57 protein-coding genes, 1 other RNA gene and 2 pseudogenes (1 of these 60 running past the window's edge) are annotated in these 57671 nt (G+C 75.2%); 41 read left to right on the forward strand and 19 right to left on the reverse strand.

The window, feature by feature from the left end; translation table 11 throughout:
• Positions 1–1104: 1104 nt before the first annotated feature.
• Both V9U69_RS13945 and V9U69_RS13950 read left to right on the forward strand, forming a co-directional pair.
• Positions 1105–2013, forward strand: coding sequence for a hypothetical protein (locus V9U69_RS13945; protein WP_337062433.1), 909 nt, complete (start codon positions 1105–1107; stop codon positions 2011–2013).
• A 2-nt stretch (positions 2014–2015) separates the two neighbouring features.
• Positions 2016–2546 carry a DUF6912 family protein gene (locus tag V9U69_RS13950; protein WP_337062434.1) on the forward strand — a complete coding sequence of 177 codons (531 nt, stop codon included), beginning with the start codon at positions 2016–2018 and terminating at the stop codon, positions 2544–2546.
• Between the two features lie 41 nt (positions 2547–2587).
• Here V9U69_RS13950 and V9U69_RS13955 read toward each other — a convergent pair whose 3' ends face one another.
• The gene (locus V9U69_RS13955) at positions 2588–3088 is read right to left on the reverse strand and encodes a DUF2505 domain-containing protein (protein WP_337062435.1); all 501 of its coding nucleotides are present in this window, start codon (positions 3086–3088) and stop codon (positions 2588–2590) included.
• A gap of 112 nt (positions 3089–3200) precedes the next feature.
• On the opposite strand from V9U69_RS13955, the gene V9U69_RS13960 reads away from it, so the two are divergent.
• Both V9U69_RS13960 and V9U69_RS13965 read left to right on the forward strand, forming a co-directional pair.
• A complete protein-coding gene (locus V9U69_RS13960; protein WP_337062436.1) occupies positions 3201–8123 on the forward strand; it encodes an NAD-glutamate dehydrogenase in 4923 nt (1640 codons plus the stop codon).
• A 68-nt stretch (positions 8124–8191) separates the two neighbouring features.
• Positions 8192–9700 (forward strand): sensor histidine kinase, encoded by a 1509-nt coding sequence (locus V9U69_RS13965; RefSeq protein WP_337062519.1) that lies wholly within the window; start codon positions 8192–8194, stop codon positions 9698–9700.
• Between the two features lie 97 nt (positions 9701–9797).
• On the opposite strand, the gene V9U69_RS13970 is transcribed toward V9U69_RS13965, so the two are convergent.
• On the reverse strand, positions 9798–10046 hold the full coding sequence (locus V9U69_RS13970) for a WhiB family transcriptional regulator (RefSeq protein ID WP_166610479.1): 249 nt from the start codon (positions 10044–10046) through the stop codon (positions 9798–9800).
• Between the two features lie 387 nt (positions 10047–10433).
• On the opposite strand from V9U69_RS13970, the gene V9U69_RS13975 reads away from it, so the two are divergent.
• Positions 10434–10853 carry a hypothetical protein gene (locus V9U69_RS13975; protein WP_337062437.1) on the forward strand — a complete coding sequence of 140 codons (420 nt, stop codon included), beginning with the start codon at positions 10434–10436 and terminating at the stop codon, positions 10851–10853.
• Between the two features lie 33 nt (positions 10854–10886).
• Here V9U69_RS13975 and V9U69_RS13980 read toward each other — a convergent pair whose 3' ends face one another.
• From V9U69_RS13980 to V9U69_RS13995, 4 genes are all read right to left on the reverse strand, one after another.
• On the reverse strand, positions 10887–11765 hold the full coding sequence (locus V9U69_RS13980; RefSeq protein WP_337062438.1) for a SigB/SigF/SigG family RNA polymerase sigma factor: 879 nt from the start codon (positions 11763–11765) through the stop codon (positions 10887–10889).
• A complete protein-coding gene (locus V9U69_RS13985) occupies positions 11762–12184 on the reverse strand; it encodes an ATP-binding protein (protein WP_337062439.1) in 423 nt (140 codons plus the stop codon). Before V9U69_RS13985 ends, V9U69_RS13980 begins: the two co-directional genes overlap by 4 nt.
• Positions 12185–12350: 166 nt before the next feature.
• Complete coding sequence (locus V9U69_RS13990) at positions 12351–12890, reverse strand: GNAT family N-acetyltransferase (protein WP_337062441.1); 540 nt, start codon at positions 12888–12890, stop codon at positions 12351–12353.
• Positions 12887–17191, reverse strand: a complete 4305-nt coding sequence (locus V9U69_RS13995; RefSeq protein ID WP_337062442.1) for an FtsK/SpoIIIE domain-containing protein — start codon at positions 17189–17191, stop codon at positions 12887–12889. The genes V9U69_RS13990 and V9U69_RS13995 overlap by 4 nt, the downstream gene beginning before the upstream one ends.
• 158 nt (positions 17192–17349) lie before the next feature.
• Between V9U69_RS13995 and V9U69_RS14000 the strand changes: the two are divergent.
• Positions 17350–17973 (forward strand): annotated as a pseudogene (locus tag V9U69_RS14000) (ATPase, T2SS/T4P/T4SS family); the annotation flags it as partial.
• Positions 17974–18062: 89 nt separating this feature from the next.
• Here V9U69_RS14000 and V9U69_RS14005 read toward each other — a convergent pair.
• On the reverse strand, positions 18063–18776 hold the full coding sequence (locus V9U69_RS14005; RefSeq protein ID WP_337062444.1) for a DUF3800 domain-containing protein: 714 nt from the start codon (positions 18774–18776) through the stop codon (positions 18063–18065).
• Between the two features lie 629 nt (positions 18777–19405).
• Between V9U69_RS14005 and V9U69_RS14010 the strand changes: the two genes are divergently transcribed.
• Positions 19406–20824, forward strand: a complete 1419-nt coding sequence (locus V9U69_RS14010; protein WP_337062445.1) for a GmrSD restriction endonuclease domain-containing protein — start codon at positions 19406–19408, stop codon at positions 20822–20824.
• Positions 20825–21143: 319 nt separating this feature from the next.
• Here the strand turns inward: V9U69_RS14010 and V9U69_RS14015 are convergent, their stop codons facing one another.
• The 8 genes from V9U69_RS14015 to V9U69_RS14050 form a co-directional block, all read right to left on the reverse strand.
• Positions 21144–22007, reverse strand: coding sequence for a phage major capsid protein (locus V9U69_RS14015; RefSeq protein WP_337062446.1), 864 nt, complete (start codon positions 22005–22007; stop codon positions 21144–21146).
• Between the two features lie 140 nt (positions 22008–22147).
• Positions 22148–22714 (reverse strand): hypothetical protein, encoded by a 567-nt coding sequence (locus V9U69_RS14020; protein ID WP_337062447.1) that lies wholly within the window; start codon positions 22712–22714, stop codon positions 22148–22150.
• A complete protein-coding gene (locus V9U69_RS14025; RefSeq protein WP_337062448.1) occupies positions 22711–22950 on the reverse strand; it encodes a hypothetical protein in 240 nt (79 codons plus the stop codon). Before V9U69_RS14025 ends, V9U69_RS14020 begins: the two co-directional genes overlap by 4 nt.
• Positions 22947–23462, reverse strand: a complete 516-nt coding sequence (locus V9U69_RS14030; protein ID WP_337062449.1) for a hypothetical protein — start codon at positions 23460–23462, stop codon at positions 22947–22949. The genes V9U69_RS14025 and V9U69_RS14030 overlap by 4 nt, the downstream gene beginning before the upstream one ends.
• Positions 23459–24187 carry a hypothetical protein gene (locus V9U69_RS14035; RefSeq protein ID WP_337062450.1) on the reverse strand — a complete coding sequence of 243 codons (729 nt, stop codon included), beginning with the start codon at positions 24185–24187 and terminating at the stop codon, positions 23459–23461. The genes V9U69_RS14030 and V9U69_RS14035 overlap by 4 nt, the downstream gene beginning before the upstream one ends.
• A gap of 319 nt (positions 24188–24506) precedes the next feature.
• A complete protein-coding gene (locus V9U69_RS14040) occupies positions 24507–24866 on the reverse strand; it encodes a hypothetical protein (RefSeq protein ID WP_337062451.1) in 360 nt (119 codons plus the stop codon).
• Positions 24863–25378: a hypothetical protein gene (locus V9U69_RS14045; protein ID WP_337062452.1), complete on the reverse strand. Its 516-nt coding sequence runs from the start codon at positions 25376–25378 to the stop codon at positions 24863–24865. Before V9U69_RS14045 ends, V9U69_RS14040 begins: the two co-directional genes overlap by 4 nt.
• Positions 25379–25618: 240 nt before the next feature.
• On the reverse strand, positions 25619–27097 hold the full coding sequence (locus V9U69_RS14050) for a recombinase family protein (RefSeq protein ID WP_337062454.1): 1479 nt from the start codon (positions 27095–27097) through the stop codon (positions 25619–25621).
• Positions 27098–27120: 23 nt separating this feature from the next.
• Here V9U69_RS14050 and V9U69_RS14055 point away from each other — a divergent pair.
• The 11 genes and pseudogenes from V9U69_RS14055 to V9U69_RS14105 form a co-directional block, all read left to right on the forward strand.
• Positions 27121–27762, forward strand: a pseudogene (locus tag V9U69_RS14055) (CpaF family protein); the annotation flags it as partial.
• Position 27763: 1 nt separating this feature from the next.
• Complete coding sequence (locus tag V9U69_RS14060; protein WP_337062456.1) at positions 27764–28627, forward strand: type II secretion system F family protein; 864 nt, start codon at positions 27764–27766, stop codon at positions 28625–28627.
• The gene (locus V9U69_RS14065) at positions 28624–29514 is read left to right on the forward strand and encodes a type II secretion system F family protein (protein WP_337062457.1); all 891 of its coding nucleotides are present in this window, start codon (positions 28624–28626) and stop codon (positions 29512–29514) included. The genes V9U69_RS14060 and V9U69_RS14065 overlap by 4 nt, the downstream gene beginning before the upstream one ends.
• Positions 29515–29682: 168 nt before the next feature.
• Complete coding sequence (locus tag V9U69_RS14070; RefSeq protein WP_442907775.1) at positions 29683–29874, forward strand: hypothetical protein; 192 nt, start codon at positions 29683–29685, stop codon at positions 29872–29874.
• Complete coding sequence (locus V9U69_RS14075; RefSeq protein WP_337062460.1) at positions 29871–30302, forward strand: pilus assembly protein; 432 nt, start codon at positions 29871–29873, stop codon at positions 30300–30302. The genes V9U69_RS14070 and V9U69_RS14075 overlap by 4 nt, the downstream gene beginning before the upstream one ends.
• Before the next feature lie 23 nt (positions 30303–30325).
• On the forward strand, positions 30326–30751 hold the full coding sequence (locus tag V9U69_RS14080) for a pilus assembly protein (RefSeq protein ID WP_337062461.1): 426 nt from the start codon (positions 30326–30328) through the stop codon (positions 30749–30751).
• 32 nt (positions 30752–30783) lie between these two features.
• Positions 30784–31245 carry a hypothetical protein gene (locus V9U69_RS14085; protein ID WP_337062463.1) on the forward strand — a complete coding sequence of 154 codons (462 nt, stop codon included), beginning with the start codon at positions 30784–30786 and terminating at the stop codon, positions 31243–31245.
• Positions 31246–31318: 73 nt separating this feature from the next.
• Entirely contained in the window at positions 31319–31954 is a 636-nt protein-coding gene (locus V9U69_RS14090; RefSeq protein WP_337062464.1) for a hypothetical protein, read from the forward strand.
• A complete protein-coding gene (locus V9U69_RS14095) occupies positions 31951–32283 on the forward strand; it encodes a winged helix-turn-helix domain-containing protein (protein ID WP_337062466.1) in 333 nt (110 codons plus the stop codon). The genes V9U69_RS14090 and V9U69_RS14095 overlap by 4 nt, the downstream gene beginning before the upstream one ends.
• Positions 32284–32321: 38 nt before the next feature.
• Complete coding sequence (locus V9U69_RS14100; protein WP_337062467.1) at positions 32322–33239, forward strand: ABC transporter ATP-binding protein; 918 nt, start codon at positions 32322–32324, stop codon at positions 33237–33239.
• Positions 33236–34048, forward strand: a complete 813-nt coding sequence (locus V9U69_RS14105; protein WP_337062469.1) for an ABC transporter permease — start codon at positions 33236–33238, stop codon at positions 34046–34048. The genes V9U69_RS14100 and V9U69_RS14105 overlap by 4 nt, the downstream gene beginning before the upstream one ends.
• Before the next feature lie 34 nt (positions 34049–34082).
• On the opposite strand, the gene V9U69_RS14110 is transcribed toward V9U69_RS14105, so the two are convergent.
• On the reverse strand, positions 34083–35072 hold the full coding sequence (locus tag V9U69_RS14110) for a GGDEF domain-containing protein (protein WP_337062471.1): 990 nt from the start codon (positions 35070–35072) through the stop codon (positions 34083–34085).
• Between the two features lie 180 nt (positions 35073–35252).
• Between V9U69_RS14110 and V9U69_RS14115 the strand changes: the two genes are divergently transcribed.
• The 15 genes from V9U69_RS14115 (at position 35253) to V9U69_RS14185 (ending at position 48651) form a co-directional block, all read left to right on the forward strand.
• A complete protein-coding gene (locus tag V9U69_RS14115) occupies positions 35253–36062 on the forward strand; it encodes an alpha/beta hydrolase (RefSeq protein WP_337062473.1) in 810 nt (269 codons plus the stop codon).
• A 70-nt stretch (positions 36063–36132) separates the two neighbouring features.
• Positions 36133–37254 (forward strand): peptide chain release factor 2, encoded by a 1122-nt coding sequence (gene prfB / locus V9U69_RS14120; protein WP_337062475.1) that lies wholly within the window; start codon positions 36133–36135, stop codon positions 37252–37254.
• Between the two features lie 118 nt (positions 37255–37372).
• Entirely contained in the window at positions 37373–38062 is a 690-nt protein-coding gene (gene ftsE, locus V9U69_RS14125; protein ID WP_337062476.1) for a cell division ATP-binding protein FtsE, read from the forward strand.
• Positions 38062–38967, forward strand: coding sequence for a permease-like cell division protein FtsX (gene ftsX / locus V9U69_RS14130; RefSeq protein WP_337062478.1), 906 nt, complete (start codon positions 38062–38064; stop codon positions 38965–38967). Before ftsE ends, ftsX begins: the two co-directional genes overlap by 1 nt.
• A 116-nt stretch (positions 38968–39083) precedes the next feature.
• Positions 39084–39557, forward strand: a complete 474-nt coding sequence (gene smpB / locus V9U69_RS14135; protein ID WP_337062480.1) for an SsrA-binding protein SmpB — start codon at positions 39084–39086, stop codon at positions 39555–39557.
• A gap of 121 nt (positions 39558–39678) precedes the next feature.
• Positions 39679–40044, forward strand: a transfer-messenger RNA (tmRNA) gene (gene ssrA, locus V9U69_RS14140).
• A 336-nt stretch (positions 40045–40380) separates the two neighbouring features.
• The gene (locus tag V9U69_RS14145) at positions 40381–41247 is read left to right on the forward strand and encodes a GGDEF domain-containing protein (protein WP_337062482.1); all 867 of its coding nucleotides are present in this window, start codon (positions 40381–40383) and stop codon (positions 41245–41247) included.
• Between the two features lie 52 nt (positions 41248–41299).
• Entirely contained in the window at positions 41300–42409 is a 1110-nt protein-coding gene (locus tag V9U69_RS14150; protein WP_337062484.1) for an NADH:flavin oxidoreductase/NADH oxidase, read from the forward strand.
• 115 nt (positions 42410–42524) lie between these two features.
• Complete coding sequence (locus tag V9U69_RS14155; RefSeq protein ID WP_337062486.1) at positions 42525–43100, forward strand: YqgE/AlgH family protein; 576 nt, start codon at positions 42525–42527, stop codon at positions 43098–43100.
• A 46-nt stretch (positions 43101–43146) separates the two neighbouring features.
• A complete protein-coding gene (locus V9U69_RS14160) occupies positions 43147–43473 on the forward strand; it encodes a DUF3039 domain-containing protein (protein WP_337062488.1) in 327 nt (108 codons plus the stop codon).
• A complete protein-coding gene (locus V9U69_RS14165; protein ID WP_337062490.1) occupies positions 43473–44927 on the forward strand; it encodes an MFS transporter in 1455 nt (484 codons plus the stop codon). The genes V9U69_RS14160 and V9U69_RS14165 overlap by 1 nt, the downstream gene beginning before the upstream one ends.
• 29 nt (positions 44928–44956) lie before the next feature.
• Entirely contained in the window at positions 44957–46768 is a 1812-nt protein-coding gene (locus tag V9U69_RS14170) for a DEAD/DEAH box helicase (protein ID WP_442907776.1), read from the forward strand.
• A 17-nt stretch (positions 46769–46785) separates the two neighbouring features.
• Entirely contained in the window at positions 46786–47244 is a 459-nt protein-coding gene (locus V9U69_RS14175; protein ID WP_337062493.1) for an SRPBCC family protein, read from the forward strand.
• 122 nt (positions 47245–47366) lie between these two features.
• The gene (locus tag V9U69_RS14180) at positions 47367–47819 is read left to right on the forward strand and encodes a tellurite resistance TerB family protein (protein WP_337062495.1); all 453 of its coding nucleotides are present in this window, start codon (positions 47367–47369) and stop codon (positions 47817–47819) included.
• A gap of 70 nt (positions 47820–47889) precedes the next feature.
• On the forward strand, positions 47890–48651 hold the full coding sequence (locus V9U69_RS14185; RefSeq protein WP_337062497.1) for an RDD family protein: 762 nt from the start codon (positions 47890–47892) through the stop codon (positions 48649–48651).
• A gap of 72 nt (positions 48652–48723) precedes the next feature.
• Here the strand turns inward: V9U69_RS14185 and V9U69_RS14190 are convergent, their stop codons facing one another.
• The 3 genes from V9U69_RS14190 to V9U69_RS14200 are packed head-to-tail and all read right to left on the reverse strand — an operon-like array spanning position 48724 to position 51355.
• Complete coding sequence (locus V9U69_RS14190) at positions 48724–49476, reverse strand: NADPH-dependent F420 reductase (RefSeq protein WP_337062520.1); 753 nt, start codon at positions 49474–49476, stop codon at positions 48724–48726.
• Complete coding sequence (locus V9U69_RS14195; protein WP_337062498.1) at positions 49473–50072, reverse strand: nicotinamidase; 600 nt, start codon at positions 50070–50072, stop codon at positions 49473–49475. Before V9U69_RS14195 ends, V9U69_RS14190 begins: the two co-directional genes overlap by 4 nt.
• Positions 50069–51355: a nicotinate phosphoribosyltransferase gene (locus V9U69_RS14200; RefSeq protein ID WP_442907777.1), complete on the reverse strand. Its 1287-nt coding sequence runs from the start codon at positions 51353–51355 to the stop codon at positions 50069–50071. Before V9U69_RS14200 ends, V9U69_RS14195 begins: the two co-directional genes overlap by 4 nt.
• 148 nt (positions 51356–51503) lie before the next feature.
• Between V9U69_RS14200 and clpS the strand changes: the two genes are divergently transcribed.
• From clpS to sigK, 8 genes are all read left to right on the forward strand, one after another.
• Complete coding sequence (gene clpS / locus V9U69_RS14205; RefSeq protein ID WP_242128710.1) at positions 51504–51806, forward strand: ATP-dependent Clp protease adapter ClpS; 303 nt, start codon at positions 51504–51506, stop codon at positions 51804–51806.
• Between the two features lie 23 nt (positions 51807–51829).
• Positions 51830–52420, forward strand: coding sequence for a DUF2017 domain-containing protein (locus V9U69_RS14210; RefSeq protein WP_337062503.1), 591 nt, complete (start codon positions 51830–51832; stop codon positions 52418–52420).
• 60 nt (positions 52421–52480) lie between these two features.
• Positions 52481–53350, forward strand: coding sequence for a glutamate racemase (gene murI / locus V9U69_RS14215; RefSeq protein WP_337062505.1), 870 nt, complete (start codon positions 52481–52483; stop codon positions 53348–53350).
• The gene (gene rph / locus V9U69_RS14220; RefSeq protein ID WP_337062506.1) at positions 53347–54129 is read left to right on the forward strand and encodes a ribonuclease PH; all 783 of its coding nucleotides are present in this window, start codon (positions 53347–53349) and stop codon (positions 54127–54129) included. The genes murI and rph overlap by 4 nt, the downstream gene beginning before the upstream one ends.
• On the forward strand, positions 54126–54788 hold the full coding sequence (rdgB, locus tag V9U69_RS14225; RefSeq protein WP_337062507.1) for an RdgB/HAM1 family non-canonical purine NTP pyrophosphatase: 663 nt from the start codon (positions 54126–54128) through the stop codon (positions 54786–54788). Before rph ends, rdgB begins: the two co-directional genes overlap by 4 nt.
• Positions 54785–56371 carry a molybdopterin-dependent oxidoreductase gene (locus V9U69_RS14230; RefSeq protein WP_337062508.1) on the forward strand — a complete coding sequence of 529 codons (1587 nt, stop codon included), beginning with the start codon at positions 54785–54787 and terminating at the stop codon, positions 56369–56371. The genes rdgB and V9U69_RS14230 overlap by 4 nt, the downstream gene beginning before the upstream one ends.
• 424 nt (positions 56372–56795) lie before the next feature.
• Positions 56796–57470, forward strand: coding sequence for a fasciclin domain-containing protein (locus V9U69_RS14235; protein ID WP_337062509.1), 675 nt, complete (start codon positions 56796–56798; stop codon positions 57468–57470).
• Positions 57471–57533: 63 nt separating this feature from the next.
• Positions 57534–57671, forward strand: partial view of an ECF RNA polymerase sigma factor SigK gene (gene sigK / locus V9U69_RS14240; protein ID WP_337062510.1) — the 5' end (the start) only. Its footprint extends 444 nt past the window's final position; only the first 138 of its 582 coding nucleotides appear in the window; it begins with the start codon at positions 57534–57536; its stop codon lies off the right edge, out of view.

The raw sequence follows: 57671 nt of genomic DNA on the forward strand, positions 1-57671 counted from the left end.
TGGGAGAGTAGGTCACCGCCGGCCACTCACTCTTGTGAGAAGTGGTGCGAGAGCACTTGCGGGGAGCTCACCTTCGGGTGAGCTCCCCGCGTTCGTTTCAGCGCCTTCCAGGTTGCGTGAGAGCCTGGTGGTACGCACGACATCTGAACAGCGACGAGGAGCCCGCACGCTGCGGGCAGGTGGGAGAACGGCATGTCTGAATCCCGGCCCAGGGGCCGTGACGAGGGGCGTCCCGCCTCCGGTGGTGGCCGCCCGCGCCAGGGCGGTGCGCCCACCGGTCGAGGCCCCCGCTCCTCGTCGCCCGACCGTCGTGACGGTGCTCCTCGTCGTGGTCCCGCCTCCGGTGGTTCTCCCCGTGACGGCGCGAGCGGCCGTGACCGCACCGAACGCCCTCGCCGTGACGGCTCCACCACCTCTCGGTCGGACGGCTCGCAGGGCGTACGCCGCCCCGCGGGCGGTGGTGCCGAACGGCCTGGCCGGGGGGTGCGTGACGCAGCGGGTCGCAGCAGCGGTGGCGCTGCGGAGAAGCGTCCCCGGTGGGGTGCTCCTGCGGCTGATCGTCCGCAGGGCGGACGCTGGCAGCGGGACGATCGCACCTCCTCCGGCCGCGACCAGCGCGAGCGTGGACGGGACGAACGCCGTCAGAGCGGTGCAGCGTCGCGTCCGGAGCGCAGCGACCGGCCGTGGTCCCGCGACGGCCGCCCCCAGGAGCGCACCGGTGAGCGACCCGGCGGCGCCGGCCGCACGGGCGACCGCGGGCCCCGGCGCGACGAGCGGGCTGCGCGCGGTGAGGACCGCGGGTTCCGCCGGGACGATCGCACCTCCTCCGGCGACCGCGAGCGCACGGGTACCAGGGACCCGCGTGGCACGGCCTCGCGTGAGCAGCGTGGGCCGCGTCCGTACGCCGGCCAGCGCGACGACCGACGGGAGCAGCGCGGTGGTCCGCGTCGTGACGACCGCGGTCCTGTCCGGGGTGGTGCACGTCCCCCTCGTCCCCAGCGCGACGGTGACCGTCGTGACGAGCAGTCGCGTTCGGCGCGCCCCGCTCGTCCCGCCGGTCCACGCATCCCCGACGACATCACCGGCCGGGAGCTGGCTCCCGACGTGCGGCGCTCGCTGCAGGGGCTGCCCGCCGAGAACGTGGACGCGGTCGCCCGTCACCTCGTGGCGAGCGGGCGGCTCGTCGACACCGACCCCGAGCGCGCCTGGCAGCACGCTCTGGCGGCGCAGCGGCGCGGTGGACGCATCGCCGCGGTGCGCGAGGCCGCTGCGATCGCGGCGTACAAGGCCGGGCACTTCCGCGAAGCCCTCGCGGAGTTCCGCACCGCGCGACGCATGACCGGGGACGACAGCTACCTGCCGCTCATGGCTGACTGCGAGCGCGGTCTCGGGCGACCGGAGCGCGCGCTGGACCTGGCCTCCACCCCGGAGGTCGCGCGACTCGACCCGGCGGCGAAGGTGGAGATGCTCATCGTCGCCGCCGGTGCCCGGGCGGACCTCGGGCAGCGCGAAGCCGCCGTCGTCGCGCTGCAGGTGCCGCAGCTGCGCGCCGCCGGCCGCGCTCCGTGGCGAGCCCGCCTCTGGTACGCGTACGCCGACGCCCTCCTCGCCGTCGGGCGCGAGGCCGAGGCGCGGGAGTGGCTGGAGAAGGCCGCCGGCGCGGACGCCGAGGGCGAGACGGACGCTGCGGAGCGCCTCGCCGAGCTGGACGGGGTCGTCTTCGACGAGGAGTACTTCGAGGACCTCGACGACTCGGAGGAGACGGCCGACGAGAGCTCCGACGACTCGGAGGAGACGGCCGCCGAGAGCTCCGACGACTCGGAGGAGACGGCCGCCGAGAGCTCCGACGACTCGGAGGAGACGGCCGCCGAGAGCTCCGACGACTCGGAGGAGACGGCCGCCGAGAGCTCCGACGACTCGGAGGAGACGGCCGACGAGGACGCCGTGCTCGACGCCGCAGGGGTGCAGGAGGACGTTCCCGGAGCGGGGGACGTCCCCGGCGAGGAGGACTGAGGGTGCGCGTCTACTGGCCCACCACCCTGACCGCGCTGGCCGCGGCCGCACCCTCCGGGGTGCTGGCCGCGGCTCCCGCCGCCGTCCACGCCGTCACCCCGGCCCTGCGGGAGTTCTACGCCGACGCGGACCCGCGGGAGCTCGAGGAGGAGCTGGAGTACGCGGCGATGAGCGACGCCGCCGAGCAGTCCCTGCGTCTGCTGGCCACCGCGCCCGCCGGCACCGCCCCCCGGCGGGTCGTGCTGGCCCTCGAGGTGCCGGAGCGCGCGCTGCCCCGCCCGGACGCCGCCGGCTGGTCGGCTCCGGAGCGCTCCCGGGTCGTGCTGGACTCGGACCTGACGCTCGGTGCGCTGGTGAGCGTGCACGTCGACGACGGCGACGCGGAGGAGGACGTGCGGGCCGCGGTGGCGGCGCTGCCCGCGGCCGACGCGGGCGACGACGACGCCCGCTTCACCGTGGAGTCGGCCGAGGGGCACGAGCTGCTCTGGTACGACGCGACCGAGCTCCCCCTCCTGCTGGCCGCGGGGGCCTGAGCCGCGGGCCCCGACGCCGTCCGGACCGGCGACCGGAGCGCTCAGCCGGCGAGGCGCTCCCGAGCCAGCTGGACCTCGGCGCGCACGAGGTCCAGCAGGCCCGGCAGTGCGGCCTGCTCCACGCTGGCGCCGAACAGGGGCACGTCCACGGACAGCGCGCCGGTGAGCTCGTGCTCGCAGCCGTCCTCCGCGGCGGGCCGCAGGCGCGCACGGGCCTCCAAGCGCACGGGCGCGCCGCGCACCGTCAGCTCCAGGGAGCCGTCGCGGGACCCGTCGGGGTCCGCCGCCCCCCACCGCTCCACCTGCTCCACGACGGCGGTGGCGCCCAGGTAACCGGCGGCCACGCGGGGCAGGCCGGCGGTGCCGACGGTGCGGGTGCTGCGCACCACCGTCGCGCCGCCCTCGGTGCCCACCTCCTCGGTGTGCTCCACGGCGCCCGAGCGCACGGCCCGCTCGGCGAGGAAGCCGGGATCGGTGAGCAGCGCGAAGACGGCCTCGGGCGGGCCCGGCAGGGGGGAGCGCTCGGTGAACGGCGTGGGCACGCGGCGACTGTACGGGGCTCGCGCACCCCTCGCCTCGCGGCGCCCGACCGGTGCGTCCGGGCGCAGGGCACTAGGGTCGGGAGGGCGAAGCCACCGGCCACCCGGAGCAGTGATGCCCGTCTCGACCCAGTTCTCGACCACCACCGAGCTGCGGCCGCTCGTGCGCTCGGCCGCCGCGGCGCGCGGGCCCGCCTGGAACACCGCGCCCGAGGCGCTGCGCCCCGCCACGGCCGCCGAGCGCGTGCTGCTGGACTACTTCGCGCACACCGCGGTGGAGGACCTGCGCGAGCGCGCGCCGCAGGACCTGGCCGCCGCCGTCTCCTCCCACCTGGCGCTGGGGCGCAGGCGCGGGGCGGGCGCGACGCTCGTGCGGGTCGTGGCCGGTGAGGAGGCGGGCGCCGGCCCGTCGCGGTCGGTCGTGGAGGTCGTCACCGACGACACGCCGTTCCTCGTCGACAGCCTCACCTCCGCGCTCACGCGCACCGGCCGCGGCATCCACCTGCTCGTGCACCCGCGCCTGGCGGCGCGGCGCGACCCCGACGGGGCCCTGCAGGACCTGCACGACGTGGCGACCGCGCCCCCGTCGGAGCCGGCCGAGAGCTGGATCCGCATCGAGGTCGACCGGGACAGCGGCGCCGACGACCGGGAACGGCTGCAGCGGGAGCTCGTGGACGTCCTCGACGACGTGCGCGCCGCCGTGCGGGGGTGGCAGGCCATGCGTGCGCGCGCCACCCAGCTCGCCGACGAGCTGCAGCTCGACCCGCCGGTGGGCGTGGGTGACGAGGAGCTGCGGGTGGCCGAGCGGTTCCTGCGGTGGATGGCCGACGACCGCTTCACGTTCCTCGGCTACCGCGAGTACGACCTGCGCGAGGACGCCGGTGAGGTGGTCCTCGCGGCCCGCCCGGAGACCGGGCTGGGGGTGCTGGCCGAACGCCTGGGCCGCAGCACGGGGCGCGTGCGCCGGCTGTCGGGTCCGGTGCGGGAGAAGGCCGCCGAGCCGCAGGTGCTGGTGGTGACGAAGGCGAACGCGCGGGCCACGGTGCACCGGCCCGCCTACCTGGACTACGTGGGCGTGAAGAAGTTCGACGCCTCCGGCCGCGTCACCGGCGAGCGGCGCTTCCTGGGCCTGTTCACCTCCAGCGCGTACACGGACCCCGTCCGGCAGGTGCCGGTGGTGGCGGAGAAGGTCTCCGAGGTGCTGGCGCGCGCCGGCTTCGGCGCCGACGGGCACTCGGCGAAGGACCTGCTGAGCATCCTGGAGACGTTCCCGCGCGATGAGCTGCTGCAGGCGGACGTGGAGCACGTCCTGGCCACCTCGCTGGCGGTGCTGCGCCTGCAGGAACGCCGCCGCACCCGCCTGTTCGTGCGCCGCGACCCCTACCGGCGGTTCATGTCCTGCCTGGTGTTCCTGCCGCGCGACCGGTACACCACGCGGGTCGGTGCGCGCATCGAGGAGCTGCTGCGCGAGGCGTTCGACGGCGGGTCCGTGGAGCACACGCTGCGGGTGTCGGAGTCCGTGCTGGCGCGCCTGCACGTGGTGGTGCGCGCGCGCCCCGGCGAGGAGCTGCCGGACGTCGACGTGGCCGAGCTGGAGGCCCGGGTGGCGCGCGCCACCCGCAGCTGGGACGACGACCTGCTGGACGCGGCCCGCGCGGAGCTGGGGGAGGAGCCCGGGGCGGCGCTGGTGCGCCGCTGGGCGGCGGGCGTACCGGGCAGCTACCGCGCGGCGGTGGACCCCGCGCAGGCCGTGCACGACCTGCAGCGGGCCGAGGAGCTGCTGACCCGCACCGGGCCGGACGGCGACGCGGCGCCCGTCCTGGACCTGCGCGACGCCGAGGGGGAGCCGCGCACGTGGCGGCTGACGTCCTACCGCAGCGCACCGGTCACGCTCAGCGCGGTGCTGCCCTTCCTGGCGGACCTCGGGGTGGAGGTGACCGACGAGCGCCCGCACGTGCTGGTGCGCGAGGACGGCCGCCGGGTGTGGGTGGACGACGTGGGTCTGCGGTTGCCGGTGGACGTGCGCAACCTCGACGCCGACCCGGCGGCGGCGCGGGCGCGCTTCTGCGAGGCGTTCGCCGCGGCGTGGAGCGGCGCGGCCGACAGCGACGCCCTGGCCCGCCTGGTGCTGGCCGCGCAGCTGTCCTGGCGGCAGGTGGCGGTGCTGCGGGCGCTGACGCGCTACCTGCGGCAGGTGGGGCTGGCGTACTCGGTGGAGTACGTCGCCGGTTGCCTGCTGGGGGACGTGGGCCTCACCCGCGCGCTCGTGCGCCTGTTCGAGGCGCGGTTCGCGCCGTCGCGGCCCGGGCAGGACGGCCAGCGCGCGGAGGTCGTCGAAGCGCTCGTGGAGGAGACCACGGGGGCGCTGGACGGCGTGGAGGGCCTGGACGCCGACCGGATCCTGCGGGCGCTGTTCTCGGTGGTGCGGGCGGTGCTGCGCACCAACGCCTACCAGTGCGGTGCGGACGGCGAACCGCACCCGTACCTGTCGTTCAAGCTCGACCCCTCGCAGGTGGAGGGGATGCCCGCACCGGTCCCGCACGCGGAGGTGTGGGTGTACTCCCCGCGGGTGGAGGGCGTGCACCTGCGCTTCGGGGAGGTGGCGCGGGGGGGCCTGCGCTGGTCGGACCGGCGCGAGGACTTCCGCACCGAGGTCCTCGGACTGGTGAAGGCGCAGGTGGTGAAGAACGCCGTCATCGTGCCCACCGGCGCCAAGGGCGGTTTCGTCGCCAAGCAGCTGCCCGACGCCTCCGTGGACCGCGACGCCTGGTGGGCGGAGGGCACCGCCTGCTACCGCACCTTCATCTCCGGTCTGCTGGACGTCACCGACGACCTGCGCACGGAGGAGGGGCGGCGCCGGGTGGTGCCGCCGGTGGACGTGGTGCGCTACGACGGCGACGACCCGTACCTCGTGGTCGCCGCCGACAAGGGCACCGCGACGTTCTCCGACACCGCCAACGAGATCGCCCTGGCGCGCGGGTTCTGGCTCGGTGACGCGTTCGCCTCCGGCGGGTCGGTCGGCTACGACCACAAGGCGATGGGCATCACCGCGCGCGGGGCGTGGGAGAGCGTGCGCCGGCACTTCCGCGAACTCGGCCACGACGTGCAGACCGAGCCCACCACCGTCGTCGGCGTGGGCGACATGAGCGGCGACGTGTTCGGCAACGGGATGCTGCTGAGCCGGCAGCTGCGGCTGGTGGCGGCGTTCGACCACCGCCACGTGTTCCTGGACCCGGACCCCGACCCGGAGGCCTCGTACGCCGAGCGGCGCCGGCTGTTCGAGCTGCCGCGCTCGTCGTGGGCGGACTACGACCGCTCCCTGATCAGCGCCGGCGGCGGCGTGTACAGCCGCAGCGCGAAGTCGGTGCCGATCAGCGAGCAGGTGGCCCGCAGCCTCGGCCTTCAGGCGGGGGTGAGCGCCCTGACGCCGATCGAGCTGGTGCGTGCGATCCTCACCGCCCCGGTGGACCTGTTCTGGAACGGCGGCATCGGCACCTACGTCAAGGCGTCCACCGAGTCGCACGCCGAGGTGGGCGACAAGGCCAACGACGCGGTGCGCGTGGACGGCGCGCAGTTGCGGGTCCGGGTCGTGGGTGAGGGCGGCAACCTCGGCCTGACCCAGCGCGGGCGGATCGAGGCGGCCACCGCCGGTCGCGGTGGGCAGGGCGTGAAGCTGAACACCGACGCCATCGACAACTCCGCCGGCGTGGACTGCAGCGACCACGAGGTCAACATCAAGATCCTGCTGGACCAGCTCGTGACCCGCGGGCAGCTGCAGGCCGCGGACCGCGACGCGACGCTGCTGCGGATGACCGACGAGGTCGGCCGCCTGGTGCTGCGGGACAACTACGAGCAGAACGTCGCGCTCAGCGTGGAGGGCACCTTCGCGGCCGGTCTGCTGCCGGCGCACCGCCGGATGCTGGAGGCGCTGCAGCGCAGCGGGGAGCTGGACCGCCGGCTGGAGGCGCTGCCGTCCGCGGAGGACCTAGACCGTCGCGCGCGGGAGGGGCGCGGGCTGACGATGCCGGAGCTGTCGGTGCTGATCGCGTACGCGAAGATCTCCCTGGGCCGGGCGGTGCTGGCCTCGCCGCTGCCGGACGAGGGCTGGGTCGAGGACGCGTTGCGGTCCTACTTCCCCGCGGAGCTGGTGGAGCGGTTCGGTGAGCACCTGCTCGAGCACCCGCTGCGCCGCGAGATCGCCACGACGGTCCTGGTGAACCGGGTCGTGGGCACCGGTGGGCTCACGTTCGCGTTCCGCGCGGCGGAGGAGACCGGGGCGGAGCCGGCGGACGTGGTCCGCGCCTTCGCCGTGGCGGCGCGCGTGTTCGGGCTGGACGAGCGGGCGGCGGCCGTGGAGGCCCTCGACGGGCGCGTGGCGGCCGAGGTGCAGGCGCGCATGCGCCAGCGGGCGCAGCGCCTGCTGGACCGCAGCGTGCGCTGGTTGCTGCACTCGCGTCCGGAGGGCGTGGACGTGGCTGCCGAGGTCGCCCGCTTCGCCGGCCCGGTCGGCGAGCTGGCCCCGCGGGTGCCGGAGCTGGCGCGCGGGGAGGACGCGGCCGTGGTGCGGGTGGACGCGGAGGGGTTCGCCGCCGCCGGGGTGCCGGCCGGTGAGGCGCTGCGGGTGGCGTCGCTGCTGCCGACCTTCGCGCTGCTGGACGTGGTGGAGGTGGCCGGTGCCACCGGTCGCGAACCGGCCGAGGTGGCCGACGTCTGGTTCGAGCTGTCCGGTCGCCTGGACGTGGAGACGCTGCTGAGCAGCATCGCCGAGCTGAGCAGGGAGGACCGGTGGCACTCGCTGGCCCGGGCCGCGCTGCGCGAGGACCTGTACGGGGTGCTGCGGGACCTGACGGCCTCCGTGCTGGAGCACGCGAGCGGGGTGGGCGCCGCGGCGGCGGTGGGGGCGTGGGAGGAGTCGCACGCCCCGGCGGTGCGGCGTGCGCGCGCCACCCTGCAGGAGGTCGCGGCGTCCGGGCGCAGCGACCTGGCGTCGCTGTCGGTGGCGCTGCGGGTGCTGCGCTCGGTGGTGCGGGCGGGGTGAGCGGTCGCCGGGGCGGACGGGGTGATCGTGCTGCGGCGGGCGCGCCGTAGGCTTCGGAGGTGCCCACCATGGCTGACCTGCTGCAGTCCGAGACCGGCCTGGGCCCCGCCGAGGCCGAGTGGCTCCGGTTGCTCGTCGGCGACTGGCAGCTGATCTCCGACCTGTCCTTCGCGGACCTCGTGCTGTGGGTGCCGTCGGCGGACCGGCAGCACTTCGTGGCGGTGGCGCACTGCCGGCCCACCACCGGGCCCACCGTGCACTACGACGACGTGGTCGGCGCGGTCCTGGAGCGCGGCCGCCGCCCGCAGGTGGACACCACCTTCGACGAGGCGCGCAGCCTGCGCGGCCGCGACCCCGAGTGGGACGACGACGTGCCGGTGCGCGAGGAGACGATCCCGGTGGTGCGCGAGGGCGTCGTGCTCGGGGTGCTGGCCCGCCACACCAACCTGGCGACCTCCCGCACGCCCAGCCGACTGGAGCTGAACTACGTCAAGTGCGCCGACGACCTCACGCGCATGATCGCCGTGGGGGACTTCCCGCAGACGTCGGCCCCCACCGGCCCGCGGCGCGGCGCACCCCGGGTGGGGGACGGGATGCTGCGCCTGGACGCCGACGGCGTGGTCACCTACGCCAGCCCCAACGCCCTGTCGGCGTTCCACCGCGCCGGGCTCATCGGCGAGCTGGTGGGGGCGAACCTGGCCGAGGTGGCGTCGTCGCTGGCGGCCAGCCACCTGCCGGTGGACGAGTCGCTGCCGCTGGTGGTCACCGGCCGGGCGCCGTGGCGCACCGACCTGGAGACCGAGGCCGCCACCCTGGCGATGCGCGCCATCCCGCTGACGCGCCGCGAGGGCGGTGGCCCGCCGACGCGGGTGGCGGCGCTGCTGCTGGTGCGCGACGTGTCCGAGCTGCGCCGCCGCGAGCGCGAGCTGATGACGAAGGACGCGACGATCCGGGAGGTGCACCACCGCGTCAAGAACAACCTGCAGACCGTGGCGGCGCTGCTGCGGCTGCAGGCGCGGCGCATCACGTCCGAGGAAGGGCGTTCGGCGCTGCAGGAGGCGATGCGCCGGGTGGAGACCATCGCGACGGTGCACGAGACGCTGTCGCAGGGCATCGACGAGAACGTCGACTTCGACCAGGTCCTGGACCGCTGCCTGATGATGGCTGCCGAGGTGGCGATGTCGAACGCCGAGCGGGTGCGCACGGTGCGCGAGGGCCGCTTCGGCGAGGTGCGCCAGGAGGACGCCACGGCGCTGGCGCTGGTGCTCACCGAGCTGGTCACCAACGCCGTCGAGCACGGCTTCGGGGCCGGGCGCGCCGGCACCGTCGTGGTCAAGGTCGAGCACACCGGCGAGGACCGCCTGGAGGTCGTGGTCAGCGACGACGGGGTGGGCCTGCCGGAGGACTTCCAGGTGGGGCGCTCCGGCCTGGGCACGCAGATCGTGCGGTCCCTGGTGGCGGGGGAGCTGCGCGGGCGGATGGAGTTCGGGCCCGGCGAGTCCGGCGGCACGCAGGTGCGCCTGGACGTGCGGGTGCGGCGCGGCTCGTCGCCGCTGGGGAGCGTGCGCAGCCGGTGAGGTCGCCCGCCGGCGCGCCGGCCGCACGCGAGGAGGGCCCCCACCCGGTGGGTGGGGGCCCTCCTCGGCGGCCGCGCGGGGCGGCCGGGAGCCGGTGTCAGCCGGCGCGGCGGGCGCGGGCGGCGCGGCGCTTGAGGGCACGGCGCTCGTCCTCGCTCATGCCGCCCCAGACGCCGGAGTCCTGGCCGGTCTCCAGCGCCCACTTCAGGCAGCTGTCCACGACCTCGCAGCGCCGGCAGACGGCCTTGGCCTCCTCGATCTGCAGGATGGCCGGGCCGGTGTTGCCGATGGGGAAGAACAGCTCGGGGTCTTCGTCGAGGCAGGCAGCACGGTGGCGCCAGTCCATGGGGGGTCCACTCCTTCTTCGCGTTGCGGTCTCAGTGCGCGCGACGGTCCGCTGTCACACGGGTGTCACGCGGGATCCCTGAGCACCGGCAGCGCCGGCGGTGCCTGGACGCACGGGCCCTGGTCCTCGAGGGATCGGGGGTGACGTGCGTCGGGGATCGCGTCGGCATCAAGGTTCACACTCCGCGGCGCGTCCCACAAGAGGGGGGCACCGACGGGTCGTGGAGAACCCGTGTCAGGTTCGTCACACGGACTTAACACGGACGACCCCTTTCGGCAATCCCAGGGACCTAGGACGGTGAGAGCCCGGGGTTCCGGGCCCGGGAACCGCTCGGTGCGGCGGTGCGGCCGGCGACCGCCGGGGGCGAGCGGCCTTACGGTGCTCCTCGTGCCCGACCGTGCCGCGCCCCGTCCCTCCTCCCAGCGTGGGGGTGGACCCGCTCGTTCGCCACTGCTGACCGCCGTCGCCGTGGTCGTCGTGCTGGAGGCGGTGCTCCTCGTGGCCGGTGCCGCCTACCTCGCGCACGGGCTGCTGGTGGAGGACGCCACCGAGCCGGTGGCCGCCGTGGTGCTCACGCTGACGACCCTGGCCTTCGCCGCCGGCCTCGCCCTGTGCGCGCACGGGCTGCTGCAGCGGGCGGCGTGGGCCCGCTCACCGGTGCTGGTGTGGCAGCTGCTGCAGCTGGCGGCCGGGTGGCCGGCCTTCAGCGGCGGCGCGCCCTGGCTGGGGGTGCTGCTGGTGGTGCCGGCAGCCCTGGTGCTCGTGGGGTTGTTCCTGCCCCCGGTGTCGGCCCAGCTGTCCCGCTGACCCCGCACCGCCGGCAGCCGCCCGCCGCGGCGCTCACTCCTGCTGCGGGCCCAGCCCCTCGCGCAACTGGGTCAGGGTGCGGGCGAGCAGCCGGGAGACGTGCATCTGCGAGATCCCCACCTCGGCGGCGATCTGCGCCTGCGACATGCCGCGCACGAAGCGCAGGGCCAGGATGCGCCGCTCGCGGGGGGCCAGCGACGACAGCAGCGGCCGCAGCGCCTCGCGGTTCTCCACGTTCTCCAGGCGGTCGTCCACGCTGCCGAGGGAGGCGACGGGGGAGGTGGGCGAACCGGTGTCCAGGGGCAGGGTGGCGTAGGCGTTCGCCGACTCCAGCGTCTCCACGACCTCGTCGGCGTCCTGCCCGGTGCGCGCGGCGAGCTCCGCGATCGTCGGCGCGCGCCCCAGCTCGTGGGTCAGCGCCTCGCGCGCGTCGGACAGGGCCCGCCCGGCCTCCTGCACGCGCCGCGGCACCCGCATCGCCCACCCGCGGTCGCGGAAGTGCCGCTTGATCTCCCCCAGCATCGTGGGCACGGCGTAGGCGCCGAACGGCACGCCCCGCTCGGGGTCGAAGCGGTCCAGCGCCTTCAGCAGGCCGATGGTGGCCACCTGCACGAGGTCGTCGTGCGGTTCCCCGCGCCCGTGGAAGCGCGCCGCCAGGTGCTCGGCCAGCGGCAGGTGGCGGCGGGTCAGCTCCTCGCGCACCCGCGCCCGTTCGGGGTCGTCCGCGGGCAGGCGCGCCAGCAGTTCGTGCAGCGACGCCTCCTCCGGCTGCGGCGCGCGGTGGTGCTCGTCGGGCAGCTCGTCCGCCGGGGGTGCGTCGACCGGCGGCTCACCGGGTGCGCCGCCCCCGCGGGTCCCCCGCGCCGCCGGCAGCGGGGACGCCGCCGCGCCGGCCGCGGGGTCGCCGCTCACACGGCCCCCGACGGCGCGCCCGGCGCGCCGCCTGCGCCCTTGCTGTGCCGCAGCACGATCCAGGCGCCGGAGGAGGACGTGCCGGTGAAGACCTCACCGACCAGGGCCTCCAGCACGGCCCAGGCGAAGCTGGAACGCTCGGGCAGCTCACGCGCGGGTCCCCGCACCTCCACCTCCAGGCTCCCGTCGCCCAGGCGGAACGTGGCGACCAGGTGCTGAGCACCCGCCGCCGGGTCCAGCAGCAGCGTGCACGCCTCGTCGACCGCGATGCGCAGGTCCTCGATCTCGTCGAGCGTCAGGTCGAGCCGCGCGGCCAGTCCGGCGCTCGCGGTGCGCACCACCGTCAGGTAGGCGGGGTCCGCGGGCACGCGGAGCTCGACGAGGTCGCTGGCCTGCTCGACGGCCGTGGTGGTCGACACGTGGGAGTCCTCTCGGGGCCGGCCCGGTGGGCCGGCGTGCTGCGCGGGGGTCGGGGGCGGGGTGGTGCCCGGGCGGCTCCGGCGGTGAACCGGGTGCACGGTGCAGCTTCGCACGGGCGGGGCGTTCACAGCGTGACGGTCCGTCACGTTCCGGCCGGGCGGGCCATCAGGGGCGGGGGTGGTGCCCCGGTGGCGCCAGCCGGGCCAGGCCCTCGCCGTCCAGGCGCCACACGGTCCACTCCTCCTGCGGTGCGGCACCCAGGGTGCGGTAGAAGGCGTGGGCGGGGGTGTTCCAGTCCAGCACCCACCACTCCAGGCGGCCGTAGCCGCGCTCGGCGCACAGCGTCCCCAGTCGGCCGAAGAAGGAGCGGGCGATGCCGCGGCGGCGGTGCTCGGGACGCACGTACAGGTCCTCCAGCCACATGCCCCGCTGGCCCTGCCAGGTCGAGAAGGTGGTGTACCACAGCGCCATCCCGGCCACCTCGGCACCGGTGGGACCGTCCACCTCGGCGAGCAGGCAGCCGATGCCGCTGCCCGGCTCCAGCGCCCGGGCGAAGTCGTCGCCGGTGGCCGTGGCGGCCGACGGTTCGCGCTCGTACTCGGCCAGCTCCCGGACGAGCTGGGCGATCACCTCGCCGTCCGCGGGTGTCGCCTCCCGCAGCCGCACGCCGGCCGGTGTGGTGGTCACGTCCTCGGTGGTGCTCACCGCTCCACCGTAGGCGGCGGGGGTGAGCCGTCCGGGAGCGCCACCCGCACCGAGGTCCAGGTGCCGTCGGTGACGGCGAAGCCGGCCCCGGGGCCGGCGGCCGGTGCGAGCACCGCGCGCCGGCCGAGGACGTCGGCGGGAACCTGGCCACCGCGTCCCAGCAGCACCGCGGTGCGGGCCGCGCGCAGCTGCGCGGGCAGCCCGCGGAAGGCCGCGGCGACCTCGGTGCCGTCGGCCGCGGCCACCAGCACCGCACCGCCCGGCCCGCCCCGCGACACCGCCAGCAGCACGTCCTCCACCGCCGGCGGCAGCGCGCGGGTGGCGTCGTCCACGAGCACGACGGCTCCAGGGGTCTCCACCACCCGGCGCAGCCCCTCGGCGTCCTGCGCACCGGTCCACACCGCGCCGGGGAAGGCGGCCCGGGCGGCGCGATCGGCCGTGACCACGGCCACCGGGGGCGGATCGTCGCGACGCGCCAGCGCTGCGGCCACCGCCCGCAGCGCGGTCGTCCGCCCGCTGCGGGCCGGGCCGCACACGAGCACCCCGCCGGCCAGGTCCACCAGCACCGGGGACGCGTCGTCCCCGCCCACGCCGAGCGGCACGGTGGTGCCCGCGAGGACCGGCAGCCGCTCCACCGGCACCGAGGCCGGCAGCGCCCGCACCCGCACCAGCGCGCGCCGTCGCGCGGACCCCACCGGTGCCGGGGAGGGACCGGGGGCGGCGACCTGCACCTCGGCGGCCTCCCGGTCGCGCACCAGCAGGCCCCTGCCCGCCGGCTGGACGACGGGCACCCGCTGGGCGGGCACCCCCACCAGCGCCGCGTCCGCGCGGTCGGCCAGGCGCAGCAGGACCACCTCGCCGGCCGCCGCGGCCACGGAGGAGGTCAGCAGGGCGCGGTCCCCGGTGACGGCCACGCGCACGCCCGCGGCGCTGCCCTCGCGCAGCAGGCGGGTGAACGCCTCCACCGGTGCGCCCAGGTCCACGCCCGCCAGGTCGGTGGCCCAGCCGTCCCAGCCGTCGGCGAGCAGCACCAGGTGCGGCAGCCGCCCCGCTCCCGGTACCCGCCGCGCCGCCTCCAGGTCGCGCACCCCCAGCTGCGCGAACAGCTCCCGGCGGCGCTGCACCTCCTCGACGAGGCGCTGCAGCAGGCGGCCCGCGCGCCACGGCTCGGAGCGCCCCACCACCGAACCCACGTGCGCCCGGTCCGCCAGGTCGGCCAGGGCGCCACCGCCGTCCAGCACGCTCACCTCCGCGTGCTCGTGGGCGGCCGCCTCGGCCAGGGCCCGCAGCAGCGTGCTCCGCCCGCTGCGCACGGCGCCGACCACGAGGAGGTGCTCGCCGGCCGCCAGGTCCCACGCGGCGCCCGCGCGCCGCTGCTCGTCGGGCAGGTCGAGCAACCCCCACGGCAGCACCGCCGCACCCGCCGCCGGGCGCGGCAGCTCCGCCACCGGCACGTGCGCCGGCAACGGCGGCAACCACGGCGCGGCGGACACGGGCCGCCCGCGCAGCGCCGCCGCCGTCCGCGCGGCGGCGACCACCCCCGCGAGCGCACCCGCGCGGTGCGCGGTCCCGGCGCCCGGTGCGGCGGTCTCGTCCGCCCGCCGCACCCGCACCTCCGACGGGTCGTCACCCGCCGCCAGCAGCGCGGTCTGGAACAGCTCCAGCCCGCCACCCCCGCGGCGCAGCACGGCCCGCCCCGGCACGTCGCCGCCGAAGGACGCCGGTGACGGGTCACCGACGACGTCCTCGGCGTCGGCGCGGTCCTGCACGCGCAGGGCGACGCGGGCGTTGGTGTTGGCGCGGATCTCCGGGCTGACCGCACCGGCGGGCCGCTGCGTGGCCAGCACCAGGTGCACGCCCAGGGAACGCCCCACGGCCGCCAGCCGCACCAGGCCGTCGACGAACTCCGGCAGCTCCTGCGCCAGCACCCGGAACTCGTCGACGACGACGACCAGCCGGGGCAGGTCCGCCGCAGCCGGGGAGGACGCCGCCACGTCCGCCACGTCGGCCGCACCCGCCGCCCCCAGCACGGCCTCGCGGCGGCGCACCTCGGCCCGCAGGCTGCGCAGCACCCGTCGCGCGAGGTGCTCGTCGAGGTCGGTGACCAGGCCCGCCACGTGCGGCAGGTCCGTGCAGCCGGCGAAGGCCGCGCCGCCCTTGTAGTCCACCAGCACGAACCGCACCGCGTCCGGCGGCGCCTGCAGCGCCAGGCTGGTCACCAGCGCCTGCAGGAGCACCGACTTGCCGGAACCGGTCGTCCCGGCCACCAGGACGTGCGGGCCGTCGGCCACGAGGTCCAGCCGGCACGGGCCGCTCGCGGTGGCTCCCAGCACCGCCACGGCCCCGGGCGCGCGCCGCTCCCAGGCGTCCGCGAGCGCTACCGGGTCCACGGCGGGGGCGCCCGCGGGTGCGGCCGGCCAGCCCAGCAGGGGCAGCAGCGCGACGCTCCGCGGCACCCCGGCCGCACCGGCCGGGGCGGCGTCGCGCACGGGCGCCAGGGCGCGGGCCAGCGCCCAGGCCCAGTCCTCCCGCACGGCGTCGGCGCGCACCGGTACCGCGGCGGCGCCCGAGGGGTGCAGCACGGCGTCGCCGGACGCGTCGGCCGCCAGTTCCAGCACCGCGGTGCACTCCGCCGGCAGGCGTGCGCGGTCGGTGTCCAGGCACAGCACGTGCAGCCCCTCGGTCGCGCCCTCGCGCAGCAGCAGGGTCAGGTGCGGGTCGGCGCGCCGGTCCGCGGAGCCGTCGACGAGGAGGACCACCGGTCGCGGGGTCGCGCCGGGCCCGCCGCCGCGCGCGGTGCGGGCGTCGCGGCGCCGCTCCAGCTCGGCGGCCAGCGCGGGCAGCACCCGGCCGTCACCGCCCGCACCCGACCGGGCGGACCCCGCCTGGTCGGGTGCCGCCTGGTCGGGTGCCGCGTGGTCGGACCCCGCGTGGGGCAGCAGGTCCAGCCAGCGCCAGTCCGCGCGGTCCCCGGCGAGGGCGAGGCCGGCCTCCTCGGGGCCGTGCCAGGCGACCACCTGCCCGACGAGCTGACGCAGCACCGCCAGCGCCAGCGGACGCGGGCCCGCCACCCCCAGCGGACCCGCCGTCAGGTCGACGGTGACCGGGACGTCGTCGAGGTCGCCCCCGGGCGGTGGCTCCGCGGCCGCCGGCTCCCCGCCGGTCGCCACGGGCTCCTCGACGACCACGGCGCTCGCCGCGCGCACGCGCCCGAGCCCCACGCGCAGCAGCAGGGCGTCGGGCGCGGTGCGGGTGCGCTCGTGCAGGCGGCTGCCCAGGTGCACGCACTGGGCCAGCACGTCGGCCGGCCCGGGTGCGGCGTCGTGCCGGCGGCGGTGCTCGTCGGCGAGGGACCGCGCGTGCGCGGCGCGCACCCGCTCGCGGGCGGCGCTGAGAGCGACCGCGTCGCGCTCGCGGGCGGCGCCCACCCCGCGGCGCTGGGACAGCCAGTGCCCACCGGCCAGGACCGGGGAAGCCAGGCCGAGCAGCAGCGACAGCGGGGACCACGCCAGTGCCAGGACCACGGCCACGGCGAGCGGCACCAGCAGCGCCAGCCACGGCACGCCGGGCAGTTCGCGCACCGGGCCGGGGGCGGGCCAGCGCAGCGGCGGGGCAGCGGGGCCCGCGCCGGGGGGACCCAGCCGGGGTGCGCGGTGCAGCAGCAGGTGGCCCTCGCCGTCCGGTCTGACCTCGGCAGCCTCCACGGCGGGTGGCGCCACGTGCAGCACGCTGGAGCCGACGAGCAGCCGGGCGCCCGGCTCCAGCACCAGCGCCTGCGCCACTTCGCGGCGCGCTCCGGGCAGCAGCAGGGCGGTGCCGTTGAGGGAGCCGGCGTCGTGGACGGTGACGGACCCGTCCACCGCCACGTCCAGCACCGCGTGGACGCGGGAGACCCCCGGGTCGGCCAGGGCCACGGCGGGAGCGGTCGCACCGCCGGCACGGCCGACGACGTGGCGGCCGGGCGGGAGGTCGACGCGGTGACCGCTGTCGGGACCGGAGGTCACCGCGACGGTCACGGCGCCCGCAGCAGCGGGCGCACCCGCCGGCGGGGGAGGACCGGCGGGTGCGCCGGCCACCGGGTCCGCGCCCACGGCGAGGACCGCGCCCCGCAGCAGCGGGGTCGCACCCAGCGGGGCGTGCTCGACGCAGGACCCGGCCACGCGCGGAACCCCCGGCCACGGCCCGGTGACGGCCTCGATCCGTTCGCGCACGCTCGACAGCGGGGTCCCCGCGGGTGCGTCGACGACGACGTCGGTGCCCCCGGGGCCGCCGACGCCGACGACCGTGAGGCGCAGACGCACCCCGTCAGGCTGCCGCCCGCACCGGTCCGGGTCGCCGCTGTCCACACCCCGGGAGCCGTGCCGGGGGTTGTCCACATCCCCCGGACGCGCGCGGCGGCTGCTGCCTACCGTGCTCGGGTGCGGAGGGGTTCCGCGGTTGCGGAGCGGAGGAGGTGCGCGTGGACGCGGTGCGGCTGGTCGAGGACGAGGTCCGGGCGGAACTGCGCCGCCGGATCTCCGCCGGGGGTTTCCGCGCCACGCCGCGGGAGCTGCACGCCCTCGTCGACGAGGCGGTCACCGGCTACGACCTGCGGTCGCTGGACGGGTCGCTGCCGTTCCTCGCCGACCGCTCGGCGGCGGTGCGCGAGGTGGTCGCCGCCGTGTCCGGTCACGGGCCGCTGCAGCGGTACTTCGACGACCCCGAGGTCGAGGAGATCTGGATCAACGAACCCGGCAAGGTGTTCGTCGCCCGCGGCGGCGTGCCGGAGCTGACCACGACGATCCTGGAGGAGGACGCCGTGGTGGAACTGGTGGAGCGGATGCTCGCCAGCACCGGCCGGCGCGTGGACCTGTCCAGCCCGTTCGTGGACGCCACCCTGCCGGACGGTTCCCGCCTGCACGTGGTCATCCCCGACATCACCCGCCGGCACTGGGCGGTGAACGTGCGCAGGTTCGTCGCCCGCGCCCGCCGCCTGGAGGACCTGGTGGAGCCGGGGGTGCTGTCGGCGCAGGCGGCGCGGTTCCTGGCGGCCGCGGTCGCCTCGGGGCTGAACGTGCTCGTCAGCGGGGCGACCCAGGCAGGTACTCATCCCCTGTATTGTGACTAAAGTCACCATCGGTGGGGTGGACGAGAATGCCGGCGTATGCGACTACTCAACGCGCGGCCAGGTCGTCAGGGCCAAGGCACTCGCCACGTCAAAACATGCTGATCGACAATGTCAACCATGTCGCTTAGAGCGGCTCTGGCGTTCGGATGCTTGTCCCAAGAGTTCCATTTTCGCTGTAGTGCGTATGCGACTATGTCCGCCATTTGGACGCCGGGACTCAGGCGGGAGTTTACAAAATGGATTGAGTCAATGATGGTTTCGAGTTTCCTGCCAGGAACGGGGCCATTGCCCCAATCTTGAAGATCGGCGACCATACTTACCGCTCGAAGTTCGTGTTCTTTCTGTTCATCTGCGATTACGATCTTATTGTCCATGGAATATCGGTCGAGCTTCTCAAGAAGGAACTGTAGGGCGAGAAGGTAGGCGTTAGTATCAAATTCACCGTTATACCGTGAGTTCAGTCGCTCTTTGCGGATGCTCGCATGAGCGATGCCGATATCCAAGTCTTTAAGGACTTGGATCGCGTCACTGTAAACGGACAGCAATTCTACTGGACTTTTCCCTTTCCAGTAACCCGTCCCGTTCCAAATCTCATTACCGTGCAATTCGAAGTCGGCTGGGACGTAGCCCAGATGCTTCCTTGCGATCTTCCGAAAAGCTTCGGCGAGTGGTCGGACTTTCGACTCGTCTACTACCGCACCAACGACTGTAAGCAGAGGTTGTTTTTTGGCTCCTTTACCCACGGAACCTGTCTCGTCGATGTAGATCAACTTCGCCACGACAAGATCCTAGGCCAACGGAGGGTGCCTGGCTCGTCACTTTGAGAGATATGGTCGATGGCCTAGCATCCCAGGTCCATCGCGGGACCCAAGGGCTGGCGGTGCTCGTCGCCAGGTTGACCCCTGTGCCTGTCGCTGAGTCACGGTGTTTCTGGGTCCGGGTCTGCTCCCTAGGAGTGTCCGTCCGGGCGCTCTCGCCTAGCACCTTGAGGAGTCGGCCATCTCGACGGCTCAGGGCAGAGGCCGGCTCGGGCGTTGACGTCAAGGCGGAGCCGGGTGAAGGAGGGACGGCCCGTGCTGGCCCAATGAGTGCCCACCGAGCCCCCTCGCTGGAGGCTCCGAGCTGCGGCCCGCATGTTCTCAGAGGCCAGCCCCGGTCCGCTCCACCACGTCCGCGTCGTCGGGCATACCTAGGAGGTCGGACTTCTGCCAGTCGGCCCGGACTTCTGCCAATCAACCAGGCAGTGGAGAACCAAGTCGTAATGGTCGACGACGGGGGCAAGAGGGTCGAGGAGGTCCGCAACCGGGACCCAAGGCGGTTGCCGCGTTAGTGGAGCATGGGGATGACCATGCTGCCGGCGTCGACCACCGACCTCTCAGATGTCGTGCCCTTCCGCTAGCGTCAGATCATGGCCGAACAGCTAGACACCCCGCTTGAGAGTGATGACCCGAGCGAGAAGGAAGAGGACCTCGGAACTATCGAGCCGCTGGTCCTCTCGGACGATCTTCCGGCAGTGACCCCGGTCACGGAGACAGTGCAGTCCCTACTGACATCAGTCGCCGAAGGGTACGTTGTCACTAATCCACCCTACCAGCGGCGGCCCTTTTGGGACCGGAAGAAAAAAGCGGCCCTGATCGAATCGGTCTACTTGGGTTTGCCGTTGCCGCTGGTTTACCTGGCTGATGCGACCAAGGAAATTGATGGAGAATCGGTCAAGATTCGAGAAGTGGTGGACGGTCAGCAGCGACTGACGTCGCTTCGAGACTTCTACGAGGGCAAGTTGACGATCCCCGAAGACTCCATCATCGAGGATCTTCGAGGTAAGAAGTTCATCGAGTTGCGTCCTTCACTGAAGCAGGTATTCAAGGAGTTCAAGCTTTCGACCGCAACCATTCCCCTGCATGCAAAGGCCGACAAGTTCGAGCTTTTCCGGCGACTGAACCAGCAAAGCACGGTTCTATCTGACCAGGAACTTCGAAACGCTGCGCACCACGGCGAGTATCTCACGCACATTAAAACAGCTGCGGAGTCATTTAAGGATCAACTCCGAGTTTCGGACGGCGATTTCCGTCGCATGAAGGACGTTGAGTACCTCACGCGACTTCTTGCCTTCGAGCGCAAGGGATACATCGCGTTCCCAAATAAAAAGTTGAACAAGTTCCTCAATGAGGAAATGATTTTCGGGAAGAACGAGAAGGACACTGAAAGAACACGTCGACTAAACCGCGTCAAAAAGGGCATTGATCGCAGCATCAAGGTTTTCGGAGACCTTCGTTTTCGCCCGTACCGTATCCCGGAGGTGGGCTACCACGGGGAATGGGCGCGCACCGTCAACCGCGCACTTATGGAAGCTCAAGTGTACGCGCTACTGGATCACGCACAGTACGGATTCGCGGACGCGGGATCGTTCGATACCGCGCTCAATGACCGTCGGGATCATCTTCTTGACGCGGTTCGTCGCCTTCACTCGTACAACGAGCGGTTCAACGATGCCATCCAACGAGGGACGACCGGCACGCCAAACGTCACGTACCGCTTCGAGCGTTATATTGCGGCGGTGGCTTGGGCGTTAGATACGGTCGAGGAGGGGCGCAAGCGCAGGTTCTTCTCCCCTCAGCAGAAGCAGAACTTGTGGGATGCATTGGAGACCGACAGTCCCGTGTGTGTTCAATGCGGAAACCCGTTGACTTTTGCGGATTGCGAGGTTGACCACATTAAGCCGTGGAGTCAGGGTGGTGAGACTGTCGAAGACAACGGTCAGCTTCTCCACATTGCATGCAATCGATCAAAGGGCGCTCAATGGGATCCTGCGGAGGAGGTGCAGTAAGGGGACATGCCCCTAAGGTCTCAACCTGGGAGGCCCGCGGCGACCTATGCGAAACGCCCTCGGCGAGGCCGGGGGAGGGGAGGCCCCCCAGAGGGCCAGGGCCCCGTCTGGCGGGCGATCCGACCCGGAGCCTAGCCCTGGGGGACGGGCGCGGGTTCCAAGCCGTCTCCGGGGCGTACAGGGTCGGTTCCGGCGTAACGCTTCTGGGCCTGGAGGCCGTCCCGCGACCCTCGACGACCTCGCGTCGAGGGTCGCGGTCCGTGGTGGGCCAGCCGGCGGCCCGCCGAAGGGTCCAGGCCGCCGGCCGGCCGTCAGAGGATCAGGGGGCGACCGGAGTCCCCACCGCGATGCGGACCACGCGCTCCGGGTCCAGCACGTCCCACGCGGCGCGAAGCGTCGCGCGCACGGCGACAGAGTCGGAGGAGAAGTAGGCGTCCCGGCTCTGTTCGATGCTCACGTCCTGGCGCAGCGCCACGGCCACGGCCGCGCGGTCCCACACGCCGATGATGTCCTCGGGGACCTGAGCGTCCACGAACACGGGCACGCCGAAGACGGTCCGCTCCTGCCGGCCGTCGGAGGGCGAACCCAGCAGCGGCACGGCGGAGCCGTCGCCGGCCTTCAGCTTCGCCAGGACACCCCAGGTGGAGGGGTGGCAGACGATGACGTTGGGCGTACCCCCGGCGGCCTCGACCAGCGTGAGGGCGTCCTGAAGGGTGTCCAGGGACCCGGTGTCGACCCCCAGAGTCCCCCCGTCCGTGGAGTTGGCGGAGGTCAGCACGCCGGCGGGGGGGATGCCGGTCCCGGGGGCGTCCAGGAACGCGGAGTCCAGGCGGGCCCGGATGCTCCGGGCGATGCTCTCGCCCACCAGGTTGACGGCCCCCGGCTCGGAGTCGGAGGCCAGTTCGTTGGACAGGACGGTTAGGGCGGCCAGCTTCGCCGGCCGCAGGGCGACCTCCGCGACGAACGGCTGGCCCTCGGGGAGTTCGGCCCCCTCCTCGACGAAGTCCGCGGGAACGTCGTCGGTCAGGAGCGGGACGCGAACCTCGTCCCGGCGGGTGGCGATGACGGTCGCCGTCCGCAGCGCCAGGGAGTCGCGCTGGAGGGGACCGATCACCAGGCCGGCCTGGTCGGGCGGAGTGATCGGAACGCCGACGGTGGGGGTCGTGGTCAGGGCAGTAGGCACGGGAGGGCTCCAGGTGGGAGGGAGGAGTGGTCGTCTCCTGCCGGGCCCTCTGGGCCGCCGGCCGGTGCTCCCCTGGAGCTAGTCGCCGTCCCGGGGCGTGTCACGGACACGGTCCCCGGAACGGCTTCCAGCGTAAGGGATCAGGCCCGCCGGCGTCCCCTGTCCAACCACCCGGCGAAGGACTCCGCGACGTCCACGCCGGCCGTGTGGGCCTGGTGCAGGTCCGGGCGCGGGTTCCGGGCCAACCCCAACTCCCCGGCGGCCTTCGTCACGGCCTGGCGGACCTTCCCGGGGTCGACGTCGCCGGAGTCGTCGAGGAGGTCGCGGACCTCAACTCCGGCCGCCCAGAGGGCCGCCGGCCGGCGGAGGCCCGTGTGGGACTCCGCGATCCGGCGCTGGGCCTGCTCCAGCCGGCCTGCCAGGTCGTCGCACTGGGCCTCCACGTCCCGGACACGGCCCTCCGCGGCCCGAAGCTGCCGACGGTACTTCGCCGCCTCCCGGACGGCCTTCGGGGCCTGGACGTCCTCCTGGCCCCCCTCACCGGCCGGGGACTCCTCGACCTCCTGGCCGGCCACCTCCTCGGGGGAGGGGGGTGTCGAGGGGGAGGGGGCCTCCTGGGCCGGACGGTCCTCCAGGTCGTCGACCTGGTTGGCGGGACCGGTGCCGGCCAGCAGTCGGGACAGGGCCCCGGACGGGTTCACGCTCACCGGGTCACCTCCTGATCGTCGTCGACCTCGAGGTCCTCCACGGGCCAGCCCAGGACCTCCGGCGTCCACGCGATCAGCGCGTGGACCGGCGTGCCGGCCTCCACGACCGGGAAGCCGTCGACGTCCTCGCGGACCTGGTGGTCCCGGTACTCCACGGGCCCGCCCCGGTAGCGGGCGCGGGCCTCCTGGAGCGTCAGACGGAGCGGGCCGCGCCGCTCCGGGGTCGTCGTCGTCATGCGGACCTCCTGGTCGTCGTCATCGTCGTGCTGGTCGTCGTGCTGGTCGGCTTGTCGTCGTCGCTCCAGAACGCCCGCTCCTCCTCCTCGGAGAAGGGCTCCTCCTCCGCCACCAGGGCCCCCAGGGACCGGCCCAGGTACTCCCCGAAGGCCGGCCCCTGGCCGGCCGGGACGTAGGCGGAGACCTCTAGGCCCTCCCCGACGTGCTGCCGGGTCGTCTCCAGGCCCCAGGCGTGGACCGCGCAGGTACCGGCGCACCCGTGGCCGGCGGCCAGGCGCGCGACCTCTCGCTGGAGGACCAGGGCCAGGCGGGCCAGGAGGCCGGCCGCGCGCACGGACACGGCCAAGACCTCCGTCGCCGTCCACTCCGGGACGTGCTCCGCCCAGGAGTCGACCTCCAGGACGGAGGAAATCCGGACAAAGTCGTGGCCGGCCAGGACGGGGTCCTCCGTGAAGACGCGCACCTCGAAGGCCCACGGGTCGAAGCCGGCCCCGCCGGCCGGCGACGTCACGACACCCCCCGAAGGCCCGGCGGCCGGGTGTCCAGCCGCGGCGGACCGGTGGAGATCGTCGTCACCTGGTGACCGAACTCCTCCCGGGTGATGTGTGGCTGGCCGGGTCCGGAGCGAAGCGGAGGAGCCGTAAGACGGGGGCCGTCGTCGCGGCCGGCGACCTGGGCCGGCCACCTACCCAGGTTGCGGCCGGCGACGTCGTCGACGACCTGGTCCCGGCCGTTCCCCACCGCTCCAGCTCCCCTTCCCCTCCCCGCCCCGTCCCTCCCTAGGGGTCGGGACGGGTCGGGTCGGGTCGGGGCGTCGTGACTCACGCCGTTGTCGCGCGTCCTGTCACGCGCGACAGACGCGCTCCGGCAGAACTCCGGCCGGCACGTCGAGTGGTCCCCGGCCCGGTGCCGGCGGGACCGGTCCTGTCGGGCCTTCGACTCCGCCCGGGCCTTCTCCACGTCCGCGGCCGTCGGCTGGTGGTCGTGGAAGTCGACCAGGTGGACCCCGTCGTCGTCGACGTCGACCAGGCCGGCCCGCTCCAGGGCCTCCAGGTCGCCCTCCAGGTCGTCGAAGTCCGCGCCGACCACCCGCAGGGCCCCGGGGGCCACCAGGCCGTCCGTCAGCAGCCGGCAGGACCAGACCGTCAGCTCGTAGTGCAGGCACCGAGCCGACGGGCCCAGTCCCAGGGCCCGCAGCCGGTCCGGCTGGGAGTCGTCGATCTTCGCCCAGGTCACGACGGCCTCCCCGCGCCGGCCCGGGCCGCGGCCTGGGCCAGGACCTCGTCCACGGCCGGGTCCGGGGCCGGGCAGTCGTCGAGGTGGCCCACCTCCATCCGAAGGGGCTGGGTCCCGACCCGCCACCTCCGGCGCTGGTTGGCCGACAGGGCTGGCACGACGGCCCCGCACGGGCAGCAGCCGGCCACGGCCAGGACCAGGCGGGCCTCTAGGCCGTCGCGGACCCGGTGGTCCAGGTCGCCGGGGACCGCGGGGTGGAGGGGGACCAGACGTTCTCCGCTCCAGCCGCCGACCCGGACGGTCGTCCAGCCGGCCCCGCTCACGACGACCTCCGCCGGGCCCGCCGGTAGAACTGGGCTTGGCTCTCGACGTCGGCGAGGACCTCGTCCCGCTCCGCGGCCGTCATCGGCTCCAGCCGGCAGAGCACGATCTCCGCGGCGTGACCCTTCTCCTCCGCCCGTTCGGCGTACTTCTGAGCCGCTGCGAGAGTGAGGAAAGCGCGTCGCCACACGGTGCGCGGGTAGCGGACCAGGAGCACGAAGACGGGCGTTCGGCCGGTCGCCCAGGACGGCTCCTGTGAGACACTGAGGTCCTTCGGCGAGTAGGTCTTGGCGAGGACCTGAGCGGTGGCCGGTTCCCCTTCGGGGGGGCCGGCCTTCGTCTTACGGGCCGGACTCACGTCGTGACCCGGTAGTCCGGCCGCACGGTCGAGCCGGCGGCCCGGGGGCGGACTTCGTCGAGGAGGTCGCGGGCCCGCGGAAAGCTCACGGCCGGCCCCTGGGGGACGTCGAGGTAGCTCCACCTCTTCCGGGCGGCCTGCCGGGAGACGTCCACGGCGTCGCCGATCAGGGCCCAGGAGGCCCCGGCCCGGCGGGCCTCTGTGACCAGGACCTCCGGCACCTTCGCCGACAGGGACATGGCCAGACGCAGGGCCGCGGTGTGCCGAAGCTGCCGGACCTGGAGGTCCTCCAGGATTTCGGCGTGGGCGTCGTGGTCGGAGTCGCGGTCCGGCAGGCCCAGGAGCCGGTCAACGGTCTCGCCCAGGAGGTCGACGTAGGCCCACTGGAGTCGGGAGACCTCGCGCTGGACGACCGTGTCGTCCTCGCCGTGGTGGCCGATCATCCAGGGGTAGTCCTCCGCGGGGTCCTCGCCGGGGGGCGTGTCGCGGTCGGGGTCGGTCGTAGTTCCCATACGGGAAGCGTGGACCAACAAACCTGTTACGCCACAACGCGATTCAGCGGATATATCCCAGTTCTGGAGTAAGACAAGGGATGTAGACAGATCCTGGAGTATTAGGTCGGTATTTGTGAGCCGAATCACATCGCCCAGCCGGCGCCCTGGGCCCTTCAAGTCGGCCGGCCACATGCAGGTCCCGCCGTCGCCGGGCTCGGGCCTCGACCAGGGTGGCCTCTACCACGCCTCGGAAGGGCGTCAATCCTCCGGGTCGTCGACGACCCACGTCCCCGCCGTGTAGTCCTCGACTGGAAGAGCGCCAGCCGGGAACGCCGGACGGCTGAACCACTGGAGACGGTCGTCGACCCGCGCCCAGCGCCCACCCTTGGTCGCGGGCCGGACGGTGATGCGGGAGTAGTTGGCGGCCAGGAGGGTGCGGCGTCCAACGACCCCCTCGTCGGTCCAGACCTCGGCGTAGGTGCGGCCCGTCGGGCGTAGCTCGACGCGACGCCCCATCGGCGTCGCCTCCAACTCCGCGCGCCGCTCCTGGAGCCCCTGGAGGCGCTCGAACTTGTGCAGGTCGGCCGCCCGTGCCAGGTCGGCGGCGGCGACCTCGATGGCGCGGATGACCTCGGCGAGGTCGGTGCGCTGAGGCGCCACCTCGACGCGCTCGTAGACCTCCTGGTCGCCGAACTCGGCGAGAAACTGCTCGCTGACGTGTTCCTCGACGGCGTCGGCGCGCACACTCACGGGGGCGGTACAGGCCATCCCGCCGCGCTGTCTCGTCCCACAGGCGTAGGCGGGGCGCTGCCGGCTGGTGTTGACGTGGAGGTTGGCGCCGCAGGACGCGCAGACGAGGAGTCCGGACAGCAGTCGCGCGGCCTTGGGGCGCCGCTTGCGCTCGGCCGGAGGCTTGTCGACGCCGAGGGCGACGCGCACCCGCTCCCAGGTCTCGACGTCGAGGAGGGGCTCCCAGACGGTCGCCGGGAGGCCTTCCTCGTCGCGGACCACGTCGCCGCGGTAGATGACGCGCCCGACCATGCGCGGGGATGTGATGGTCCTGGAGAACGCGGTGACGTACCAGTCCGTCCCGGTGGGGGAGGGGACCCCGGCGGCGTTGAGGCTCTTGACGATGGAGTAGGCCGAAGCGCCGGCCACGATGCGCCGGGCGGCATCGCGCCAGAGGGCAGCCTTCTCCTCGTCCACAACGAGGCGGTAGCCGGGGCGATCGGTGTTCTTCTCCGCGCGGTAGCCGGGCGGAACCGTGCCGCCGCGCCAGCGGTTCTCCTGGGTCAGCTTGGCGAGACTCGCGGCGGTGCGCGCGGAGGTGTTCTCGCGCTCCTGGCGGGCGATCTCCGCGATGACCACGGCGGTCAGACGCCACCCGGCCATCGCGGAAGAGATGCCGTCGCGGCAGGTCACGAACAGCGCCGGGCGCCCGACGCGCCCGCGCTCGTCGAGGACCTCGACCAGGTCGGCGACAGCGCCCAGCCCCGTCCGGCTCCACCGGTCGAAGGCGGCGACGACGAGCACGTCGGCGTGGTCATCGCGGAGCATCCGCAGCGCCTCGGCGGCGTTGGCGCGGGCCTTGGCGCCGGAGACGTTGGGGTCGGCCAGTTCGGCGACGATGCTCCAGCCCTCGCGCTCGCACCGGGCGCGGGTCTCCTCGCGCTGGCGGGTGATGGAGGTGGAGGCCTCGGTGTGGTTGCTCAGGCGGAGGTAGGTGACGGCTCGCACGGCATCAGCATGACAGGGGATAAGTCTCTGTCGGGACCCAGGCCGGCAAGACGACGCTCCTGAACTGCCTCCTGGCGGCCGTGCCCGCGCAGCAGCGGATCGTCACCTGCGAGGAGGTGTTCGAGCTCGACGTCGCGGCCCGCGACGTGGTGGCGATGCAGTGCCGGCAGCCGAACCTGGAGGGTCGCGGCGAGATCCCGTTGCGGCGCCTGGTGAAGGAGGCGCTGCGGATGCGCCCGGACCGCCTCGTCGTGGGGGAGGTCCGCCAGGAGGAGAGCCTGGACCTGCTGATCGCCTTGAACTCCGGTCTGCCGGGGGCTGCCACGATCCACGCGAACTCCGCGGCGGGTGCCGTGGCGAAGATGTGCACCCTGCCGCTGCTGGCGGGGCAGAACGTCACGAGCGGTTTCGTGGTGCCCGCGGTCGCCGCCTGCCTGGACCTGGTGGTGCACGCCTCCCTGGGGGCCGACGGCACGCGTCGCGTGGACGAGGTGCTCGCGGTGACCGGTCGCGTGGAGGGCGGTGTGGTGGAGACCGCACCGCTGTTCCGGCGCGGTGCGGAACCCGGTGCGCCGCTGGTTCGGGACGCCGGGTGGCCCCCGCACCGCGAGCGGTTCGCGCGCGCCGGTTTCGACCTGGCCGCGCTGCTGTCCGGGGGTTCCTGACGTGGGCGGTGCGGGTGCCCCGCTGGTGGGGGCGTTGCTGGGGGCGGGGGTCTTCTGCGCGTGGTGGTCGTGCTGGGAGCGGCCGGCGCGGCCGGTGCGGGTGCGGCGCCGTCGTCTGCGGCGCGCGCTGCAGGAGGCGGGGTTCGCGGACGTGCCGCCGGCGGTGCTGCTGGTGGTGTGCGCCCTGCTGGGTTCGGCGGGACTGCTGCTGGTGCCGGCCGTGACGGGCGTGGTGGTCGCGGCCGTGCCCGCCGCGGTGGCGGGGGCCGTGGCGCCGCTGGTGCTGCTGCGCTCGCGCGCCCGTGCCCGCCGGGCGGGCCGGGCGCAGGAGTGGCCCGACGCGGTGGACGCGCTCGCCTCGGCGGTGCGGGCCGGAGCCGCGCTGCCCGACGCGGTGTGCGCGCTGGCGTCGCGCGGGCCGCAGCCGCTGCGGCCGGCGTTCGCGGGTTTCGCCGCCGGTTACCGCACCAGCGGGGCGTTCGAGGTGGAGCTCGACCACCTGCGGGACGAGCTGGCGGACCCGGTGTTCGACCGGTTGGCGGCGGTCCTTCGCATGACGCGGCAGGTCGGCGGCAGCGACCTGGGCGGCACGTTGCGGACGCTGTCGGCGTACCTGCGCGAGGACCAGCGCGCCCGCGGGGAACTGCTGGCGCGGCAGGGGTGGACGGTGGCGGCGGCCCGGCTGGCGGCAGCGGCGCCGTGGCTGGTCCTGGCCCTGCTGGCCACCAGGCCGGGGGCGCTGGAGGCCTACGACACCGCGGCGGGTGCCGCGGTGCTGGCCGGTGGGGCGGCGGTCACGCTGCTGTCGTACCTGCTGATGGTGCGGCTGGGGCGCCTGCCGGAACCGCGGCGGGTGGCCGCGTGAGCCCGGCTGCGACGGGCGCGCTGCTGGGACTGCTGGGGGGCGCGGGGTGCGTGCTGGTGCTGCTGGGCGTGCCGTTGTGCCGCACCCCCTCGCTGGAGTCCCGGATCGCCCCGTACCTGGTGCGCCGGGCCGTCCCCGGCTGGCGGGCGAGCACCGGTCGCCGGTTGCGGGCGGCCGCTGAGGCGTGCGGTGCCGTGCTGGGTTCGCCCGCGGTGGTGCGGGCTCGGCTGGACGTGCTCGACCCCGACCGGGACGTGGCGCAGCACCGCGCCGAGCAGGTGGTGTGGGCGCTGGGCGGTGCCGGTGCCGCGGCGGTGCTGTGCGCGGTGGCGCTGCTGCGCGGTGCGCTGACACCGGTGGGTGCGCTGGCGTTCGTCGTCGCCGGGACCGTCGGCGGGGCCCTGGCGCGCGACGCGGCCCTGGCGCGGGCGGTGCGCCGCCGCCGTGCGCTGGTGGAGGAGGACCTGCCGGCCGTGGCGGAACTGCTGGCGCTGTCGGTGGGGGCCGGTGAGGGGGTCGCGGCCGCGTTGCAGCGCGTCGCCGCCGGTGGTGGCGAGCTGGCGGTGGACCTGAGGCGCGCGCTGGCCCGGGTCGGTACGGGCACGCCGCTGGTGGAGGCGCTGACGGCGACGGCGGACCGGCTGGGGGTGGCGGCGCTGGGCCGGTTCGTGGACGGCCTGGTGGTGGCCGTGGAGACGGGCAGCCCCCTGGCGGCGGTGCTGCGCGCGCAGGCCGCCGACGCCCGCGAGGCCGAGCGGCGCCGGTTGCTGGAGGAGGGCGGGCGGCGCGAGGTGCGCATGCTCGTGCCCGTCGTGTTCGGTGTGCTGCCGGTGACCGTGCTGTTCGCGGTGTTCCCCGGCCTGGCGCAGCTGAGCCTGGGGTCGTGAGGGTCGCCGGCGAGAACGCCGGTGGAACCCGCTGGAGACCCCGTTGGAAGCCCCGTTGGAAGCCCGTGGCCGAACCCTCGGCCGCAGGGCTCGTTCGAGATCCCGAGGAGAACCGTGTCCGTGAACCCCACCCGCCGTGGCGGGACCGCCCCTTCGCTGCTGGACGGGCTGCTGCGCGCCCTCTCCCGGGTCGCCCGGCGGGTGGGTCGGCACCGCGGGGACGACCGCGGCGACGTGCCCGGGTGGGTGCTGGTGACCGTCATGACGGCGGGTCTGGTGGTGGGGCTGTGGGCCGTGGCCGGTCCCCGGTTGCAGCAGCTGTTCACGCAGTCGATGGACGCCGTGCTCGGGCAGCTGTGAACCGCACGTCCGCTGGTTGCCCGCCGCCGGGTCCGCCGGTCCCCGCGCGCGGTGACGACGGCTCCGCGGTCGCGGAGTTCGCCGCGACCGCGGGGGTGCTGGCGCTGCTGTTCGCGGCGGTCCTGCAGCTGGCCGTGGTGCAGCACGTGCGGGCCACGGCGGTGGACTGCGCCGGCGCCGGAGCCCGCTACGCGGCGCTGGCGGGCAGTTCCCCGCAGCTGGGTGCGCAGCGCACCCGGGACCTGCTGGCCGCCTCCCTGTCGCCCCGGTACGCGGCGGACGTCACCGCGGGCGTCGTCACCGCCGGCGCGGGCGGTGCGCCGGTGGTGGAGGTGCGGGTGCGAGCCCCGCTGCCGGTGCTGGGTCTGCTGGGCGCCGGCCGGGTGCTCGACGTGCGCGGGCACGCGGCCGTGGAGGGCGCGGCGTGACGGGTGCCGTGAGGGTCGGGCCCGTGGAGGGTGAGGAGGGCAGCGCCGCGGTGGAGTTCCTGGCCGTGGGGGTGCTGCTGCTGGTGCCGCTGGTCTACCTGGTGCTGACCCTGGGGCGGGTGCAGGCGGCGACGTTCGCGGCGGAGGCCGGGGCCCGGGAGGCGTCGCGGGTGCTGGCGACCACGAGCGGGGACGCGCGGGCGGCGGCGCGCGCCGAGGCCGCGGTGGCGCTCGCGCTGGCCGACCAGGGTTTCGCCGCGCAGCCGGGGGCCCTGGTGCTGGAGTGCGCGGCGCGGCCGTGCCGCACCCCGGAGGCGGCGGTGGCGGCGACGGTGCGGGTTCGGGTGGTCCTGCCGCTGGTGCCGGCGTTCGTGCGCTCGGCGGTGCCGGCCGAGGTGCCGGTGCGGGTGCGGCGCACGGCCGTCGCGGACCGGTTCGCCGCGTCGTGACCGGGCACGGGTCCGGGTCCGCGCGCGGACCCGTGGGCGGGTCCCGGGACGAGGGGCGCATCGCGCTGCTGTCGCTGGGGTTCGCGCTGGTGGCCGTCGTCCTGGTGCTCGTGGTGGTCTCCGCCTCGGCGGTGCACCTGCAGCGGGTGCGGCTGCTCGCGCTGGCGGACGCGGCGGCCGCGGACGCCGCCGACGCGCTGGACGAGGCGGCGTACTTCACCTCCGGCCTGCCGCCGGAGGCGGTGCCGCTGACGGACGCGTCGGTGCGCGCCAGCGCGCAGCGGTACGTGGACGTCGCGGGGTCGGACCTGCCGGGGGTGCGGGTGGCGGCGGGCACGGGCAGCCCGGACGGGCGCACGGCGGTGGTGGTGCTCGGCGCGACGGTGGTGCCGCCGTTCGCGGGGCTGGTGCCCGAGCGGTTCGCCGGTGGGGTGCAGCTGCGGGCGTCCAGCCGGGCGGTGGCGCGGCTGGACGGGGGGAGCGCTGCGCGGTGACCCTTGCGCACCGCGGCGGTGCACGGCAGAGTGCTTTGCAACGCAAAGTGCTCTGCAGTGCCAGGAGGCCGGTGTGGACGACGTGCACGAGGGCGAGCGGTTCGACGCCGCCGCCCGGCTCGCGCTCATCGAGGACCAGCAGCGCCTCGTGCGCCGCGCCGTCGGGGTCGACGCCCGCCTGCTGTACGGCGTGTGGGGCCTGACCTGGCTCGCGGGTTTCGGTCTCGCCGCCGCCACCGGTGGGCGGGAGCCGCTGCTCAGCGTGCCCGACGCCCTGCCGGGCGCCGTCCTGGCCGTGCTGCTGACGGGTGCGGGCCTGACCACCCTCCTGCACAGCGTGCGCGTGGGCCGGGGCCTGTCCGGACCGGGCGCGAGGACCGCGGTGCTCTACGGCTGGTCGTGGGTGCTGGGCTTCCTCGCCCTGACCGCGGTGAACACCGCGGTCGTGACCACCGCGACCGGGCCCGCGGTCGCGGACCTGCTGTGGCCGGCGAGCTCGGGGCTGTTCGTGGGTGTCATGTACCTGTTCGGCGGCACCCTGTGGCGCGAACCGGCCCAGTTCGGCCTGGGGGCGTGGCTGCTGCTGACCACCGCCGGCGGGGCCCTGCTCGGCCCGCCGGCCCTGCTGTGGGTCATGTCCCTGGGCGGGGGCGGCGCCTTCCTCGCCGTCGCGGCCCGGTACGCGCTGCGGCGCGGGCGGGCGGCGTGAGCCGGCGCACCCCCGCCGGGCCGTCGGCACCGGCGGACGCCGGGCCCGGGCTCGACCCCGTCATCCACGCCGCCGCCCGCCTGAGGGTCGTCGCCTCCCTGGCCTCCCTGCCCGGCGAGGACCGCATCGCCTTCCCGCGGTTGCAGGAGCTGCTGGGCATGACCGCCGGCAATCTCTCCACCCACCTGCGCAAGCTCGAGGACGCCGGTTACGTGGAGGTGACCAAGTCCCACCAGGGACGCACCCCCGCCACCCACCTGCGCCTGACGCCCGCCGGCCGCGCCGCCTTCGAGACCTACCGCGCGACCCTGCGCACCCTGCTCGGCTGACCCGTCCCCTGCGACCCCGCACCGTGAAGGAGCCCCCCGTGAGCGCACCGCCCGTGGTCGAGGTCGACCGCGTCACCCGCACCTTCGGCGACGTCGTCGCCCTGGACGACGTCAGCCTCACCGTGCGGCCCGGTGAGGCCGTGGGCGTGCTGGGCCCCAACGGCGCCGGCAAGTCCACGCTGCTGTCGCTGCTGGCGGGGCTGCGCAAGCCCACCAGCGGCACGGTGCGCCTCGCCGGTGGGGACCCGCGCGAGGCGGCCGTGCGCGCCCGCCTGGGCGTCACCCCGCAGGCGACGGGGCTGCCGCAGACGCTGAAGGTGGCCGAGGTCGTCGACTTCGTCGCCGGCCACCACCGCGACCCCCTGCCGACGGGGGAGGTGCTGGAGCGCTTCGAGCTGACCGGGCTGCGCTCGCGCCAGTGCGGTGGGCTCTCGGGCGGTCAGCAGCGTCGCCTGGCCGTCGCGCTCGCCTTCGTCGGCCGCCCCGACGTCGTGCTCCTGGACGAGCCGACGACCGGTCTGGACGTGCCGGCGCGGCACGCGCTGTGGGCGGCGGTGCGCGGGTTCGTCGAGCGGGGCGGCACGCTGCTGCTGACCAGCCACTACCTCGAGGAGGTGGAGGCGCTCGCGCACCGGGTGGTCGTGGTCGGCCGCGGCCGGGTCCTGGCCGAGGGCACCGTGGCGGAGGTGCGCGGGCGCACCGCGCTGCGCCGGGTGCGGTTCGGCGCCCCGCCGGGCGCCGTGCCCGCGCAGCTGACCGCCGGCGCGCGGGTCGTCGCCGACGGCACCCGCGAGGGGCGGTGGGAGCTGCTGGTGCCGGACGCGGACGCCTTCGTGCGCGACCTCGTGGGGGCGCGGGTGCCGTTCTCGGAGCTGGAGGTGGCCGCGGCCTCGCTGGAGGAGGCCTTCCTCGCCCTGACCGGTGAGCGGGCCGCGGGCGGGGAGGTGGCCGCGTGAGCACCCCCGTCCCCACGTCCACCCGCACCGGCGCCGGGCGGCTCGCGCGCCGCCGGCCCGCGGGGGCGCTGCGCCTGACGTGGCTGCACACCCGCTACCAGGTGCTGGAGGCGCTGCGGGTGCCCGTCATGGTCGTCAGCACGGCCGTCTTCCCCGCCCTGATCCTCGCGGTGTTCGTGGTGCCGCAGTCGGGCGGGATGGGCCCGGCCGCGGACACCGCCGCCGTCGCGCAGCTGGCGGTGTTCTCCGCGATGAGCGTGTCGCTGTTCACGCACGGCGCCGGCATCGCCGAGGACCGCGCCCTGCCGTGGGACACGCACCTGCGCACCCTGCCGGTCGGGGCGCTGCCCCGCTTCGCCGCCCGGGTCCTGATGGGCGCCGCCTTCACGGTGCTGGGGCTGGTGCCGCTGCTGGTGCTGGCGGTGCTGCTCACCGACGCCACCACCACCCCGGCGCGGTTCGCCGCAGGCCTGGGCGCCCTGCTCGTGGCGGGCCTGCCGCTGCTCGCCCTCGGCCTGGCCCTCGGCTACTCGGTGCCGGCCAAGGCGGCGCTGGCGCTGGCGCAGGTGCTGCTGCTGCCGCTGGCGTTCGCCGGCGGGCTGTTCCTGCCGCCGCAGGCGATGCCGGGATGGCTGACGGCGATCTCCACCTGGACGCCCACCCGCGCCGGGCGCGATCTCGTCATCGGCGCGGCCACCGGCACGGACGTGCCGTCCACGGCGCTTCCGGTCCTGGTGGGCTGGACGGTGGTGCTGGGGGCGGTGGCCGTGTGGGCGATCCGCCGCGACCAGGGGCGCCGCTTCCGCTGACCCGCTCCCGCCGGTCCGGTCCCGGCCGGCCGGGTCAGGCGCCGCGGACCGGTGCCGGCGGGGCGTCCTCGCGGAGGGCGGGACGGGGCGCGCCGGGTCGGGCGCGCTTGTGGGCGTACAGGTCCGCGTCGGCGCGCTCCAGCCAGTCGGCGACCGCCTCGCCGGGCGCGTGCTCGGCCGTCCCGGCGCTCCAGCGGCCCCGAGGGCGGGCGGCGCGCAGGGCGGCGAGGACCTCGGGGACCTGCGCGGCGCGGGTGCGCGGCAGCAGCAGGGCGAACTCGTCGCCGCCGAGGCGGCCGAGCAGGTCCCCGGGGCGCAGCGCCCCGGCCCAGGCGCGCGCCAGGTCCGCCAGGAGCCGGTCGCCGGCCGCGTGCCCGTCGCGGTCGTTGACCTCCTTGAAGCCGTCGAGGTCGAGGACGACCAGGGACGCCGGTGCGCCGTGCGCCGCGGTGGCCTCCGCCTCGGCGAGCCAGGCGGCCCGGGTCAGGGTGCCGGTGAGCTGGTCCTCGTCGGCCCGCGCGCGCAGGCGCAGCACCAGGCCGTTGACGGTCCAGGCGACGGCGGCGACGGTGCCGCCCATGAAGCCCCACGTCTGGGCGGGGGCGGGCGCGCCACCGCCCCACAGCGCGGCGGCGAAGCCGGCGAGGAGCAGCGTCAGGTGGGCGCACGCCGCCCGGCGGGAGTGGAAGGCGGCGGTGAACAGCGCGATCCAGACGTAGCTGCACGCGGTGACCACCCGCCCGGCCGGGGTCGTGGAGGCCAGGACGCTCACCGTGACGACGCTCGTCGCCAGGAGCAGCACCGCGTGCGGCAGGGCGCGCGGCAGACGGGCGGCGCGGGCGTGCAGCAGCGCGCCGAGGGCCAGGCCCACCACGCCCAGGGCGGCGGCCATCCCCGTCGGTGCGGTGGGGCTGAAGGGTGCGGCGGCGGTGGCCAGCGACAGCGCCCCGGCGCCGAGGACGGTGCGTGCCAGCGCCCGGCCCTCGGCCGCGGGTGCGCGGCGGGTGCGGACGTCGCGTGCCACTGCCGCCGCCCCCTCCCGCCCCGCGTCCGGCGCGGGAACCTCCTGATGGACATCGGTACCGGGGGGGCGCAGCTGCACGCCCGGGGGCGGGGATCACCCGGCTGGAGCAGCGCCCGCGGTGACGCGGACGGCGGCTGGTGCGCGGTGGCGCCCGTTGCCCGCGCGGGGTACCACGGGGGAGTGCTGACGCGGCGTGGTGCGCTGAGCGCCGCGGGGTGCGCGGCGGTGGCCGCGCTCGTGCCGGGCTGCACCGGGGGGCCCGACCCCGCGGGGCGTTCCGGCTCGTCCCCGGGGGCGGGTCGGCACCCTGCGGCGCTGACCGCCCGTCCCGGGCCCGGCGGCGGCTCGGCACCGCCGGGGGAGCGGGCGCTGGGGGTCGCGGACGTCCGCGACGCCCTGCTGCTCGTGCCGCCCGGTCTGCCTCCGGGCGAGCCGGTCGCGCTGGTCCTGACGCTGCACGGCGCCGGCGGGGACGCAGCCGGCGGGCTGGCGCCGCTGCGGCCGCTGGCCGAGGAGCACGCCCTGGTGCTGCTCGCACCGGCCTCGCGGGGCTCGACGTGGGACGCGATCACGGGTGGGTACGGGGTGGACGCCGAACTGGTCGACCGGGCGCTGACGCGGGCGTTCGCGACCGTGGCGGTGGACCCGGGGCGGGTGGCGGTCGCGGGCTTCTCCGACGGCGCCTCGTACGCGCTCGGGCTGGGCCTGGCCAACGGCGAGCTGTTCCGCCGCGTCGTCGCCTTCTCCCCGGGCTTCGTGCCGGACGGCCCGCGCGTCGGCCGGCCGGACGTCCACGTCTCCCACGGTGACGACGACGAGGTCCTGCCCGTGGACCGGACGAGCCGGCGGATCGTGCCGGCCTTGCGCGCGGCGGGGTACGACGTGACGTACCGGGAGTTCGACGGCCCGCACGTCGTCCCGCCGGAGGTGGCGCGGGAGGCGGCGGCCCGGCTCAGCAGGCCGTCGGCCGCCGCGTCGGACGGCGGCTGAACCGGTGGGCCACCGGCGCAGCGCCTCGCGCGCACCCCGGTGTCCCGGTGCGCGCGTAAGCTCGGACGACGTGGCCACCGACTTCCCCGCCGAGATCTCCGCCCTCCGCCAGACGTACGCGTCGATCCGCCAGGTGTCGGACCTCGACGCGCTGCGCGAGGAGCTGACCCGGCTCAACGAGCAGGCCGCCGCCCCGGACCTGTGGGACGACGCCGAGCACGCCCAGTCCGTCACCAGCCGCCTGTCGACGGTGCAGGCCGAGCTGGAGCGCATCGAGCGGATGGGCTCGCGCATCGACGACCTCGAGGTCCTGCTGGAGCTCGCCGAGTCCGAGGACGACGCCGACTCCCTGGCCGAGGCCGAGCGGGAGCTGGTCTCGATCAGGAAGCAGCTCGACGAGCTGGAGGTGCGCACCCTGCTGAGCGGGGAGTACGACCAGCGCGAGGCCCTGGTGACGATCCGCTCGGAGGCCGGTGGCGTGGACGCGGCGGACTTCGCCGAGATGCTCATGCGCATGTACCTGCGCTGGGCGGAGCGCAAGGGCTACAGGACCGAGGTGTACGACACCTCCTACGCGGAGGAGGCGGGCATCAAGTCCGCCACCTTCAAGGTCGCCGCCCCGTACGCGTACGGCACCCTCTCGGTCGAGCAGGGCACGCACCGCCTGGTGCGCATCTCCCCGTTCGACAACCAGGGCCGGCGCCAGACGTCCTTCGCGGGCGTGGAGGTGCTGCCGGTGGTGGCCGAGACCGACCACATCGAGGTCCCGGAGAACGACGTCCGGGTGGACGTGTACCGCTCCTCGGGGCCGGGCGGGCAGTCGGTCAACACCACCGACTCCGCGGTGCGGCTGACGCACGTGCCCACCGGCATCGTCGTCACCTGCCAGAACGAGAAGTCGCAGCTGCAGAACAAGGCCGCCGCGATGCGCGTGCTGCAGGCGAAGCTGCTGGAGAAGGCCCGCAAGGACCGTCAGGCGGAGCTGGACGCCCTCAAGGGCGACGACTCCGGCTCGTGGGGCAACCAGATGCGCTCCTACGTCCTGCAGCCGTACCGCATGGTCAAGGACCTGCGCACCAACCACGAGGTCGGCAACGCCGACGCCGTCTTCGACGGGGAGATCGACGCCTTCCTGGAGTCCGGCATCCGCTGGCGCCGGCAGGGCGAGCGGGCGGCCGGCGCCGCGAGCTGACCGGGCGCGCCCACCCGGACGGGGGTCGGCGCTCACGCGCCGTGCCCGCCCGTAGAGTGGTCGGCGGCTGGAGTACGTCCCGCACCCCCCCCCGTCCCCGAGACCGGCCACCCCGCGAGTGATCACCTTCGAGCACGTCAGCAAGGTCTACGGCGAGGGGTACCGCCCCGCGCTCGCCGAGGTGACCCTGCAGATCGACAAGGGCGACTTCGTCTTCCTCGTCGGGCCGTCCGGGTCGGGCAAGTCCACGTTCCTGCGGCTGGTGCTGAAGGAGGAGAAGGCGTCCTCGGGGACCGTGCAGGTCGCCGGGCGCGACGTGGGCCGGTTGCGCAGCTGGAAGGTGCCGGCGCTGCGCCGCGAGATCGGGGTGGTCTTCCAGGACTTCCGGTTGCTGACCGACAAGTCCGTCTTCGAGAACGTGGCCTTCGCCCTGCAGGTGCTGGGCCGGCCGCGGCACGTCATCGCGCAGTCGGTGCCGGAGACGTTGGCCCTGGTGGGGCTGCAGGGCAAGGAGAAGCGCCGCCCGCACGAGCTGTCCGGCGGCGAGCAGCAGCGGGTGGCGATCGCCCGCGCGTTCGTCAACCGGCCGTCGATCCTGCTGGCGGACGAACCCACCGGCAACCTCGACCCGGAGACCAGCGTGGGCATCATGAAGCTGCTGGACCGCATCAACCGCACGGGGACCACCATCGTCATGGCCACGCACGACGACGACATCGTCGACCAGATGCGCAAGCGCGTCGTGGAGCTGCGCGACGGCCGCGTCGTGCGCGACGAGGACCGCGGCGTGTACGGGTCGGCCCGCTGATGCGCCTGGGCTTCGTCCTGCGGGAGATGGGCGCCGGGCTGCGGCGCAACTTCACCATGACGGTCTCCGTCGTCCTGGTGACGATGGTCTCGCTGTTCTTCCTGGGGCTGGGGCTGCTGGTGCAGCAGCAGGTCTCCATCCTCAAGGGCGACTGGTACGACCGCGTGCAGGTGTCGATCTTCCTGTGCGGGGAGGTCAGCAGCGAGGAGAACTGCCCCACCGGTGCCGTCACCGCCGAGCAGCGCGACGCGCTGCGCGCGCAGCTGGAGGCCTCGCCGCTGGTGGACCGGGTCTTCTACGAGTCCCAGCAGGAGGCGTACGAGAACTTCCTGGAGCAGTACGACGACTCGCTCACCGAGAACGTCACCCCCGACGCGCTGCCGGAGTCGTTCCGCGTGCGGCTGACCCAGCCGGACCGCTACGAGGAGATCCGCGACCAGTTCGCCGGGCAGCCGGGCGTGGAGGACGTCCCGGACCAGCGGGCCATCCTGGGGCCCCTCTTCGCCGCGATGGACGGCGCCACCCGCGTGGCGATCGGCCTGGCCGCCCTGATGCTGCTGTGCTCGGTGCTGCTGGTGTCCACCACGATCCGCCTGACGGCCTTCAGCCGCCGCCGGGAGACGAGCATCATGCGGCTGGTGGGCGCCTCGCGGGCGCTGATCCAGCTGCCGTTCGTGCTGGAGGGCGTCGTGGCCAGCTTCGTCGGCGCGGTCCTGGCCTCCGGGGCGCTGTACGCGCTGGTGGAGTTCGGCGTGGGCCGGCTGAGCGACCGGCCGGACTTCACCACCCGCCTGGTGGAGACCTCCGACGTGCTGTGGCCGACCGCGCCGGTGCTGGTGGGTGTCGGGGTGGTCTTCGCGGTGGCCGCCTCGCTGCTGAGCCTGCGGCGCTGGCTGCGGGTCTGAGCCCGTCCGCGCCCGCCGTCGCGCTCGGGGGCGTGCGCCCTGGGAGAACGGCCGTGCGCGGGTGCGCACGCCCCACCTAGACTGGACGGTCCAGACCACCACGGGGGAGGGCCGACGTGCCGCGCGAGACCGGGCGCAAGGTGATCGCCAGCAACCGCAAGGCGCGTCACGACTACCACATCGAGGACACCTACGAGGCGGGCCTGTCCCTGATGGGCACCGAGGTGAAGGCCCTGCGCATGGGCCGCGCCTCCCTCGTCGACGGCTTCGCCCAGATCGACCGGGGGGAGATGTGGCTGGAGCACGTCCACATCCCCGAGTACGTGCAGGGCACCTGGACGAACCACGCGCCCCGGCGCCGCCGCAAGCTGCTGCTGCACCGCGCGGAGATCGACAAGTGGGCCGGCAAGGTCCGCGAGTCCGGCCTGACGATCGTGCCGCTGTCGCTGTACTTCGTCGACGGCCGCGTGAAGGTCGAGATCGGCCTGGCGCGGGGCAAGAAGAACTACGACAAGCGGCACGCCCTGCGCGAGCGCCAGGACCGCCGTGAGGCCGAGCGCGCGATGTCGCTGCGCCGGAACCGGGAGTGAGGCGCCCGGGTCGCCGGTGGCCCGGGTGCGCCCGGCGGGAATGGGCGCGCCGGTCGGGTCGTTGGGACGTATGATGGTCACCGGTCGCCACGACGGGGCCGGCAGCACCACAACTCAACAAGGGGATGACAGGTTTCGACGTCGGTCGTCGAGCCAGGGGAAGCGGGTCGAGGATGCACGGTCATCTCGTCAACGCTCCGTGCAAACCAATAGGTGCCGATTCCAAGCGCACCGAGTTCGCCCTCGCCGCCTGAGCGAGTGCGACTCTGTCAGCCCGGGTGTGCTCCCGCCCCGGGTCCTGGCATCGACTAGGGGGCTCACCTCTCACCGAGGTCGCGTAGGTGAGAGGGACACTCAACGCGGCTGGGCCCGGCGATGACATGCCTGTGTGAGCATCGGGGCCGAGCAGACCGCTGAACAGGCTGCACCCGGAGAAGCCCTGGTACCACGCTGACGGACGCGGGTTCGATTCCCGCCATCTCCACCCCTGTCGAAGGGCCGCTCCCCGCGAGGGGGGCGGCCCTTCGTCGTGCCCGGGTGCCCGTGCCCACCCCGGTCGCTCACCGCGCGCCGGTGTGGGCGGCGGACCTCGTCGGCGCGGGCGGCCGGTCTCTGCCGCCCCGTGCGGTGACGGGCGGTCGCGTCACCGGTACGCGACTCTCCGCGCCAGGTCCCGCGCCGGCCGTGTCGCCGTGGACACGCTGCGTCGCAAGCGTTCCGCCGTGCCGGGGGTTTTCCCCCGATCGGGCCGGGCAGCCGGGTGCAGCGCACCTACCGTCGCCCTCCAGACGGCCCGCCGCGGCCGCCGGACGAGGAGGGTGCAGTGCAGGACGTCGACTACCGGGAACTGGTGGAGGACTCGCCCCTGCCCACCCTCGTCGTGCGCGACGGCGCGGTGCTGTGGGCCAACGGGGCCGCGCGGCTGGTGGTCGGCGCCGGGCCCGACGGGCCCGCACCGGTGGGCTGGGCGCTGACCGCCCTCGTCCACCCGGACGACCACGACGCGCTCGCGACCGGCCTCGCCGTCGGTGCGCGCACCGGCCCGGCGCAGCCGGCCCCGCCGGTCGAGTGGCGCTTCCTGGCCGCCGGTGGCGCCGTGACGACCGTGGAGGTGCGCATCGCGCCCGTGCGCTTCGAGGGCGCCCCGGCGCTCGCCCTGCTCTGCTGGGACGTCTCCCAGCACGTCGAGCGGCAGCGCGACCTCGCGCACCGCGCCACCCACGACCGCCTGACCGGGCTGCCGAACCGCTCCCTGTTCGAGGACCGCTGGTCCCAGGCCCGCTCCCGCGCTCGCCGCACCGGGCGGGTGCCCGTGGTGGCCTTCTGCGACGTCGACGACCTCAAGCGGTTCAACGACCGGTACGGGCACCTCGCCGGCGACGCCGTGCTGGTGGCGGTGGCGCGCCGGCTGGCGGCAGCGGCGCGCGAGGAGGACACCGTGGCCCGCTACGGCGGCGACGAGTTCGTCGTCCTGGTGGAGGGGCCGGCCGAGGTGGAGCCCGCCGCGCTGGAGGAGCGCTTCCGCCGGGCCGTCACCGACGTCGCGGTGGAGCTGCCCGGTGTCGACGGCGGCACGTCCCTGACGTGCAGCGTCGGCCTCGTGGTGGACGACCCGGTGGTGCCGCCCGCCGAGGTGCTGGCGCGCGCCGACGCGCGCATGTACCGGGACAAGCGCACCCGCCGCCCCTGACGGTGCGCGGGGTGCGCGGGCGCGTGCCGGGGCCGTCTCGTACGGTGCGGCGGTGAGTCGACTGCTCCAGCCCCTGACCCTGCGCGGCACCACCTTCGGTCACCGCGTGTGGGTCTCCCCGATGTGCCAGTACTCCTGCGACCCCGTCGCCGCGCCCGGCGTGCCGAACGACTGGCACCTGGTCCACTACGGTTCCCTCGCCGTCGGCGGCGCCGCCCTGGTCCTGACCGAGGCCGCCGCCGTCGTGCCCGAGGGGCGCATCTCCCCGCACGACGCGGGCCTGTGGGACGACGAGCAGGAGCGCGCGTGGGCGCGGGTCGTGGCCTTCGTGCACTCCCAGGGCGCCGCCGCCGGCGTCCAGCTCGCCCACGCCGGCCGCAAGGCGAGCACCCACCGCCCCTGGGCGCCCGAGCGGGGCAGCGTGCCGCCGCAGGAGGGCGGCTGGCCGACCGTCGCGCCCAGCGCGATCGCCCACGGCGACCTGGCGGTGCCCACCGCCCTGGACGCCGACGGCGTCGAGCGCGTCGTGGCCGCGTTCGCCGACGCGGCCCGCCGCGCCGAGCGCGCCGGCTTCGACGTGGTGGAGCTGCACGCCGCCCACGGCTACCTGCTGCACCAGTTCCTCTCCCCGCTGTCCAACCGGCGCACCGACGGCTACGGCGGTGACCTGGCCGGTCGCGCCCGGTTGCTGCTGGAGGTCCTGGACGCCGTGCGGGCGGTGTGGCCGGCGGACAAGCCGGTGTTCGTGCGGGTGTCCACCTCCGACTGGGCGCCCGGCGGGTGGGACGTGGACGAGTGCGTGCAGCTGGCCCGGTGGCTCGGCGAGCGCGGCGCGGACCTGGTCGACGCCTCCTCCGGCGGCAACGTGCCCGAGCAGTCCATCCCCGTGGGCCCCGGCTACCAGGTGCCCAACGCCGGGCGCCTGAAGCGGGAGGCGGGCGTGCCGGTGGGGGCGGTCGGCCTCATCCTCGACCCGCTGCAGGCCGAGCAGGTCCTCGTCGGCGGGGACGCCGACGCGGTGCTGCTGGCCCGGCCGCTGCTGGCCGACCCGCGCTGGCCGCAGCGCGCCGCCCTCGCCCTGCACGACACCCGCGCCGTGCCGTGGCCGGCGCAGTACGTGCGCGCCACCCGCGAGGACGTTCCGCTGAGCGGTCCGCGCTGACCGGGCCGGGCCGCGGGCGCGGCCCTGCGGCACCGACCGGGTGCGGCGGGCTCCGGAGACGCCATGATGGGGGCGTGCTCCTGCAGACCGGAACGGGGCGAGAGCGGTGAGCCCGATGCCCCCCACCGCGCTGACGGGCCGCCTGCTGCTGGCGAGCCCGTCGCTGACCGACCCCAACTTCCGCCGCGCCGTCGTCCTCGTGCTCAACCACGACGAGGACGGTGCGCTGGGGGTCGTCGTCAACCGGCCCCTGGAGGTGGACGTGGACGCGGTGCTGCCGGGGTGGCAGGAGTTCGCCACCGCGCCGGGCAAGCTGTTCCAGGGCGGCCCGGTGGCGCTGGACTCCGCCCTCGGGCTGGTGGCCGTGCCCGGTGACCGGCCCGACCCCGCCGGCGTGCGGCGCGTGTTCGGTTCCGTGGGCCTGGGGTCGGTGGGCCTGGTGGACCTGGACACCCCGCCGGAGGCGGTCGTCGACGACCTGGCCGGCCTGCGCATCTTCGCCGGCTACGCGGGCTGGGGCGCCGGGCAGCTGGAGGGGGAGGTCGCCGACGACGCCTGGTTCGTCCTGCCCGCCGAGGCCCGCGACCCCTTCTCCGACGACCCCGAGCGGCTGTGGGGGGACGTGCTGCGCCGCCAGGGCGGGGACCTGGCCCTGGTGGCCAGCTTCCCCGCGGACGTGTCGCTGAACTGACCCGCGCAGCCGCCGCCGCGGCCGGGCGGGCACGTACCATCGCGGCATGAGCTCGCCGATCGACGACCCGTTCAGCCCCGCACCCCAGGACGCGCCGTCGACCACGCCCTCGCGCACGGCCGTCCTCGACCGCCAGGAGCAGGCCGAGGAGAAGGTCGAGCCCGGCGACCACGAGCGCTTCGCGCACTACGTGAAGAAGGAGAAGATCATGGAGTCCGCCCTCTCGGGCGACCCCGTGATCGCGCTGTGCGGCAAGGTGTGGGTGCCCGGCCGGGACCCGAAGCGGTTCCCGGTGTGCCCCACCTGCAAGGAGATCTACGAGGGGCTCTCCGGCGGCGGCAAGGGCGGCGACGGGGACGACTCCGGCCGCTGATGAGCGCCCCCGCCGGGGGTGCGGCGGCCGGGCCGCTCTCGCGCGAGCACCGCGCCACCACGCTGCCCGTCCTCGCCCTCATCTGCCTGGTCGCCTTCGAGTCGATCGCCGTGGCCACCGCCATGCCGGTGGCCGCGGCCGACCTGGGGGCGGTGCGCTCCTACGGCCTGGCCTTCTCCTCGTTCCTGACCGCCAGCCTGCTGGGCACCGTCCTGGCCGGCGGCTGGGCCGACTCGCGCGGGCCGCGGCCGCCGATGGCGGCCGGCGCGGCGCTGTTCGTCGTGGGGCAGAGCGTGTGCGCGCTGGCGCCGTCCTTCGGGGTGCTGCTGGCCGGGCGCGTGCTCGCCGGGCTGGGCGGCGGCCTGCTGGTGGTCTCGATCTACGTGGTCGTCGGCTCGGCGTACCCGGACGAGGTGCGCCCGCGGGTGTTCGGCTGGATGTCGGCGTGCTGGGTGCTGCCGGGGGTGGCCGGTCCCGCGCTGGCGGGCTGGATGGCCGGCGCCGCCGGCTGGCGGCTCGTCTTCGGCGTCGTCGTCCCCCTGGCCGTCCTCGTGGCCGCGGTGATCCTGCCGCGGGTCGCCGCGAGCGCCGCCGCGCACGCCCCCGCGGCGGGGGAGGGACCGGCCGGTGCCGGGCCGTCGGCGCGCGGGCGAGCCGCGCGCGGTCTGGTCGTCGCCGTCGGCGCGGGCGCCCTGCAGGCGGGCGCGGAGGGCCTGGGCGACGGCGGGGCGCTGCCGCTCGCGCTGACCGCCGCCGGGGCGGTGGCGGTCCTGGTGGCCCTGCCCGCGCTGCTGCCGGCCGGTGCGCTGCGCCTGGCGCGCGGGCTGCCCAGCGTGGTGGTCGTGCGCGGGTTGTTCACCGCCGCGTTCTTCGGCACCGAGACGTTCGTGCCGCTCATGCTGCAGTCCGAGCGCGGGTTCAGCCCCGCCCAGGCCGGGCTGGCGCTCACCGGCGGCACGATCGGGTGGTTCAGCGGCACCACGGCCCAGGCGAGGGCCCTGGACCGGGTGCCGCGCGCGCTGCTGCTGGCCGCGGGCGGCGCGGTGCTGGCCGCCGCCGGTGCCCTGCTGGCCGCCGTGACGCTCACCGGTGCCAGCGGCTGGTGGGTGCTGGTGGCGTGGCTGCTCGCCGGGGGCGGCATGGGCCTGGGGATGGCCACCACCAGCGTGCTGACCCTGCGCCTGGCCGCGCCGGCCGAGCGGGGCCTGGCCTCCTCCGCGCTCCAGCTGTCCGACAACCTCGGGTGCGTGCTGGGCATCGCCGTGGCCGGCGGGGTCTTCGCCGCCCTGCACGTCGGTGCCGGGGACGACCAGGGCCTGTTCGGCGGGATGTACGCGGGCCTGGCGCTGGTCGCGCTGGCCGGCGCGCTGGTCGGCACCCGGGCCCGGCCGCCGCGCCCGGCGCAGTCCTGCCCGGTGCCCGCGGCGGGGTCGTCTACGGTGGGAGGACCGTGAGCACGACAGCCCAGAACACCTCGCCGGACCTGTTCTCCACCGCGCCCACCGCACCCGCGGGGCCCACCGCGACCCCCACCGGGGAGGCCGCCTCGCCGGGCCGGCCGCTGCGCGCGTGGCAGCGGGCCGCGATCGAGCAGTACTTCGACCCCGAGCGCGAGGACCCCGAGGACTTCCTGGTCACCGCGACGCCGGGCGCGGGCAAGACGACGTTCGCCCTGGCCCTGGCGCGCCGGCTGCTGGACGCCCGCCGGGTGGACCGGGTCGTCGTCGTGGCCCCCACCGACCACCTGCGCACCCAGTGGGCCGAGGCCGCCCACCGCGCCGGCATCGAGCTGGACCCGACGATGTCCAACGCGGTCGGCCCGGTGCGCCCGGACGTGCGCGGCTACGTCACCACGTACGCGCAGGTCGCCGGGCACCCGATGCTGCACCGGGCCCGCGCCACGGCCAAGCGCTCCCTCGTGGTGCTCGACGAGATCCACCACGCCGGCGACGGCCTCAGCTGGGGCGAGGCGGTGCAGGAGGCGTTCGCCGACGCGCGCCGCCGGCTGTCGCTGACCGGGACCCCGTTCCGCACCAAGGCCGACGAGCGCATCCCCTTCGTGAAGTACGTCGAGGACGACTCCGCGGAGTCCGAGGGCGGCCTGCGCAGCCTGGCGGACTACACGTACGGCTACCGGCAGGCCCTCGCCGACGGCGTCGTGCGCCCCGTGGTGTTCGCCGCCTACACCGGCACCTCGCGCTGGCGGAACTCCGCCGGTGAGGTCGTGGCGGCCTCCCTCAGCGACCCGTCCACGAAGTCGGTGGAGGCGCTGGCGTGGAAGACGGCGCTGGACCCGCGCGGGGACTGGGTGCCGCACGTGATCGCCGCGATGGACGAGCGCCTGGAGCACCTGCGCGAGCACGGCATGCACGACGCCGGGGGCCTGGTGCTGGCCAGCGACCAGGACGACGCCCGCGCCTACGCGCGGATCGTGCAGCGCGTCACGGGCGAGAAGCCCGTGCTGATCCTGTCCGACGACCCCAAGGCGTCGCAGAAGATCACCGACTTCGCCGAGGGCGACCAGCGCTTCGCGGTGTGCGTGCGCATGGTCTCCGAGGGCGTGGACGTCCCCCGCGCGGCGTGCCTGGCGTGGATGACCAGCTACCGCACCCCGCTGTTCTTCGCCCAGGCCGTCGGGCGCGTGGTGCGCGCGCGGCGCCGGGGCGAGTCGGCGACGGTGTTCCTGCCCGCGGTCCGCCCCCTGCTGGCGCTCGCCGCGGAGATGGAGACGGACCGGAACCACGTCATCCCGCCGCCGCCCAGCGTCACCTCCGAGGAGGTCGACGAGGGCGGGCTGGACCTGCTGCCCGCGCCGGAGCGCGAGCCGGGGGAGGCCAAGGAGTACGAGGCGCTGGAGGCGCAGGCGGAGTTCGCGCACGTCCTGCACGGCGGCAGGGCGCTGCTGGGCACCGAGACGGCGCCGCTGGAGGTCACCGAGGAGGACGAGGAGTTCCTGGGCCTGCCCGGGCTGCTCTCGCCGGAGCAGACCGCGGCCCTGCTCGCCCAGCGCGACGCGGAGATCCGCAAGCGCACCGCCGCCCCGCGCGGCCCGGACGAGGACACCGAGCCCGTGGCCGCAGAACCGGCGGAGGAGTCCGGGGAGGCGACCTGGCACACGGCCTCGCTGCTGCGCAAGGAGATCCACGGCCTCGTCGGGCGGGTGGCGGCCGGGCGTCAGATGCCGCACGCCACCGTCTATGCGAAGGTGCGCGCCGCCGTCCCGGGGCCGCCGTCGGCGTCCGCGGGGGTGGACGTCCTCCGCCGCCGCCGCGACCACCTGCTGTCGATGGTGTGAGCGGGTAGGTTCGGACGGTGCCCGAGATCGTCCAGCGGACCATGGTGCGGGGAACCGTCGACGAGGTGTTCGACGTCTCCCTCGACCTCGACGTCGAGCGCGTCGCGGGCCGGCGGTTCAGGGTGCGCGCGGTCGAGGGGGCCGGCCGCACCAGCGGGCGCATCGGGCTGGGGGAGCGGGTGCGCTGGCGCATCCGCCTGTTCGGGCTGGTGCCCGTCACGCACACCTCGAACATCGTGGAGCTGGAGCGCCCGCGCCGCTTCGTGGACCGCATGGACGAGGGGCTGTTCGCGGAGTTCCACCACGAGCACGTCTTCGAGCCCGAGGGCCCGGGGATGACGATCGTGACGGACCGCATGGCCTGGCGCAGCCCCGCCGGGCCGCTCGGCCGCGTCGCCGACGTGCTGTTCGTGCGGCGCACGCTGCGCCGCCTGCTGGCCGACCGGAACTCCGAGATCGTCCGCCGGTTCAGCTGACCGGCCCCGGCGACCGGGCGGGCACCCGTCGCGCCCCCCCGCGGGGCCGGCGGCAGGAACCGGTGCGGTGCGGCGCGCGTTCGACCGGTGTGGCCGGGAGCGTCCCGGCGAGGGAGGACGACGTGGGTTTCCTGGACAGGCTCAAGGGCAAGGGCGTGCCCGTCGACCAGCTGAAGGCGCGGGTCGCGCAGTTCAAGAGCAAGGACTTCGCCGAGGCGAGCATGGCCACGTGCGCGCTCATCGCGGCGGCCGACGGCCGCATCGACCCGGCCGAGCGCCAGAAGACCGCCGCCTTCATCGGCTCCCACGACGTGCTGGCCTCCTTCGACGCCGCCCAGCTGCGCGAGTCCTTCGACCGCTACTGCGGCAAGCTCTCCAGCGACTACGACTTCGGGAAGATCGAGGCGCTGCAGGCGATCGGCAAGCTGCGCGCCAAGCCGGACCAGGCCCGCGCCGTGGTGCAGGTGGGCGTGGTCGTCGGCGGGGCCGACGGCGACTTCGACGAGTCCGAGCGCCGCGCGGTGCGCGAGGTGTGCCAGGCCGTGGGGCTGGACCCGGCGGAGTTCGGCGTCTGATGGGCCGCCCGTCCGCGACGCGGTGGGGCGCGCCGGCTCCCGGCGTCCCGGCCTGGCAGGCTCGCCCGCTGTGAGCACCCCCGCCGGCTGGTACCCCGACCCGTCCCGCCAGGCGCAGCTGCGCTGGTGGGACGGTGAGCGCTGGACCGAGCACACCCACACTCCCGCACCGGCGCCCGGGCCGGGCCTGGACCTGCGCAAGGACACCCCCGGCACCGGCGACCCGTGGCAGCACGGGCAGCAGCACGGGCAGCACCGCCCGTACCCCACGTACGGCGCCTACGGCGACCCGGCCGCGGGCCGCTCGTCCGCCCGGGCCCTGGCCACCCCGGACGGGCAGCCGCTGGGCAACCTGGGCCTGCGGCTGCTGGCGCGGATCGTGGACTGGGTCCTCGTCTCCGTCATCGCCACCCTGGCCGGCTGGTCGCTCGTGCAGCGGATGGTGCGGTCGATGGACGACACGCTCACCGCGGCCGTCGCCGGTGACCCCACGGCCTCGCTGCGGCTGCTGGAGGACCCCGGGTTCAACGCCGCGCTGTCCAGCTTCACGTTCGTGCTGATCGCCGTCAGCGCCGCGTACACGGTGCTGCCGCTGCGCTTCTACGGCGCCACCCCCGGCAAGGCGCTGTTCGGGCTGCGGGTGCGGCCCTGGGAACGCCCCGGGCACCCCACCTGGGGGCAGTCGATCCTGCGCTGGCTGACGAGCGACCTGGCCGTCCAGCTCTTCTGGCCGTACGCGGTGCTCGACTACCTGTGGCCGACGTGGGACCGGCGCAAGCAGGCCCTGCACGACAAGCCCGGTGGCACCGTGGTGGTGCGCCGCAGGCGCTGACCCGCACCGGGAACCCGCCCCGCACTCCCGGGGCGGGTTCCCGGCGGCCCCGTCGGTCAGGCGGTGGACCGCTCAGGCGGTGAAGGCGGCGGGGCGCTCGCGCTGCGCCTCGCCGAGCGCCCGGGCGATCCCGTCGGCGTCGAGCTCGGCGCCGTAGACGGGGGTGCCGGGCTGCTGGCGCCAGGACTCGGCCAGCGTCCCGGCGTCCACGGCGTCGAAGCCCATCGTGAAGAGGAGGTCGGCCACCACGGCCTTCGCGGCCGGGTCGTCGCCGGCCAGCGGCAGGCCGCGGCGCTCCGGGTCGCCCGCGGGGCGGGCGGCGTTCAGCAGGTGCTCGGCCTGGATGCCGTTGAACGCCTTCACCCAGCGCAGCCGGCCCGCCGGGTCCAGCTGCTGCGCCACCCACGCGGTCTCCGGGGTGCCGCCCTCGATCGCGTCGATGCGCCCGTCGCGCTCGCGCGGGTAGTAGTTGCCGGTGTCGACGACGACGGTGCCGTCGGCGGCGCCGTCCAGCGCCCCCGCCAGGTCGGGCACGTTCTTCTCCGGCACGGTCACCACCACGAGGTCGGCGTCGCGCGCCGCCTCCGGGGCGGTGACCGCGCTCGCGCCGGTCTCGGCGGCCAGGTCCGCCAGGGTCTGCGGCCCGCGGGAGTTCGCCACCCGCACCTCGTGCCCCAGCCGGGTGAACGCCCGGGTGAGGTTGCCGCCGATGTTGCCCGCTCCGATGACGCCGATGCGCACGTCGTGCTCCTGCCTTCTCGGGTGCCCGTGACGGTGATCCGCAACCCCGGTGCGTGCCGGGGTGTTCCGCGGGAGGGGGTTCAGGCGACGACGGGCTCGCCGACGAGCGAGACGCCCGCTGCGCGCAGCTGCTCCAGCGCCGCTTCCACGGTGGTCGCGGAGATGCCCGCCGTCAGGCCCAGCAGCACCGTGGTGCGGAACCCCTCGCGCGCCGCGTCCAGGGCGGTGGCCCGCACGCAGTGGTCGGTGGCGATGCCCACCACGTGCACCTCGTCCACGCCCCGCTCGCGCAGCCAGTCCGCCAGCCCGGTGACCAGCTCCCCGCCATCGTCGGTGACGGTGGAGGTCGTCCCCTCGAAGCCGGAGTAGGCCGCCGCGTACTGGCCCTTGCGGAAGACGGCCTCCACCCGGCTGGTGTCCAGGGCGTCGTGCAGGAGGGCTCCCCAGCTGCCCGCCCGGCAGTGCGGGGGCCAGGAGTCCACGAAGTCCGGGGTGTCGGAGAAGTGCGCGCCGGGGTCGACGTGGAAGTCCTGGGTGGCGACCACGTGGTCGTAGACGAGGTTCCCGCGGGCCAGCAGCTGGCTGGTGGCCGCCGCGACCTCGTCGCCACCGGCCACCCCCAGCGCCCCGCCGGGGCAGAAGTCGTTCTGGACGTCGACGACGACGAGGGCGCGGCTCACCGGCCCTGCTCCCCGGCGTCGGCGGCGGTGCCGGTGGCGGCGCCGGTGGTGGGCGGCGGCAGCACCGTGGTGGGGATCGCCGGATCGCCCTTGGACAGGGCCAGGCCGTCCCACGGCAGCGTCACCAGCGCCCGGCGCAGGTGCTCGCGGGACTCCTCCAGCGTCGGCAGGTCCGGCACCCGCTCGCCGTCGACGACGTACGGCACCTGCAGCGGGCGGTCGTGCGGCTCGCGCGGGGGGGTGTGCCCGACGCCGAGGACCTCGTCGGTGGCGGTGCCGGTGGGGCGGTGCCGCCGCACGGCGACCTTGCGCCCGCCCTGGGTGACCTTGGAGGTGGAGCGCTTGGCCACGGGGCGGCCCTCGACCTCCACCAGCTTGTAGACCAGCCCGGCGGTGGGGGCGCCGGAACCGGTGACCAGGGAGGTGCCCACCCCGTAGCCGTCCACGGGTGCCGCGGCCAGGGCCGCCAGGGCGTACTCGTCCAGGTCGCCGGAGACGACGATCCTCGTGCCGGTGGCGCCCAGGGAGTCCAGCTGCGCGCGCGCCTGCTCCGCCAGGACCGCCAGGTCCCCGGAGTCGATGCGCACCGCGCCCAGCTCCGGACCGGCGACCTCGACCGCCGTCTCGATGCCGCGGGTGATGTCGTAGGTGTCCACCAGCAGGGTGGTGCCGGTGCCCAGGGCGGCGACCTGCGCGCGGAAGGCCGCCTCCTCGGTGTCGTGCAGCAGCGTGAAGGCGTGCGCGCTGGTGCCCGCGGTGGGGATGCCGTAGCGCTCGCCGGCGGCCAGGTTGGAGGTGGCGGTGAACCCGCACAGGTACGCCGCCCGCGCGGCGGTCACGGCGGCCTCCTCGTGGGTGCGCCGCGAGCCCATCTCGATGAGCGGGCGCCCGTGCGCGGCGGTGCTCATGCGGGCCGCCGCCGCGGCGATCGCGCAGTCGTGGTTGAGGATGGACAGCACCACCGTCTCCAGCACCACCGCCTCGGCGAAGGTGCCGGTCACCGTCAGCATGGGGGAGCCGGGGAACCACAGCTCGCCCTCGGCGTAGCCCTCGACCGAGCCGGTGAAGCGGTAGGCCGCCAGCCACTCCAGGGTGCGCTCGTCCAGCACCCCGCGCAGCCGCCGCAGCGCCTCCGGCTCGAACCGGAAGTCGCGCACCGCGTCCAGCACCCGCGGCACGCCCGCCACGACGCCGTACCGGCGCCCCTCGGGCAGGCGGCGGCCGAACACCTCGAAGGTGCACCGGCGCTCGGCGGTGCCGTCGGCCAGCGCGGCCTGCAGCATCGTCAGCTCGTAGTGGTCGGTCAGCAGCGCCGTCGTCGCGCCGGGCCTCGCCGTGCTCACGCTCACCCGCGCGAACCTAGCGCGCCGGGCCGACGCCGGCCCCGGCAGCGCGCCGGGCCCGCCCGCGCGGGGTCCTTAGACTGGGGCCGTGCCCTCGACCGTCCTCACCGCTCCCGTGGAGCTCGAGCGCCCCGAGGCGGACCTGACCGCCGCCCCCGACACCCCGTGGGTCACGCTGGTCTGGAACGACCCCGTGAACCTCATGTCCTACGTCTCGTACGTCTTCCGCACCCACTTCGGCTACTCCGAGGCGAAGGCGCAGGCCCTCATGCTGGACGTGCACACCAAGGGCCGCGCCGCGGTCAGCTCCGGCAGCCGCGAGCAGATGGAGCGCGACGTGGAGGCCATGCACGGGTACGGCCTGTGGGCCACCCTCCAGAAGGACGACTGACCCTGAGGATCCGACGACGCGCCGTGGCCACCTTCCGCCGTTCCCGCAACGGGCTGTTCTCCCTGACCCTGCAACCCGTCGAGGCCGACGTGCTCGCCTCGGTCACCCGCGAGGTCCTCGAGCTGCTCGACGTCCCCGAGCGGCGCGTCGACCCGCTGGCCGCCGAGCTCGGCCTGGGCGACCTGCCCGCCTTCGGCCCGCTGGGCGACGCCGACGGGCCCTCGGGCGCCGCGGGCCCCACCTCCCCGCCGGAGGACGAGGTGCTGCGCCGGCTCCTGCCGGACGCCTACCCGGAGGACCCCGACGCCGCCGCGGAGTTCCGCCGCTTCACCGAGCACGGCCTGCGCGAGCGCAAGGCCGCCGCCGCCCGCGCGGTGCTGGCGTCCCTGGCGCCCGTGGAGGGGCAGGGCGGGCGCGTGCAGCTGGACGCGGACGGCGCCCGCACCTGGCTGGCCGCCCTCAACGACGTGCGCCTGGCCCTGGGCACCCGCCTGGGCGTGCGCGACGACGACGGCCCCGAGCTGCTCGACGAGGACGACCCGGCCCGCTACGCGTGGGCGGTGTACGACTTCACCACCCACCTGCAGGAGACGCTGGTGCGCTCCCTGGGGTGAGCTCGCGCGCCTGCCGCGCACGTCCCGGGCGGGACGCCGGCCGCCGCGTAACCTGCTCCGGTGAGCGCGAGCCTGGACCGGGACGACCCCATCGGCATCTTCGACTCCGGGGTGGGCGGCCTCACCGTCGCCCGCGCCGTCCTCGACCAGCTCCCCCACGAGGCGATCCACTACATCGGCGACACCGCCCACAGCCCGTACGGGCCCAAGCCCATCGCCGAGGTGCGCCGCTACGCCCTCGACGTGCTCGACGACCTCGTCGACTCGGGCGTGAAGATGCTCGTCATCGCCTGCAACTCCGCCTCCGCCGCCGTGCTGCGCGACGCCCGCGAGCGCTACGACGTGCCCGTCGTGGAGGTCATCCTCCCGGCCATGCGCCGGGCGGTGCGCGCCACCCGCAACAACCGCGTCGGCGTCATCGGCACCCGCGCCACGATCTCCTCGCGGGCCTACGACGACGCCTTCGCCGGCGCCCTGGACGTGCGGCTGACCAGCGCCGCCTGCCCGCGGTTCGTGGAGTTCGTCGAGCGCGGCGTCACCGGCGGCCCGGAGCTGCTCGACGCCGCCCGCGAGTACCTGGCCCCCGTCATGGCCGCCGGGGTGGACACCCTGGTGCTGGGCTGCACCCACTACCCGATGCTGACCGGCGTGCTGCGCACCGTCGTCGGCGACGGGGTGACGCTGGTCTCCAGCGCGGAGGAGACCGCCCTGGACGTCTACCGGGAGCTGTCCGCGCGCGACCTGCTGCGCCCCGACGACCGTCCCGCCCCCCGGCACCGCTTCACCGCCACGGGCGACCCCACCCCGTTCCGGCAGCTGGCGCAGCGCTTCCTGGGCCCGCAGATCGTCTCCGTGGAGGAGACCGGCCCGCTGCAGCTGGGGGCGCTGCGCGGGGCCCTGCGCGGCGCCGGTGAGAAGGTGGGCCGGTGAGCACCGACCCCGCCACCCCCACCGGCACCCCCGCCCCCCGCGCCGACGGCCGCGCCCCCGACGAGCTGCGCGACGTGCGCATCACCCGCGGCTGGCTCGACCACGCCGAGGGCAGCGTCCTCGTGGAGTTCGGCCGCACCCGCGTGCTGTGCGCGGCGTCCTTCACCGAGGGCGTGCCGCGCTGGCGCAAGGGCTCCGGCAACGGCTGGGTGACCGCCGAGTACGCCATGCTGCCGCGCTCGACGAACACCCGCGGCGACCGCGAGTCCGTCAAGGGCAGGATCGGCGGGCGCACCCACGAGATCAGCCGCCTCATCGGCCGCAGCCTGCGCGCCGTCGTCGACACCAGGGCCCTCGGGGAGAACACCGTCGTCCTGGACTGCGACGTCCTGCAGGCCGACGGCGGCACCCGCACCGCCGCGATCACCGGCGCCTACGTGGCGCTCGCCGACGCGATCGCCTGGGGGAAGGCGAAGGGTCTGGTCCGGCAGTCCAAGCAGCCGCTGACCGGTTCCGTCAGCGCCGTCAGCGTCGGCGTCGTCGGCGGGCTCCCCGTCCTGGACCTGCCCTACGTGGAGGACGTGAAGGCCGAGACCGACATGAACGTCGTCGTCACCGGCGACGGGCGCTTCGTGGAGGTGCAGGGCACCGCCGAGGGCGTCCCCTTCGACCGCTCCGAGCTGGACGCCCTGCTCGACCTCGCCCTGGCCGGCTGCACCCGCCTGAGCGCCCTGCAGGCCGAGGCGCTGGCCGCACCCCTGCCCGGGAGCCCCGCGTGAGCGCCCCGGCCGGTGCGCGCCGGGTGGTCCTGGCCACCCGCAACGCCCACAAGGTCGGTGAGCTGCGCGCCGTCCTGGAACCGCTGCTGCCCGGCGTCGAGGTCCTCGGCGTCGACGCCTTCGACGACGTGCCCGAGGTCGCCGAGACCGGCGTCACCTTCGAGGAGAACGCGCTGCTGAAGGCCCGCGCCGTGGCCGCCGCCACCGGGGTCGTCGCCGTCGCCGACGACTCCGGCATCGCCGTGGACGTCCTGGGCGGGGCGCCCGGCATCTTCTCCGCCCGCTGGGCCGGCCGGCACGGCGACGACGCCGCGAACCTGCAGCTGCTGCTCGCCCAGGTCGCCGACGTGCCGCAGGAGCACCGCGGCGGCGCGTTCGTGTGCGCCGCCGCGGTGGCCGCCCCCGACGGCGAGGAGCACGTCGTGCGCGGCGAGCTGCGCGGGCGGATCACCACCGCTCCCGCCGGTGGCGGCGGCTTCGGCTACGACCCCGTCTTCGTGCCCGAGGGGTCCGAGCGCACCCTCGCCGAGCACAGCGCGCAGGAGAAGAACGCGATCAGCCACCGCGGGCGCGCCTTCGGGGCCCTCGCCCCCGTGCTGGCCGCCGTCCTCGACGGCCGGCCCATCCGCGGCGCCACCGGCTCCGAACCCCGGGTGTGAGGACACCGGGCAGCGCGCAGCGGACCACGGCGCAGGAGGGGAGCGCGGGGCCACCGCCCCGCGCAGCCACCGGTCTGGCCGCGCTGTCCGGGGTCCTCGCCGCGGGCGTGACCGTCGGGGTGGGGCAGCTCGTGGCCGGCCTGCCCCTCGGCGGGCTCTCGCCGTCGGCGGCGCCCCTCGTCGTCGTCGGCGACGCCGTCGTCGACCGGGTGCCCGCGCCCGTGAAGGACTTCGCCGTCAGCGCGTTCGGCACCGCCGACAAACCGGTCCTGCTGGCCACCATCGCCGTCCTCGTCGCCCTGCTCGCCGCCGCGGCGGGCGTGCTGGCCCGCCACCGGCTCGCCCTCGGGGTCGCCGTGGTCGCCGTCCTCGGCGTCGTCGGCGTCCTCGCCGCCGCCACTCGCCCCGACGCCACCGCGCTGTGGCCGCTGCCGTCCGCCCTCGGCGCCGCCGCCGGCGCGTACGTCCTGACCCTGCTGACGCGCCGCCTCGCCCCCGGCGGCCGCAGCACCGGCCTCCGGCGTCGCGCCGTGCTCCTCGGCTCGGTCGCCGCCGCCGGCCTGACCGCCGCCGGTGCCGGCCGCGTCCTCTCCGGCGCCCGCAGCGCCGAGGAGTCCCGCGCCCGCGTCGTGCTGCCCGCCCCCGCCGAGGCCGCACCGCCCGTGCCGCCCGGGGCCGACCCCGCCCAGCTGGTCGGTGCGGGCCTGACCCCGTACGTCACCGGAAACCGCGACTTCTACCGCATCGACACCGCCCTCGTGGTGCCCGACGTGCGCGCCGAGGACTGGACCCTGCGCCTGCACGGCATGGTCGAGCGGGAGATCACCCTCACCTTCGACGACCTGCTCGCGCTGCCCCTGGTCGAGCGGTGGATCACCTTGACCTGCGTCAGCAACGAGGTCGGCGGCGACTACGCGGGCAACGCGAAGTGGCTGGGCTACCCGCTGGCGGAACTCCTGGCCCGCGCCGGGGTCCGCGACGGCGCCGACACGCTGTTCGCCACCAGCACCGACGGTTTCACCCTGTCCGCCCCGCTCGCCGAGGCCGCCGACGGCCGCGACGCGCTCCTCGCCGTCGGCATGAACGGCGAACCCCTGCCCCGCGAGCACGGTTTCCCCGTCCGCATGGTGATCTCCGGGCTGTACGGGTTCGTCTCCGCCTGCAAGTGGGTCACCGACATCGAGGTCACCCGGCTCGCGGAGAGGACCGCGTACTGGACCGAGCGCGGCTGGGCCGAGCGTGCCCCCGTCAAGACCGCCTCCCGCATCGACGTGCCCCGCTCCTTCGCCACGCTGCGCGCCGGCCGCGTCCCCGTCGCCGGCGTCGCCTGGGCCCAGGACCGCGGCATCAGCGCCGTCGAGGTCCGCGTCGACCGCGGTGAGTGGGCACCGGCGAAGGTGCTGCCGTCGGTGTCGGAGGACACCTGGTGCCAGTGGGTCTTCGAGTGGGACGCCGAACCCGGCGGGCACGTCCTGGAGGTGCGCGCCACCGACGCCACGGGAACGCCGCAGACCGCCGAGGTGGTGGCGCCGATCCCGAACGGGGCCAGCGGGTACGACTCCGTGACGGTCACGGTCGAGTAGTCCCGAGGTTTCGGGTTTCCGGGTTTCCGTGAATGGGTTCTCGGCCGGCCGGCGGGGTGGTCCGGGTGCCGGGCTCTCCGCCCGCAGTCGGTCCCACGTCTCCCGTCCCAGCACGGGGCGGGCTCCGGACGCCCTGCACCCGGACCACCCCGCCGGCCTCCAGTCTCACCTGTCCTCGGTGCTTGTTCCTCACCTCCACCCGGTCCACCGTGGTCTTGCGTAGTCGCGTGTTCGCATTCGCAAGACCACCGGGAAACCCGCGCCACCGTTACCCGGCCACAGGGGCCCACCGGCCACGAGGGTCCCGTTGGTCCGATCGGGAGGCGACGGAAACTCCTCCCATCCACCGCCTCGCCGGTTCCGAACCCCTGGTGAACGACCGGCCGGGAACCCCGGCCGGGAAGCCCTGAGGAAGGAACTCACCGTGAAGCGCACCGGAACCCTGCTGGCCCTCGTGGCGACCGCGACCCTGGGCCTGGCCGCCTGCGGCGGGAACGACACCGCCGCCACCGCCGGCCAGGAGGCGATGGCCGGCTCGTCGAGCAGTTCGTCGCCGAGCTCGGCGATGCCCAGCGCCTCGGAGTCGATGGACGCCGCCGCGATGAGCGGGCCCGTCGGCCCGGGCTGCGCCGACTACGCCGCCGCGAACGCGTCCGGCCCGGCGTCGGTGGAGGGGATGGCCGCCGACCCCGTCGCCACGGCGGCGTCGAACAACCCGCTGCTGACCACGCTGACCGCTGCGGTCTCGGGGAAGCTGAACCCCGACGTGAACCTCGTCAACGACCTCAACAACGGCGAGTACACCGTGTTCGCCCCCGTCGACGACGCGTTCTCGCAGGTCCCGGCCGAGACGCTGGAGACCCTGAAGACCGACAGCGCGGTGCTGCAGTCGATCCTCACCCACCACGTGGTGCAGGGGCAGCTGAGCCCCGAGGAGGTCGTCGGCACACACACCACCCTGCAGGGCGCGGAGGTCACCGTCTCCGGTGAGCCGGAGTCGCTGACGGTGAACGGCGACGCGATGGTCGTCTGCGGCGGCGTGCAGACCGCCAACGCGACCGTGTACCTGGTCGACTCGGTGCTGATGCCCCCCGCCTGACGCGGCAGCGGTGGCTGAGGGTTCGGTGGGTGCACGGGGAGGGGAGGTGGGACAGTGAGCGCGATGACCACCTCCCGTCCCCGCGCCGCCGGCGCCGTGGGGCCCGGTGACGCGGACGCCGCGCTCGCCGGGGCCGCCCGCGGCGACCAGGCCGCCTTCGCCGCGTTCTACGACGCGACGGCCGCCGCGGTGCACGGCACG

The organism is Kineococcus sp. G2, assembly GCF_037154035.1.
In the GTDB taxonomy this organism is placed as follows: domain Bacteria; phylum Actinomycetota; class Actinomycetes; order Actinomycetales; family Kineococcaceae; genus Kineococcus.

Bases quoted from the DNA above. Each gene is read 5' to 3' on its own strand.
- V9U69_RS14045 (WP_337062452.1), bottom strand. From the start codon at position 25,378: ATGGGAACTACGACCGACCCCGACCGCGACACGCCCCCCGGCGAGGAC.
- V9U69_RS13965 (WP_337062519.1), top strand. From the start codon at position 8,192: ATGGCTGACCTGCTGCAGTCCGAGACCGGCCTGGGCCCCGCCGAGGCC.
- V9U69_RS13960 (WP_337062436.1), top strand. From the start codon at position 3,201: ATGCCCGTCTCGACCCAGTTCTCGACCACCACCGAGCTGCGGCCGCTC.
- V9U69_RS13970 (WP_166610479.1), bottom strand. From the start codon at position 10,046: ATGGACTGGCGCCACCGTGCTGCCTGCCTCGACGAAGACCCCGAGCTG.
- V9U69_RS14200 (WP_442907777.1), bottom strand. From the start codon at position 51,355: ATGCTGCAGGCCGCGCTGGCCGACGGCACCGCCGAGCGCCGGTGCACC.
- ftsX (WP_337062478.1), top strand. From the start codon at position 38,062: ATGCGCCTGGGCTTCGTCCTGCGGGAGATGGGCGCCGGGCTGCGGCGC.
- V9U69_RS14025 (WP_337062448.1), bottom strand. From the start codon at position 22,950: ATGACGACGACGACCCCGGAGCGGCGCGGCCCGCTCCGTCTGACGCTC.
- V9U69_RS14160 (WP_337062488.1), top strand. From the start codon at position 43,147: ATGAGCTCGCCGATCGACGACCCGTTCAGCCCCGCACCCCAGGACGCG.
- V9U69_RS14010 (WP_337062445.1), top strand. From the start codon at position 19,406: ATGGCCGAACAGCTAGACACCCCGCTTGAGAGTGATGACCCGAGCGAG.
- V9U69_RS14155 (WP_337062486.1), top strand. From the start codon at position 42,525: ATGCCCCCCACCGCGCTGACGGGCCGCCTGCTGCTGGCGAGCCCGTCG.
- V9U69_RS14165 (WP_337062490.1), top strand. From the start codon at position 43,473: ATGAGCGCCCCCGCCGGGGGTGCGGCGGCCGGGCCGCTCTCGCGCGAG.